This window comes from Erythrobacter neustonensis (genome assembly GCF_001663175.1).
Classification (GTDB): domain Bacteria; phylum Pseudomonadota; class Alphaproteobacteria; order Sphingomonadales; family Sphingomonadaceae; genus Erythrobacter; species Erythrobacter neustonensis.
Genome location: NZ_CP016033.1, coordinates 2,995,418 through 3,052,037, shown reverse-complemented (window position 1 = coordinate 3,052,037; position 56,620 = coordinate 2,995,418). Strand labels below are relative to the sequence as shown.

Here is a 56,620-nt window from a genome sequence, read left to right as displayed (position 1 = left end):
CGCCCTGCAATGTTGCAGGGCGGCAATGTGCATTCAGGCTATCGCTTTGAGCGGTGCTTCGACTCCCACCATCGCTTGTGCGCCGGGGGAGTAGCGATGCCCTGCGACCTCCAGCATCGCGAGCGCCTCGGCTATTTCAGCCAGCTCGCCTGCCGTGAGTTCGACGTTCGCAGAGCCGAGATTTTCTTCGAGCCGGTGGGCCTTGGTCGTGCCGGGGATCGGGACGATGTAGGGACGCTGCGCCAGCAGCCAGGCCAGCGCGACCTGCGCCGGGGTCGCATCGCGCGCCGCGCCCACCCGCTTGAGCAGGTCGACGAAGGCCTCGTTCTTTGCGAGCGCCTCGCGTGCGAAGCGCGGCGAGGTGCTGCGGAAATCGCTCTTGTCGAGCTTGGTGTCGGCGCCGATCGCGCCGGTCAGGAACCCTTTGCCAAGCGGGCTATAGGGCACGAAACCGATGCCCAACGCGTCGCAGGTTTCAAGGATGCCGTTGGTTTCGGGTTCGCGCCACCACAGCGAATATTCGTTCTGCACCGCGGCCACGGGCTGCACCGTATGGGCGCGGCGCAGGGTCTGGACGCCCGGTTCCGACAGGCCGAAGGCCCGCGCTTTGCCCTCGGCAATCAGATCGCGCACGACGCCCGCGACATCTTCGATCGGGACATTGGGGTCGACCCGGTGCTGGTAGATCAGGTCCACCGTTTCGACCCCGAGACGCTTCAAGGACCGCTCCACAATCGCTCGGATGTTCTCCGGGCGGCTCGATACGCCGTTGATCTTGCCGGTGGCCGGATCGATGTCGAAGCCGAACTTGGTGGCGATCACCACCTCGTCGCGGATCGGACGCAGGGCTTCGCCGACCATCTCCTCGTTGGTGAAGGGGCCGTAGATTTCGGCGGTATCGAAGAAGGTGACACCGCGCTCGGCCGCGTGGCGGATCAGAGCGATACCTTCCTCGCGGCTGATGCGATGGCCATAGCTGAAGTCGAGGCCCATGCAGCCGAACCCGATTTCGCTGACGGTGAGATTGCCGAGTTTGCGCTGTTTCATGGTTTTCTCCTTGGGAATTTAGGAATTGGCGTGGTGCACGCCGAAGCTTTCGCCGATGCCGAAGCCGGGTTCGGTGACGAGCCGGACGATCAGGTCGGCAACGCTGGCGCGAGAGACGGTTGCGCCCGGATTGACGAAGGGCTCGCCCTTGCGGGTGATGCCATAGGCGATTGTGCTTTCGTCAGTGAGCCAGGCGGGCCGGATCACCGTGGTATCGAGACCTGAGCTTTCGACGATCGCGGCGCTGTCGCGATAGGGATCGAGGATGCGGCGGTAGGGTTGGCCGGGGACTTCACCGTAGATGCCCATCGAACTGATGAAGATCAGCCGGCGCACGCCTGCCTTGCCCATCGCGCTCACAATCGCCTCGGCCTGCCGTGGCATGTCGCCCGAGAGGTTGGCATAGACGATATCCTGCCCCGCCATCGCAGTGGCAAGTGCGGCCGGATCGGCTGCGTCGCCCTCGATGATCCGGATGCGCGGGTTGCCTGCCAGATGGGCGAGCCGGTGGGCGCGGCGCAGGAACAGGGTCAAGTCCGCGTCCGTGCGTTCCAGCAGCTGGCGGGTGGCGACACGGGCAATCTGCCCGTGCGCGCCGATGATCAGAACCTTGGTCATGTCGAGGCTCACAGGTAGGACATCTTGAGGACGGCAGCCGGCAGCCGCTCGCCCTGAATGTCGATCTGGCTGACCGCGTCCTCGATCCGGGCAAGATCGGCAGGTGTCAGGGTGACATCAGCCGCGCCGAGGTTCTCTTCGACCCGGTCGAGGTGGCGGGTGCCGAAGATCGGGACGATGAAGGGCGCGCGGGCCAGCAGCCAGGCCAGCGCAATCTGCGCCGGGGTGGCGTGCTTTTCGCCCGCGATGGCGCGGAGCAGATCGACCAGCGTCTGATTGGCAGTGCGCGCTTCGGGGGTAAAGCGCGGCGAATGGGCGCGGAAATCGCTGCTGTCGATCGGGGTCGCAGCGTCGATCTTGCCGGTGAGGAAGCCCGCGCCCAGCGGGCTCCACGGCACGAAGCCGATGCCGAGTTCGGCGCACAGCGGCAGCACTTCGGCCTCGGGATCGCGGGTCCACAGCGAATATTCGCTCTGGATCGCGGTGACGGGCTGCACCGCATGGGCGCGGCGGATCGTGGCGGCAGCGGCCTCGGACATGCCGAAGTGCCTGACCTTGCCCGCCGCGATCAGATCGCGCACGGTGCCGGCGACGTCCTCGATCGGCACGGCAGGATCGACCCGGTGCTGGTAGAACAGGTCGACGGTCTCGATCCCGAGCCGCTTGAGGCTGTTGTCGATCACCTTGCGGATCTGTTCGGGGCGGCTGTTGACGCCCGCGCTGCACTTGCCGGTGGTCTGGTCGATCTCGAAGCCGAACTTGGTGGCAATCACCACTTGGTCGCGGATCGGGCGCAGGGCTTCGCCGACCAGTTCCTCGTTGGTCCAGGGGCCATAGGCCTCGGCAGTATCGAAGAAGGTGACGCCGCGCTCATGCGCGCCGCGGATGACGCGGATGGCTTCGCTGCGTTCGGGGGCCGCGCCGTAGGTCGAGGCAAAGCTCATCGTGCCAAAGCCGATTTCGCTGACGGCAAGCGGGCCGAGATTGCGCTGTTGCATGTCGAATGTCCTTTCGGGGGGGCGCGGATCAGTGCGGCGTCGGCAGTTTGCCGGCACGCATCGCAGCCACCACGCCGCCATCGATCAGCAGGTCGCTGCCGGTTATGAAGCCCGCGTCCGGGCCGAGCAGGAAGTTCGCCGCAACAGCGATTTCCTCGGGCGAGGCCATGCGCTTCGCCGGGGAAGCCGCCACCATCGCGCGGAAAATGTCCCCGGAGGGCGAGGCCAGTTCATGCGCTGCGAGCGGGGTGACGACGATGCCAGGGCTGATCGCATTGACCCGCGCCCCGCGTTCGCCCCAATGCATCGCCTCGGCCTGCACACGCAGGATGTTGGCGCGCTTGGCCACCATGTAGGCGATCATGCCGTTGGGCACGGCCTCGCTGTTGAGGCAGGGGAGGGCCAGCAGTTCCTCGGTGGGCGTGTAGGCCAGTAGCTTCTCGTCTTCCTCGGGCAGAGGGCGCCGGTGGTGTCCGGCCATGCTGGACACCACCAGTCCCGCACCGCCCGGCGCGATCACGCCGCCGAAGATCTCGAAGGCCAGCGCGGTGCCGTAAAGATCAACCGCGAGGATCTTGTCGACCGGTGCCATGTTGGGTGACAGGCCGGCGGCGATGACGACCTGCATCACCGGGCCGAGCGCATCCGCCTTGTCGGCCAAGGCCTGCACCGAGGCGCGGCTGGACACGTCGACGGTTTGCAATTCGACGTCGAAGCCTGCGTTCGCCATGCCCTCGGCGGCTGTGGCGAGAAGTTCCTCGTTACGATCCGCGAGCAGAACCTTGCTGTTGAAGCCCTGGCGGCGTGCAATGGCGAGGCCGATGCCGCCTGCGCCGATCACGACAATCACATTCTTGTCCATCACTTTGTCTCCTCGTGCCGCAGCGGTTCGCCGCTGGCTCGGGAGAGGATATAGATGCTGGGCTTTTCAGTGATTAGACGCTAAGTTTTGCATGCGGCTATATCGGGAACTTATCAATGAAGCGCGAAGAGTTGAGCGATCTCGCGGTCTTTCTGGCCGTTGCCGAGGCACGTAGCTTCACTCGAGCGGCGGCGCGGCTGGGGACCTCGCAATCCGCGATCAGCCAGATCGTCAAGCGGCTCGAGGCAGGGATGGGGATCAAGCTGCTGACCCGCAACACCCGCAATGTTGCGCCGACCGAGGCCGGCGAGCAGCTGGTGGCGACCCTCCGCCCCGCCTTTGACGAGATCGATGCGCGGCTCGCCGCGCTCAGCGCCTTGCGCGAACGCCCGGCGGGCACGGTACGCATTACCACCAGTCGGCATGCGGCCGAGGCGATCCTGTGGCCAGCTGTCCGCAGGCTGATCGAGGCCTATCCTGAGGTGACCGTCGAAATCTCGATCGACAGCCACCTCACCGACATCATCGGCGACCGTTTCGACGCCGGTATCCGCCTTGGCGAGCAGATCGAGAAGGACATGATCGCGGTGCGCATCGGCCCTGAACTGCGCATGGCGGTGGTGGGCGCGCCGTCCTACTTTGCCGAACATGGCCGCCCGAAGACTCCGCAGGAGCTGACTGGTCATGCCTGCATCAACATCCGGATGCAGACCCGGGGAGGGCTCTATGCCTGGGAGTTCGGCAAGGACGGGCGCGATCTCAACGTGCGGGTGGAAGGTCCGGTGATCGCCAATGATGTGCCGATGGTGTTGCGCGCTGCCGCCGACGGCTTGGGGCTCGCCTGTGTGCTGGAGGATCAGGCAGAGGCCATGCTGGCAAGCGGCGCGGTCGAACGGGTGCTCGACGACTGGTGCCCGCCTTTCGCCGGCTACCACCTCTATTACCCCGATAGGCGCCAGTTGCCGCCAGCCTTTTCGCTGCTGGTGGAGGCGCTGAGATATCGGGGCTGATAGTGCGACATTTGTCACTCGCTGACAGATGTGCGATGGGTCTAGCATGGCCGAGATAAAGGACGCCCAATCTGGGCTGAGAGAACGCAAGAAGGACAAGACCCGCACGGCGCTGCTGGAGGCAGCGCTCCGCCTGTTCGAACAACAGGGTTTTGCCGAGACCACGATCAGCCAGATCGCAGCAGAGGTCGACGTCTCGCCGCGCACGCTGCTGCGCTACTTTGCGACCAAGGAAGATATCGTGGTCAGCCAGGTTGAGGATAGCACCGCCGTCTTCCTCGACAGCTTTGCAGCGCGTTCATCCAACACGCATCTTGCAAGCGCGCTTCTCTCGAGCGCCCGTGCGCTGATTGCCCATTATGAAGCGCACGCCCCGTTCTATCTGGCCATCGAACGCGCCATTGCTGCATCGCCTGACATTCGGGCGCGCAAGCTCGCCATGACAGCGGGGCTGGCGGATCAACTGGCCGTCATGATCGGCGCGAAGGGGGTGGGGCAGCAGCCTGTGGATTGGCAGGTGCGGCTCTACACCGACATCGTGTTTGCCCTGATCCGCAATGTGATCGCACGCTGGGTCGATGCCGATGGGAAGCCATCGCTGACAGCCATGTTCGATGAGGCGGCGGCATTGACGGGCATAGCCTGATCAAAAAATGTCACCCGTTGACAATTGGCATAGAGCGCCATAAATAGAATGGCGATGCAGGGTGAGTTGTCTGCGTCCGCATCCCGGATTGTCGGCCAATCCCAAGATCCGATGTCCTACCGACCCTCGGCATCGCGGCGTGCTTTTGCGCGCGGTTTTGCTTCGACCTGAAAGGAGTCCCCTCATGCCCCTCCGCCATTACGTGCCGCTCTATCAGTGGATCGACGGCGCGCGTCTGTCCGGTGACGGACGCCAGACCAGTTCCGTGACCAATCCCTTTGACGGCAGCATCCTCGCTGAAATGCCCCATGCGACCGATGCCGACTTGGCGGCTGCGCTGGAAAGCTCGCAGCGCGCGTTCAAACAGTGGCGCAAAGTCCCCGCTTGGGAGCGAGCGGCGATTATCCTGAGGGCAGCCGAACTGATCCGCGTCCGGATCGAGCGCTTCGCAGAAATCCTCACGCTCGAAGTCGGCAAGCCGCTGGCAGAGGCGCGGATGGAAATGGGGCTGACGATAGAATCGATCGTCTGGGCCGGTGAAGAGGCCAAGCGCATCTATGGCCGCACGGTCGAATCCCGCCTGCCGCATGGCCGCGCCATCATCTCGCGTGAACCGATCGGCCCGGTGGCAGCCTTCGCGCCGTGGAACGCTCCCGCGCTGTTGACTGGCCGCAAGATTGCGGCAGCGCTCGCCGCAGGCTGTTCGATGATCATCAAGCCTTCAGAAGAAACGCCCGGAAGCGGCCTCATGATTGCCGAGGCTTTCGCCGATGCTGGCCTTCCCGCAGGCGTGCTGAACGTCGTGCTGGGCGATCCGGCGCATATTTCGGCCACGCTGATTGCCTCGCCGATCATCCGCAAGGTCTCTTTCACCGGACCAACGCCGGTCGGCCAGCAGCTGGCTGCGCTCGCCGCCCGGCAGGTGACGGCGGTGACGATGGAGCTTGGTGGCCATGCCCCGGTAATCGTGTGCGATGATGCCGACATCGACATGGCTGTCGAGTCTTCGGTCGCAAACAAGTTCTTCATGGCTGGCGCGAGCTGCATTTCGCCGACGCGCTTCTACATTCAGGACGCGGTCTATGACGCGTTCGTCGAAAAGTTCACCGTCGCCGCCAGCGCGATCAAGGTGGGCGATGGGTTCGATGCCGAAACCGTCATGGGGCCGCTTGCCAATGACCGCCGGCTGGCGGCGATGGAGCGGCTGATCGCCGATGCCGTCGAACACGGCGGGACGATCACCACTGGCGGCAAGCGGATCGGGAATACCGGCCTGTTGTTCGAACCGACCGTGCTGACCGGCGTTCCCGACACCGCGCAGATCATGAATGACGAACCCTTTGGCCCGGTCGCGATCCTCTCGTGCTTCTCCGATATCGATGACGCCATTGCCAAGGCGAACCGCCTGCCATTCGGCCTGGCGGCCTATGCCTTCACCACCAATACCCAGCAGGCCCAGCGGCTTTCAGGCGAGCTTGAAAGCGGCATGATCGGGATCAACACCTATTACTTTGGGATGCCCGAGGCCCCGTTTGGCGGGGTCAAGCAAAGCGGCTATGGCAGTGAGAACGGCACCGAAGGCATTGACGCCTATCTGGTGACCAAGTTCACCAATCAGGCATGATCAATGACGCCGGGCCGAGCGATGGTGCGGCCCGCGCTGTTGCCCGCCGGTCGTTATTGCCCTGTGCCGGGGACGACGACCGTGATCGGCCTGATCCCGATCGGGTCGCCCGTGACCCGGTCGATGGCGACCGGCTCCAGTTCGTGTCCGTCGGCGGAATCGAGATAGCGCGCCAGTTCGCCGCCGGGCCGGTGGGTGCGACCCCATTGCGCGATCAGCATCAGGATGGGCCGCAAGTCACGCCCAGCTTCAGTCAGCTGGTATTCGTCACGCGGCGGATTGTCCTGATAGCGCACACGCTCGAGCAGGCCTTCCTGCGTCAGCATCGCCAGCCGCTTGGTCAGCACCGTCGGCGCGATGCCGAGGTTCTTGCGGAAGGTATCGAACCGGGTCGCGCCGCCCAGCGCCTCGCGCAAGATCATGAGGCTCCAGGAGTCTCCGAAAGCGGCAATGCCGCGGGCCATAGGGCAGGGGGTGTCCATCATCCGACTTTCGATATCATTTTGATAGTGATTCGCTACGAATTGCGTAGTAACACACTATCGAATCGATATCCATCCCCGATTCACGACACCTCAACCCCCGTGACAGCCCTGGTTGTCGCGACAGGCCCGCATATCCCGGGCGCATGGAGCATATGAAATGACCTTTCTGCGCAGAACCATCTTCAAGTCCGGCGCGGGCGCCGCCGCCGCGATCGCTCTGGCTGGCACGGCCCCGGTGATGGTCGCCGCCAGCACCGCCGCCGTTTCCGACTATGCGAGCGCACCGACCCGCTATCTCGAGATCGGCGGCCGCAAGCTGTCCTACCGCCGCGTCGGCACTGGCAAGCCGCTGGTGCTGTTCAACCGCTTCCGAGGCACGCTCGACACCTGGGACCCGCTGTTCATCGACAGCCTTACGGGTGAGGGCTTCGAGGTCATTACCTTCGACTATTCGGGTCTCGGCCTCTCCACCGGGGCCCGCAGCTATGATCCACCCGCGCTGGTCAAGGACGCGCGCGAGCTGATCCTCGGCCTCGGCCTGAAAGACGTTGCCATCGGGGGCTGGTCACTGGGTGGGATCGTCGCGCAGATCTACCTCGCGATGTTCGGGGCCGAGGTCACCCACGTCGTGCTGATCGGCACCACGCCTCCGGGCCAGTTGGTGAAGCCCGCCGAACAGCTGTTCTACGACGCCGCCGCCAAGCCCGGGGTTGACCTCGACCAGTTCACCACGGTGTTCTTCGAGCCTGTGGACGAAGGCAGCCGCAAGGCCTCGGCGCAGTCCTTCAAGCGGATCTTCTCGCGCACCAAGGACCGCAGCCCCGACGTCGACGCCGAATGGGCGATTGCCCAGATCGGCACCGCCCCGCGCAATCCGGCCTTCCCGGTAGATGACATCCTGCTGATGCTGAAGCACACCGCGGTGCCGATCCTGCATCTGGGCGGCGATCACGACATCATCTTCCCGGTCGAAAACTGGTATGCGCTGAACGGCCAGCTCCCGACCCTGCATCTGGTCACATATCCCCGGGCAGGGCACGGACCGCAGCATCAATATCCCGTGGAAGCGGCAAGTCAAATTGCAGCTTTTGTGAGAGCGACGCCGCTTAGTTGATGCGTGAAACTGTTTCGATACAAACTGGAATGATTTCTTTTCCACTCCATCCTGTACAGGTATTTTGCGAGCGCGTTGTACAAAGAGCTCGCTCGCCTAGTCGATGCAGGTGCATTTTGCTCTATTCAATCGTTCAGCCCAGAGCAGCAATCCTGTAACTGATTGAACAAAAGCGATCGCCAATGCGTTTAACGCATTGTAACATGGTAACTTTCTTCCGGAGTGCCGACGGTCCTTATAAGCGCGTTTAAGAACGGATGTTATCGCCGCAGAAGGAGTTGTCGCGGGACTAAAAGCGGCTCGAACATAGTAGTATAGACAAAAAATCGCGCCGGAAACGCTAACGCAAGCCACAAATTATGTAAAATGGTCTAATAGACAGGATGCGAGTCCACTTTTCCGACCACCCGCAAAGCCCGGAAAACCGCGGGCTGCAGCACGGCGCGAAGGCCGTGTGCACAGGCATGTGACATACGATGAATCCGGCTGCAAGGGCCGAATGCGGGCGGGACTGGGGACTGATCGGCGAACGTGATCAGGGGGGCGTGACCGCCCCGCTGACAAAGCTCATTCAGTCGCCAGCCAGCCGCATCGGCGATCGTTCAGGGGCTGCGTCGTCTATGCCCGTTTCGCGAAAATTTCCTGTCCGTCAGCTATCGGCCTCTTTGCGGACATCGGCGAATGCGCTACTCTTTTGTGATGGATACCAGCACGTTGAACGAGCGTTTACGCCTTCTAGGTGATCGTTACTACTTGGTAGTGGGCCCGCTCCTGTTGGTATTTGGAGTGAGCAAGGATAGCTCGCCGTTGCTAGCATGGACGGCCTTCTCGCTGTTCGCATTACTAACGATCAATAAGGCCATCCTGCTTCTGCGGTCCTGACCGCTTCCCACCCACTAACGGACATTGGAGGAGCCCCAGCTGATCCCTAAATGCGGACAATCATCTACACGATCGACGCGTCAATCGATCCCGTGTTCATCCGCAGCAATCGCAAATACCCGTGGTTGCCGAGACCGACATCATGTCCTTCCACACCATGGAAGAAACCGTCCGGCCACAACCGATCAAGTTGCGGGTTGCGCATCCGGCCTAGCACCAAGAACAGCCAGAACCTCGCCATGTGCTCCCGAGCCAAGGGCGATATCTGGGCCGCTTCGTCGGAGCCCAGCACTTTCGACAGATGCACGTGTACCGCATGCTTCATGACCTCATAGGCCTGAACCGGATCACCGTTAGTCCCGTTCAGAACGGCAGGCCGCAAATGCGCAGGGCCCGTGCCCGCAGCATCCCATGCCGCCAAACTGCGCAGCTCCGCCTCGGTGGCTCCCACGATCTCGCCATACCGCGCCATCGACGCATAAGGCGGTAGCATCCCAGATATCGCGCCAGTGCCAGGCATTGCTAAGTCAAATGCATTATTCAACCGCGGCAAAATGCTGGAGGGGCCCCTCATCTGCACCAGCGCATAATCGCCGGCTACCGCCTCGTATCGCAGCCATGCCGCATCAGGAAGAACGCCATTGATCAGCGTGGCAATTGCCATGCTGTAACGGTCGCGCTCCTCGATGCGAGCCATGTATGATTTATTGAGCGGAGAAGGCTCCCGCCGGTCGAACTGGCTGTACATTGCATCGAATCGAATCAAGTCTTTGAGACCGGCGATAACCGCGAGACAGTCCGGGCGGGCTTCATCAGGCTTGGGGTCGGTCGCCGTCTTTGCCCCAAAGTCACCAGCAAAGAATGCTTCGGCCATGCGTCCTGATGAAAGATCGCTCACGGGTGTGCCGCCGCTTGGAGACCACCCATCAGGCACAACGTCAGATGTGCCCTCGATCATCACGGCGGTTTCCGAATCCTCGCTAATCGGCACCTGCGAGTTCGCGTCTAGGTCACCGTCGTAGAACTCGCGGTCGATATTCGCTGCCAGCCTGTGACCTAGGCGGTCAAACATCTCGCTGGCGTTTTCGGGCGACCTTCCGTGCTTCTCGAGAACCTCCCTAATATCACGTACGATGTCCTTACCCTTCGATCTGATCGAAAGCCGATCGAAACCGGTGCCTTCAATCATTCGCGCTATTTCGAGCGCCCATTCAGGTGGGGACGCGATAGCCTTTTCCTCGAGCCTTCGAACGGCTTCGAGGCGATCGACAATCTGCAGGTGAAGAGCCATTTGCTCGTCGATCTTGTCGATCATCCGCGTGATCATCTCACCTGAGAGCAAGGCCATTTTCGCCAGCTCATCAGCATCGTTCGATACGACGTCAAACAGCTCCGAAGTTATCTTCACACGCTGATTGATTTTGAGCCGGCTGCGAAACTCCGGATAGGTGAAGCGGGGTAATGATCGAAGCCTGGCTTCAACCGTTTCCTTCATCCGCATGAGGCGCTCTTCAGCGGTCGCACTCAGCAAAGCATGCTCGGAGGGTATCTGCGACATTCGCATACGATGATAAAGCTCGATCGCTTCATCATCTTCCAGCCCGAGCCAAGCCATGAACCTCTCACGTTCCCTGGCGTCCCTCGCATACTCGGACTTCGCCTTCGCCGAGCCAGAAAGCGAAGCGTTATCGATGTCGTCACCTGATGCGCCGGAGTCCGAAGCATGGCTTGACCCCGTCGAATTTACCGGTGATGCGGAATTGGAGCCAGCATCGTCGTGCGAGCTATCCGGTGTCTCAGGGGTAGTCTCAGGTTCCATAACTCGACCTTCCAAGGATCAAATCCGAGTTCAGCTCGGTGCGCTGAACGCTCAAGCGAATGATGCGGGAAACGTGCAATTCAACCCAGGGCAGGGCCGATACGACCGTGATGGGGGTCGGGCACGTCATCCAACAGCAGAATCAGCTCAAGAATATCTGATGCTGAAAACGTAGTTTGCCACAGCTGCCCCTCAAAAGTCCAATTGTAAATGAGGACTGATGCGGGAAACGTGCATTTCGGGCTATGATGGATTAATTGCGCATGAGGAATGACGCGGTAAACGCACTAATTCGGCAATCGCAAATCGTAGTCTTGGCCAGGATGATGCTGAAAACGCGCGGCCGGGCTTGGTGATCAAGAAGCTGACTTGGTATCAAGCGAATGATGCTTATAACGTGCAAATCCGACAATTGTGGCATCATTCCCGAATGATGCGGAAAACGCCCTTTCCGTCATCGAGCGTTCGTATTGCTCATTGAGAATGATGCCGTAAGCGTGCATTCGGTCAAATTGCGACCATTTATAGTTGAGAATGATCGGATAAACGAGATTCTCAAGCCTAGACTGACTATGCCCTATCGCGTCCGAGGCTCGCAAAATTCAAGTTTTGGAACCGATGCAGAAAACGTACAGGGCATTTTCCGTTGAAAATGTCCACTTGATGGCTTCAACGCCCAAAATTTTGAGGCGCAATACCTCAAACACATCCGCAGCAGCAGATGTGTTTACAGGCGCAATACCACAAACAGGGGTGCACTTCGTTCACCCCTGTTCGCGGGCGCCCCTTCGCAGGCTCCGGGGTGTAGCCCGCAGGCAGTGTCCGGCAGAGCCAGGACGTGGGGCGGCCTTCGCGAGGCCTTGGACGCTCCGCTAGGGTTGTCTGAAACATCCGATAACTGCGCGGCTGCGGAAGCAGCCAGCGTAGCAAGGTGCGCGACCGAGACCTCCGGCGTGCAAGGGTGTGGTCATCAGGGGAAGCAGGGCCGGTGATCCGCCCGGGTGAGAGGAAAAGGTCCTTTCGCGTGGCGGGTCCACATCGAAAGGACAGAAGATGGAATTGAATCACCCAGAGGTCGCTCTGCAACATGCCTTGGCCGCCGCCTTGGCAAAGTTGATGGGCCTACCGCCGTTTCCTGTCGGCACGCACTTTCGCGTGGCGGCCATGCTGGTCGACGAAGGCGACGGGACTTTCGACAGCTTGGGGCGCTCTGCAGGCGCTGCCGGCGTCGACTATCTCGTTGCCGTGAGCGAGCGTCAGCGCAGCGGTGCGATCAGGCGCTATCTTTCGCTGATCACGACCGTCGGCAAGGTCACCATCGTAAGGACTGTCGAGCCGGCGCGGTTCGGCCCCGAACAGCAGGTTGTTCTGGTATCCGCAGATCGCCGGCACGGCTGGCAACTGCGTGACGGCCGGCTGGTCTCGGTGGCGATGCCGCCGGAGCGTGACGTCGAGCGTGGCATCGAAGCGATGGGAGGCGAGGTCGTTGACCTGCTCCGCATTCCTGCCGAGCGCGCACCATACTCCGCCGTCACGCTGCCCTCGGCCCTGCGGTCGTCCGCGGCGCGCTGACCGCAACCACATCCCTCATCGATCGTCCGGCGGTGCCCTCTGGGTGCCGCCGTTCTTGTATCTGGAGAATACCCATGACTACTTGCCATTCGTCGCCCGCGGTCACCTGCGCGCTGGCCATCATCCGCGATTGCACCGAACTGGCACCCGCCAGCCAAGCCGTCGCAGCCAGCGTCTTCGTCGTCACCGATGACACCGTTTCGACCAGCTTCAACGCTCGTACGGCCGTCGTCCTGCCTGCGCTTTCACGCCAGGAGGCGATCGAGCACATCGCCAGCATGATCCCGCGGGATGCGCGGGTCATCATGCGCTCGCCCCGCCTGCCGCGCGGCCTGGTTCGCCAACTGGCCAAGGGGCGGCCCATGCCGGCTCCCACCGATGCGCAGACCTTGGCTACTGTGAGGCCAGATTGCGACGTGCGCCCTATTGCCTTGGCCGAGCACGCGATGGTTGCAGTCGCAAGGCATTTCGACATCTGGCGTGCAGGCAAGGGCGACATCACCGCCGAGAAGGCCCGGCGCTGCGAGGCCGAGGCGCAGACCCTGTTCCTCAGCCAGCTCTTCACCACCCTCCATCGGCACGAACGAAACCGTCTCACGGCAGCCTATCAGGCGTGGTCAGCATTGCAGCGCGCACGTCCCCTTGGTCAATTCGGCCCAACGGAGATCTTCTGATGACCCAGTCCTACATCGCCTTCGACCTCGAATTCGCCACCGACGAAGCCCTGTTCGAAATGCATCGCCAGATCGATCCGGCATCCAACCGCAAGGCGGTCGCCATCAAAACCGTTACCGCAGCCGCTGCGCTCGAATTCACGATTGCGGCAAGCGGCGAGATCGCCATCGGAACGCTGGCAAGCTGGACGCTCGCCGACTGGCCTGACGAGGGAACACTGGTCGAACAGGCGCTTGATTTCATTCGGCGCCGACCGCTGCACAAAGTGTTGAGCTTCGGGGGAGTGGCCATCGATGTGCCTGTCGTTGTACTGGCTGCGATGCGTCACGGCATCGTCTTGCCGCGCCAGTTCCAGGCCAAGCAGCTGCCATGGGACCGATCCCACATCGATCTTGGCTTGCTGATCAAAGGCGCGGGCAAATCCTGGTCGCACCTGTCGCAGGTCTGCCTGCGCTTGGGCATCCCACCGGCGCTTATTACCGCAAAAGCCGCACCGGTGCGGCCGGCGAGCCTCGAGCAGTGGGAGCAGCTTCGGCACCACGTCGAACTAGACACATTGCTGCTGGCGCTGGTCTGGTTTGCATGGTGCGAAACCCAAGGGCACGAAGGGATCCGCTATGATCCTGCCGCAGTTGCCCAGATCGCGGCGTTCCTGCGCCGGCGGCCTGAGCACGGGCTGGCAGAACATTTGTCCCGCTATCAGCAGCAGCTCGAGGGGGAGATGGCTGCGCAGTATAGCCACGCCGCCTGATGGCACATTGCATCGCGGCCCTGAGAAGATTGGGGCCGCGATGCTTGATCCAATGTGCTCAAGGATTTCCGAGGGCCCCTCGCGGCGCCTCGCCTGTCCGTGTTGCATCACTAGGCCGCTGACCAGCAAATGCGGGAAATTGATGACCGATTATGAAGACGTGACAATGCAAGGGCCAAGACGGCCGATCTGCCGTGATTGTCCGATCCTGAAAAAATCTGCTTTAGCGGCTCTTTATCCCGGCAAGACCGTCACAGGCATTGGGCACCGCCATCACGCCAATCGTCCGGTGCTGCCCTGACCATTTTGGCCGCTCCGTTGCTTGTAACGGTTCATCATTCGCCGATCGGTCCGATCGTCTCGCTCACTTGCAGAAGGCGGATAAGGTATTCGATGCATTCGTCGATCTTTGCGTCCTCGCCTTGCACAAGTTCGGCAATCGCCAGACCGCGGAAGGCGGCGACGGCAACGCGCGAGAGGATCGCAAGGTTGTGCGGAGGTTCGAGGCCCAGTTCGGCATAGAGCGCCGCGAAGTCTTCGACCGCCCGCTGCTCGATGGTCTTTTCGGTCTGGCGCAGCTTTTCGCTCAACTCCGGGTCCGATCTTGCGGCCAGCATGATCTCGTCGACCGCGATGGCGGGTTCGCGCCGCATTCCGGCCAGCACATATCGCGGCACTTGATCGAGATAGGCGCGGGTGCCCACGCGGGCGCGGATGTCTTCGATGAGCTGGCGCTCTTCTTGATATACCGCGTCACGCACCGCCACCATCAGCTCGGCATAGGTGCCGAAGTGGTAGAAGATGTTGCCCCGGCTGACCCCAGCTTCCTTGGCGATCATCGCGGTCGAGACCCCGCTGTAGCCGACCTTGTAGAGGCACCGCACGGTCGCCTCGATGATGCGCGCGCGCGCATCGCTGGTGCGGTCTTCCTGTTTGCGGCGGGGCTTTTTCTCGGTCTGCGTCAGGGTGTCCATGGGCATTGCTATAGGGTCTCCTACCCGCGTTGGCGACAATGTCATCGCCATTCCCGCAAGCCTCAAGATACTTACTGACTTGACAGTTAGTAAATGCACGCGCTAAGCGCACGTCCGAAATTGGACAGAGATCCAGCACGAGAGGATGCGACAATGAGGCTTTATTCGATTTTGCTGGGCTCCAGCCTGCTCGCGCTCGCCGCACAGGCGCAGGCGCAAAACAGCACCGATGCTGCCGGTGCCGACAGCCCCGAGGCCAATGTCAGCGAGATCATCGTTACCGTGAACCGCCGTGAAGAGCGGCTTCAGGACGTTCCCGTGACCGTGACCGTCGTCGGCGGCGAACAGTTGACCCGCCAGAACGTCAACTCGGTCGAAAACCTTACCCGTTCGGCTCCGGCACTCGATATTGCCGGGCCGACCAATTATGGCGCGCTCAGCATCCGCGGGGTGGGCGGCATCAGCCTTGCGCAAAGCTCCGAAGGCAGCGTGGGGGTGGTGTTCGATAACGTCGCGCTCGCCAACACCTCGATCGATCCGCCGCTGCTGTTCGACATTGCCCGGATCGAAGTGCTCGAAGGCCCGCAAAGCACGCTATTCGGGCGCAACTCTTCGGCCGGCGTGGTCAATGTCATTACCAATGCGCCCGATACCGGCCGCGCCGCGGTGATCGCTCATGCCGACTTCGGGACGCTGGGCAATATCATTACGCGGCTCGCGGTGAACTTGCCGGTGAGTGACACTGCTGCCCTGCGCATTGCGGGCGGGTTTGCGCAGGATCCGCGCGTGCAGCAGAACCTTGCCGATGGCAGCTGGCAGGAACGCAAGAGCGAGGCTGTGCGCGGCCGGTTCCTGTGGGAGCCGAGCGAGACGGTGACGATCAACCTGTCGGGCGATTACACCCACAACTACTATGATGGCGGGGTGCAGTGGGCGGTGTTCCAGTCCTCACCCACCAGCCTGCTGACCGCGCGGCTTGCGGCCTGCGGCGTCAATGTCGGTCCCGATAACACCGAGGGATGCGCGGGGCGCAACAAGAGCGATCACAAGGTCTTCGGCTTTTCGGGCCAGGTCGATGTGGCGTTGGGCGATTACACCCTGACCTCCGTCAGTGCGATCCGTCGCCGCAACATCGACGAGTTGGTGGACATCGATAGCACCACGGCTGATCGCTATTTCCAGCCGCAGACCGGATCGAACCGCAACCTCAGCCAGGAACTGCGCCTGTCGACGCCCAATGGCGGGTTCGTCGAAGGGGTGGCGGGGCTGTATTATTCGAACCAGCGCCTGACCAATTCGGTGACGCAGGTGGGCGCGATCCTTGCCGATCTGCCGCTGATCGGTGCCTGCCCGCTTCCCGCCGCCGCGCTGTGCGCGCTGCCGTTCGGGCAGGTGCGCGACACGGCGGTGCAGACCGAAGGCTATGCCGTGTTCGGTCAGGCGACGCTCAATGTCTCGCCCGATTTCCGGGTGGTGCTGGGCGCGCGTGTGGGCCGTGAGATCGTCAAGGCGCAGACCGCTGCCACCACCACCGCGCCGGGCGCAGTCGGGCAGGTCACGCCGCTCCCCGCCATCGATGCGGCGGCGCGCGACACCTATTTCGGTTTCCGCGCCGGGGTGCAGTATGATGTGGCCGACAACGTTATGACCTTCGCCACGGTGACCCGCGGCTACAAGGGCCCGGCGGTCAATGACCAGGCGGCAGGGGTTGCCGGCAGCCAGCTGATCGTGCGCCCCGAAGTGCCGACCGCTTACGAGGCAGGCTTCAAGTCGAGCTTCGCGGGCGGGCGCGTGGCGCTGAACGCGACCGGCTTCTACACCCGCGTGAAGGACTATCAGGCGAACTTCGTCGACAATTCGACGCCCGCCAACCTGCTGGTGTTCGGCAATGCGCCGACATTCCGGTCATGGGGCGCGACCGCCAATCTGTTCGGCCAGCCGGTGAAGGGCCTTTCGCTCAACCTCGGGGCGACCTTGCTGGTGCGGCGCTATGGGGAGGGCTTCCTTGTCCCCAATGCCTTTGGCCAGCAGGTCGATGCGAGCACCTTCCGTCCCGGCGGCGCGCTGAAGGTCACCAGCAGCGCGGAATACAGCTTTGCGCTGAGCGACAAGTTCGGCGGGTTCATTCAGGCCGACGTGGTGCGCAACCCGCGGATGTTCTCGAATGCGGCGGGGGACGATGTCCTCTCGATCGACAACTGGGTGAATGTCGGCGGGCGCATCGGGGTGCGCACGGCGGATGAACGCTTCGGGGTTGCGGCCTTCGTGCGCAATGCCTTCGACACCTTCCGCTCGGGCGCGCGCTTCGTTACGCCTACGGCCTTGCAGCAGCTTGACCCTGTCTCCTTCGCGCAGTTTGCCGGGGCGGAATCGCGGCGGGTGATCGGCATCTCGCTCGACGCGCGGTTCTGATGTGGTTGGCCGAGGGAGGGCGATGATGACCACGGCAACCATTGCCCCCCTTGCGACCGACCTCCGCACCGATCGCCGCCGCGCGCCGCGCGCCATCGACAACGTGGCCCCAGCCTTCTCGTGGCGGCTGGGGGAGGGCACGGCGCAATCGGCCTACCAGCTGCGGCTGGTGGAACTGGACGCAGGCCAAGCGGTCACGATCTGGACGGGGGAGATCGTCCCATCGGACGCGATGCTCGACATCACCTATACCGGCCCCGCGCTGCGCTCGCTCACCCGATATGGCTGGCAGGTGCGGCTGTGGGACGGCGCGGCGGAGGGCGCTTGGAGCGCGCTCGGCACCTTTGAAACCGCGGTGCTCGATCCCGGCTTCTGGAGCGCGCATTGGGTCGGCGGCGGGGTGGACGAGCGTGCCGCGCTCTATCTGCGCGGGCTCGCCGATTTGCCCGGCTCGATCGTCTCGGCCCGTGCCTGCGTCAGCGCTCTCGGGTGGTATCGGTTCTTCGTCAACGGCGCAGACCAGACCGGCAGCGCGCTGGTGCCGCGCTTCACGCACACCGATCACATCATCGAATATCAGGTCTATGACGTCACGGCCGCCTTGCAGGAGGGGGCCAACGTGCTCGCCATGGCGATCGGCGACGGGCGTTATCGCGGCCATAGCGGCATTGCCGACAAGCGCGAAATCTATGGCGACCGGCTGGCGGGGATGGTGCAGCTCGTCGTCACCTTCGCCGATGGCAGCACCCGCACCTACACCTCCGGGCCCGATTGGCTTGGCGGGCCGGGCCGCATCCTCACCGCCGATCCCAAGCGCGGCGAGGCGGTCGATCTGCGCATTCCCGATGCCGACTGGCTGGCCGCCGACAATGCGCCTGCGCGCTTCAGTCCGGTCAGTCTCATCACCCCTCCCACCCGCACGATGGTGGCCGAGGAGGTGGAGCCGGTCGCCGACTTGCGCCGCTTGCCCGCTGGCAAGGTCTGGCGCTCGCCGGCGGGCAAGCTGCTGGTCGATTTCGGCCAGAACTTCGCCGGCGTTGCGCGGGTGCGGCTGCGGCAACCCGCCGGCACGCAGCTGACCCTCACCTTCAGCGAGATCATCGGCCGCGATGGCGAACTGGATACTACCTACCTGTTCGGCGACATGGGCCACCACCCCCCGCAACGCGACACTGTGTTCTGCGGCGGGAGCGAGGAATGGTGGCAGCCGTGGTTCACCATCCACGGGTTCCGCTTCCTTGAGGTGGATGGATGGGCGGGCGCGGCTGATCCGGAGGATTTCGAAGGCATCGTGCTCAGCTCGCTGCTCGATTACGCGGGCGAATTCGAATGTTCGGATGACCGCATCAACCAGCTGGTTCGCAACACCCGCTGGAGCATGATCGGCAACTTCGTTGACACCCCGACCGATTGCCCCACCCGCGAGCGCGCCGGGTGGACGGGCGACATTCAGGTCTTCTCCAAGACGGCTGCCTGCCTTGCCGATGTGCAGCCCTACCTGCGCCGCTACCTGCGCAATCTCGCGCTCGATCAGCACAAGAGCGGCGCGATCCCGCCCTATATCCCCGGCGATGCTTCGCGCCATTCGGGCCTAGCGCCGCGCACCATGCGCCAGACGGTGGATTCGACCGGCTGGGGCGATGCCAGCGTGATGGTGCCGATGGTGCTCTACCGCCATTACGGCGACCGTGAGGTGCTGGCGCGGCAGTGGGACAGCATGCAGCTGTGGGTCGATCACCTTGCCGCTCTGGCGCGCTGTTCGCCGGGGCGCGGACGGTTGTTTCCACGCAGGCTCGGCGGGCTGGAGCACTACGTCGTCGACAGCGGCTTTCACTGGGGCGAGTGGCTGCGGCCGGGCGAAAGCATGCCCAAGACCTATGTGAAGCACACCCTGCGCGCTCCGGCTTCGGTGGCGACCGCCTATCTGGCGAACTCGGCCAAGCTGCTGGCGGAAGCCGCGACGATCCTCGGGCGCTCAGATGATGCCACGCGTTACGCAGAGCTGTCCGAAAAGGCGACCCTCGCATGGCGCGCCGCCTTCGTGTTCCGCGATGGCAGCCGGATCGATGAAGACCGACAGGACGATTACGTCCGCGCGCTTGCCTTTGATCTGCTGCCTGAAGACCAGCGCCCGGCGGCGCTGGCGCGGCTGGTGGAACTGATCGAGGCGGCGGGCTGGCACCTTGGCACCGGTTTCCTTAGCACCGCGCTGCTGCTGCCCGTGCTGGCGCGCTTTGGCCGGGCCGACGTCGCCTACCGCTTGCTGTTGCAGGACACCAACCCCTCATGGCTCGCGCAGATCGATCTCGGCGCGACCACCATCTGGGAAAGCTGGGAAGGCTTCAACAAGGACGGGGACGCGCGTTACAGCCATAATCATTATGCCTTTGGCGCTGTGGTGGCGTGGTTGTTCAGCGGTGTTGCCGGGATCGAGGCGGCCGAGCCCGGCTTCCGCGCGATCCGCTTTGCCCCGGTGATCGGCGGCGGCCTGACCCACGCGCGCGCCGCGATCGACACGCCCTATGGGCGCGCGCAAAGTGCGTGGCGGATCGTGGACGGCGTGGTCGAACTGGAAGTGCTCGTCCCACCAGGATCGCGCGGCGAAGTGAAGCTCGGCACGGGTGAGATCCGCGCGGTCGGCCCCGGGCGCAGCACGATCCATTGGCCTGTTTCCGACCACGAGGGCAGCGCAAAGCCGCTCGCCGGAGCGATCCCGTCATGACGATCCATAGCGATATCCGCCCTGCTCCTGCTGCCAAGGCCACCCTTCAGGTGTGGCGCGGCGAGAGCCTGTTGTCGCGCCTGATCCGGCAGGTGATCCTGCCGCTGATGGGTTCCAAGCGGGTGCTGCGCGATATCGAACGCCACGCCCGCCAGCTGCGCCGCCAGCGCCTCAAGGGCGAGGCCAAGCCGACGCGCCGGGTTGTGCGCGATTGTAACATCACCGCGCGCGAGATCGCGGGAAGCAATGTGCTGTTCGTCGAGCCGAAGGATGGCGCGGTCACCCGCACCATCATCTACATCCACGGCGGCGCTTATGTGGCCAACATGATGATCCACCAGTGGAATCTTGTTGAAGGCCTCGCCATGCAAAACCGCGCGCGGGTGGTGGTGCCGCACTATCCGCTCGCCCCCGAGAACGACTGGCAACCGGCCTTTGCGATGATGCGGACGCTTTACGAGAGCCTTGTGGCCGAAGTGGGCGCAGAAAACATCGTGCTCACCGGAGACTCGGCTGGCGCAGGTCTCGCGCTCAGCTTTGCGCAGTTGCTGCGTGATGAAGGCCAGCCGCTGCCTGCGAAGATGGTGCTCTATTCCCCGTGGCTTGACCTGCGCGAGGATAACCCGGAGCAGGACGCTTACGACGCCGCTGACCCGATGCTCGCGCGCCCCGTGCTGGTGTGGAGCGCCAAGCGCTGGGCGGGCGACACTGCGCTGAATGACCCGCGCATCAGCCCGGTGCTTGGCGACATTCGCGATCTGCCGCCGATGCTGGTGTTCAGCGGCACCGCCGATCTGCTTCACCCGGATTCGCTGGCGCTGTTCGCCAAGGCGCAGGCCGATGGCTGTGACCTCAAGCTCATCATTGGTGAGCGCATGACCCATGCCTGGTCGGTGCTCGAAACCAGCGAGGCGCGCCGCCTGCACCGAGAAACCGCCGCCTTCCTGCGCTGAGGAACCCTTCATGACCTACGCCATCAACGGGCGCGTGATCGCCATCACCGGATCGACAGGCGGCCTCGGCCGCGCGCTGGCGATTGCCTTGCAGGCGAAGGGGGCAAGGCTCGCCCTGCTCGACATCAACGCCGATGCGGTCGCCGAGCAGGTACAATCGCTGGGCGGCGGCCAAGACGTGTGGGGCGGCTATGTCGATGTGCGCTCTTGGGAGGCAGTGGAGGCTGGGATCAACGCGGCCGCCGCGCACTTTGGCGGGATCGATGTGATGATCGCCAATTCGGGGATAGCGATCGCTTCGCCGATGGAGAAAATCGCGCCTGAAGCGTTTGACCGGGTGATCGACATCAACCTCAACGGCGCGTGGCGGACGTTCAAGGCAGCGCTGCCCCACGTGCAGCAGCGGCGCGGATACCTGATGGCGATCTCGTCGATGGCGGCCTTCGTTCATTCGCCGCTGCAGGCGCAATACACCGCGAGCAAGGCCGGCGTGTGGGCGATGTGCAACAGCATCCGTCTGGAAGTGCGCAGGCTGGGCGTGGGCGTCGGCACGGTTCACCCGACCTTCTTCCCCACCAACATGATGGACAAGGTTCACGCCGATCCGGCAGGCGTGAAGATCTGGGGTGGCAACAGCAAGGGGCTGTGGAAGATGATTACCCTCGAAGAGGTCGTCGCCGCCATCCTGCGCGGGATCGAGCGGCGCGAGGATATGGTGGTGGTCCCGGCCAAGAACGCGATTCCCGCCCGCATTCCGGGCCTGATCCGCAAATGGATCGAGCGGGCAGGCTTCCGCGACCGCGATATCGCCGAGGCGGTCGAATTGGCCGGAGACGGGCTGAACTAGGCTAACCGGCGCGGCGTTCGCGCGCGGTGCCAAGATAGGCGTCAAGCGCCGCGCGCGTCGCCGCGCTGACATGGATGCCGAGCTTGGAGCGCCGGAACAGGATGTCCTCGGCGCACCTCGCCCATTCGTGGCGGACGAGGTAATCGACTTCGCAGGCATAGAGCCCGCCGCCGAAATCCTCGCCGAGATCGGCCAAGGACTTTGCATCCCCCAGCACCTCGGCGATCCGCGTGCCATAGGCGCGGCACAGGCGCTGGATCAGGTCGGCAGGCAGGGCGGGGCGCGCCTGCTGCTGCGCGCGCACGAAAGCGGCAAAATCGCCGCCGGGCAGGTCGCCCCCCGGCAGCACCGCGCCCGATGTCCACGCCCGCCCGGCAGCGGGAAAATGGCCCGCCAGTTCCTCCAAGGCGTGTTCAGCGAGCTTGCGATAGGTGGTGATCTTGCCGCCATAGACGCTGAGCACGGGCGCGCCTGCGAAGTCGCTGCCGCTGTCGCAATCGAGCACATAGTCGCGCGTCACGGCCGAGGCATCGGCGGCCTTGTCATCGAAGAGCGGGCGGATCCCGGCAAAGCTCCAGACGATGTCGGCTTCGCGCACTGGCGCTTCGAAATACTGGCGGATGGTATCGAGCAGATAGCGCGTCTCGCCCGCGCTGATCTGCGCGGGGCCCGGGGCTTTGTCCCACGCCTCGTCCGTGGTGCCCACCAGCGTGAAGCGGCCTTCGTAGGGGATGGCAAACACGATCCGCTTGTCGGCGTTTTGCAGCATGAAGGCGTGATCGCCCTCATAGAGCCGTGGCACGACGATATGGCTGCCCTTGATCAGCCTGACGCTGTGGCGGCTATCGCGGTGGGGCAGGCAGCCCAGCACATCTGCCACCCACGGCCCTGCGGCATTGACGATCGCCTTGGCACGGATCGTCCGGGTGATACCGCCGCTCGAAACTTGCGCCTCCCACCCTGTCGCGGTGCGACGAGCAGAGGCGAACCGGGTGCGGGTCATGATCCGCGCGCCGCGTTGATGCGCGTCGACGGCGTTGAGGACAACCAGCCGGCTGTCCTCCACCCAGCAATCCGAATACTCGAAGGCGCGGTCGTCATTGCCATGGCGCAGACCCCGACCGCGCGGATCGGCGGCCAGCCGCAGGCTCTCGGTCGCCGGCAAGCGCTTGCGGCCGCCGATGTGATCGTAGAGGAACAGCCCGGCCCGCACCATCCAGGCCGGGCGCGGCGAATGACTTTGCGGCAGCACGAAGCGCATCGGCCAGATGATGTGCGGCGCCATGCCCCACAGCACCTCGCGCTCCTTCAATGCCTCGCGCACCAGCCGGAACTCGCAATATTCGAGATAGCGCAGCCCGCCGTGGATCAGCTTGGTCGAGGCGGACGAGGTGTGGCTGGCGAGATCATCCTGCTCCACCAGCACCACCGAAAGCCCGCGCCCGGCGGCATCGCGCGCTATGCCGGTGCCGTTGATGCCGCCGCCGACGATCAGCAGATCGCAAGCCTCGCTGGTCACGCAGCTTCCTCCGGCAGCGGCATGACGCCGCGCAGGAAGATCGCGATGGCCGCGGTCAGCTGCGCCTTGGTCGCTTCCGGTGTCGGCGGCGCTTCAAGGCCCAGTGCGAGGCGTTGCGCGCGTTCGGTCACGGTCATCGCCAGCAGCATTTCCGCCGCGCTCTCGGAGCTGGCGATGGCGAGCCGCCCGGCTTCGGACTGCACTGCCAGCCACGCCTCGATCGGTGCCATCACTGTCGTGCGCACGCTCGCGAAATAGCGCTGGGCAAGGTCGGGGAACTGAAACGCTTCGGACAGCAGCATGCGAAAGGCGTGAATCCCGCGCTCGGAAAAGGCGAGCGTCATGTAGGGCAGCAGGAAATCATGCAGCGCGCCCGCCAGATCATCGCCTTGCGCCACCAGCGATGCCGGTTGCAGGCTCTCGGCAATCGCCTCCTCCACCACGAGGCAGAACAGCGCTTCCTTGGATTCGACGAACTTGTAGATCGTCTTCTTCGAGATGCCCGCCGCCAGCGCGATCTCGCCCAGCTTGGCGCCACGATAGCCTTTTGCGAGGAACGCCTGCTCGGCGCAGTGCAGCAACCGTGTCCGGGCATCGCCATGCATGGGGCCCAGAATAGAGGGCAGGCGGTAGAGTTGCATAGTCAGTTTCCCGCCTGCCCCAAGTCGCTTACGCCGCTTCTGCCCGGGCCGCCTCGGCCGGTGCTGCCTTGGGCGCATCGTAGAGCTTCATCTCGGGCAGGATGACCGACGAACGCTTCATCATCTTGCGGTCGCCGCCATAGCTGAAGGTCATCATCCACGGATAATCATCCCCCTGCCGCGGCAGGCTGTCGATCGAACGCTGGACGTAGCCCGCGCCGAAATCGAGCAGCGGGCGCAGTTCGACCTCGCGGGCAGGCCGCTGGGCAATGCAGATCGCCTTGCCGCGCTTGTCCATCTCGGCCAGCAGCTGGCAGAAATAGTCGCACAGCAGACCAACCTTCAGCGTCCAGGAATTGGTGGTGTAGCCGATGCACAGCGCAAAATTGGGTATGCCGTCGAGCAGCATCCCGCGGAAGATCATGTGCTGCGACCAGTCGACCTTCTGCCCATCGACCGAAAAGTCGATCCCGCCCGCCATCTTGAGATTGAGCCCGGTGGCGGTGACAATGATATCGGCAGGCACAACCTCGCCCGATTTCATCGCGATGCCTTCGGGCACGAAGCGGGCGATGTGGCCGGTGACGATCGAGGCCTTCCCGCTCGCAAGGCTGCGATAGAGGTCAGCATCGGGCACCGCGCAAAGGCGCTGCTGCCAAGGGTCATAGGGCGGGTTGAAGTGGGTATCGATGTCGAAATCGGCGGGCAGGGCGCCCTTGTTGATCCGCCGGATCAGCCCCCGCATCGCGTTGGGGTAATTCTGGCACAGCTTCCAGAACACGTGGCGCGTGGCGATGTTTTTGGCGCGCATGACCTTGTGGGTCCACGCCTTGGAGGGCATCAGCCGCGCGAACTTCAGGAGCCCGTCCTGTTCAGGGATCGGCATGATATAGGAAGGGGTGCGCTGCACCTGCACGACATGAGCGGCCTTTTCGGCCAGCGCGGGCAGAAGTGTCACGGCGGTGGCCCCCGATCCGATCACCGCGATCCGCTTGCCGCTGTAATCGAGGTCTTCAGGCCAGTGCTGGGGGTGGACGATCTGCCCGGTGAAGCTTGCTTCCTCGGGAAAATCGGGGCGGTAGCCTTGGTCGTAGTCGTAGTATCCGGTGGCCGAGAAAATCCACTTTGCGCGGTAGGTTTCCTGCCCGCCATCGGCCTTGCGCTGGGCGGTAACGGTCCAAAGGCCTTCGTCCGATGACCATGTGGCCGCCAGCACCTTACGGCCGAAATTAATCTGGCGGCGGATGTCATATTCGTCCGCGGTCTCGGCGATATAGGCCTTGATCTCGGCCGCGCCCGCAATCGCCTTGTCGCTGTTCCAAGGCTTGAAATCGTAGCTGAAGGTGTAGAGGTCGCTGTCCGAGCGAATGCCGGGGTAGCGGAACAGGTCCCACGTCCCGCCCAGATCGTCGCGCATTTCGAGGATGCACCAGCTCTTGCCGGGTTGCTTGCGGCGAAGGTGCGCTGCGCATCCGATCCCCGAAATCCCGGCGCCGATGATCACCACATCAAGAATGTCGCTGTGCTGCTGTGCCATGTTGCAATCCTCCGTGGGCCGTCCGGTCGCGGCTCTGCGGGCGACTCGGTGCGTGGAAACCCGTGGGTTTCCATTAGCGCGTGTCGAAGGCCTGTCGAGCGAAATCGACATTTACTGGCGCAAGAGACAGTTTTTGCGGTGAGGCGATGCTCAGGCGATGATCAGCCGCGCTCCGGCCTGCTCGATCATGGCGCGGCTGCCGGCATCGATCCCCGCATCGGTGATCAGGATATCGACCTCGTCCAGCCCGCACACGATCGTGCCCGAGCGTGAAACGAATTTGGAACTGTCGACCAGCAGGATCACTTCCTCGGCGCGGTCGATCAGGCGGCGTTCGGCGGCGACCAGCACGGGATCGGCCTGCATCGCGCCCTGCGGGCCGACAGCGGCGGCCCCCATGAACAGGCGCGGGGCGTGAAAGCGCGGCATCGAATCCTCGCCAGCGGGCGCAAGGATGATGTTCTGTTCGCGGAACACCGCGCCCGATGGCAGCAGGATACGGGTGGCGACCTGTGGGAGCAGCGCATTCACGATGTGGAGCGAGTTGGTGAGTACCTGAAGGCCCAGCCCATCCAGATGCGGGCACATCTGCAAGGTGGTGGTGCCGCCGTCGATCATCACCCCTTCGCCCGGCGCGCACAGAGCAGCCGCCGCCTTGCCGATCGCCTGCTTGGTAGCGAGATTGCGGGTGATGTTCTGATCGAAGGGCGTCCCCATCAGCCGCGCGTCGCCGCTTTCGGGAAGCTTCGCCCCGCCATGCACCCGCGCGATAACGCCCTCATCATCCATCCGTGCCAAATCGCGCCGGATCGTCGCGGGCGAGGCATCGAGCAGGATTTCAAGATCGCGGTAGCTGACAAAGCCGGTGGGCCGCAGCGCTTCCAAGATCCGTTTCTGCCGTTCTGCCGCGTGCATCGAAGCCATCGTCCTTTCGCGCGCCGCTTATGGACGGGCCGCGCGCGGCTGACCAGCCTCGGGCACGAGGATCGAACGGTCGATGTCGGCGATCGAGGTCACGCCGGTCAGCGTCATGGCGACCCTCATCTCGGCCTCGATCAGGCGCAGCATATGTTCGACGCCCTTCTGCCCCTGCGCGGCGAGGGCGAAAACCCAAGGGCGGCCCAGCAGCACGCCCTTGGCCCCGAGCGCCAGCAAGCGCACCACATCCAGCCCCGAACGCACCCCGCCATCAGCCAGCACCGTCAGCCTTTCCCCCACCGCATCGGCAATTGCGGGCAGAGCGCGGGCGGTGGAGGGGACCCCGTCCAGTTGCCGCCCGCCGTGGTTGGAAACGATAATCCCGTCCGCCCCCAGATTGGCGGCCTCCACCGAATCCTCGGCATCAAGCAAGCCTTTGATGATCAGCGGCCCGCGCCATTCCGAACGGATGAAATCGAGATCTGCCCACGCAATCGAGCTGTCGAAATTGTTGCGCATCCAAGCGAAGAAATCCTCGATCCCCGTGCGCCCTTCCAGCTTGCGCATGACATTGCCGAGCCCGTGGGGGCGGCCCATCACGCCCACATCCCACGCCCAGCCGGGTTTCATCGCGCCCTGCCATGTGCGGCGGATTGCGCCCTTGATCCCCGGCGCTCCGGCTAGGCCTGAATGGTAGTCGCGATAACGGCTTCCGGGCACCGGCATGTCGACGGTGAATACCAGCGCGTTGCACCCAACCTCGCGCGCCTCGGCCAGAAGCTCGCGCATGAAGCCGCGGTCGCGGGTCATGTAGAGCTGGAACCAGAAGGGCTTTGTGGCAGCCGCCGCCACCTCGTCCAGGCCGCAGGCCGATACGGTCGACAGCGTGAACGGCACCCCCGCCGCCTCTGCCGCGCGCACCGCCTGACACTCTCCCCGCCGCGCGTTCATCCCGGCAAGGCCGACGGGGCCGAGGATCACCGGCAGGCTAAGCCGCTGGCCGAACAGTTCGGTCGACAGGTCAAGCGCGGAGACATCGCGCAGCACCCGCTGGCGCGGGGCAATATCGCGCAAATCCTCGACATTCCGGCGCAGCGTCGTCTCGGAGTAGGAACCGCCGTCGATATACTCGAACAGGAAGTGCGGCAGGCGGCGACGGGCGAGTTCGCGGAAGTCGGCAATCGAGGCGGCGATCATGGTGCGGGTCTCTTGGCGGCGGCGGCAATCTCGGCGTGCCAGCGCGTCCGGTAGGGGGTGAGGTCTTGCGGCAGCGACGCGACGCGGATGAGCTCGCCCGATGGTTCAAGCCCCGGATCGATCAGTCGCAGCGCGCCGAAGGACACGTCATTATGCGCATTGGCGGTGAACACGGCGGTGTCCGGGCGCAAGGCGGCGAGCGCGCGGACGAACACTTCGGCTTCGGCAAAGCGGCCTTCGATGATCAGCCGCCCCGACGATCCGATCAGGTTGAGTGCGGTGTCGGCCACCAGCGCGGCATAGAGGCTCGCGGCCGCACGCCGCTCGTCCCAATGGGTGGGGCGGTTGATCCAGTCGAAGGTGCCATCGGGGAAGGGGCCAAAGCCGCGGGCGAGGGTGGGCAGGATCATCCGCGGATGCGCCAGCACCTCGGGTACGGCGGCAAGCAATGCGGGCTGATCGGGCTTGATATCGACCCGCCGAGTGTCGCGCTCGATCAGCGTCTCGATCTCGCGCCCGCCCATAAAGCGGGCCGAGGGGACGGGGTGGCCGAATGCGTCGACATTGACGAGGCAATCGCGCGCTTCGGGCAGATCGGCCGTGGCGACGGGGGCGGCGGGCAGGCGCATGGCGACAAACCATGTGCCGGTGGACAGCACCGTCGCCTCGTTATCGGCAATCTCGGCAAACCCGCGCGCGGCGAGCAGCGCGGCGTTGGAATCGTGCAGGCCCGCCAGCACGCTGACGCTCGGTGAAAGGCCGGTCCTTGCGGTAATCTCGGGCCGCAAGGTTCCGACCACATCGCCCGCGCGCGCCAGCGGCGCGAACCGCTCTGCCCAGCCCAGACACTTGGCCATCGGCGCGAAGTCACCCTCCTGCGGCGCCCACAGATCGGAATGGCAGCCGAGGCTAGTCACTTCGCTCACCGCACTGCCGGTCAGGAACCACGCCCAGTATTGCGCCCAAGGCAGCAGCGTGGCGCGCGCCATGGCTTCAGGCTCTAGCCGCTCCAGCCACCACAATTGGCTGCCGATATTCAGCCCATCGGGCAGCGGCGGCGATCCGGTGATGGCGAAAGGATCGCGCTGTTCGCGGTAGGCAGCCATGAAGACGGGCGGGATCGGCTGTTCGTAATCGAGCGGCAGGAAGGCGAGGGCATCATCCACCAGCGCCGCCAACCCTGCGCCATGACCCACCGGGACGATGCTGGTGACGGGGTGCCCGGCATAGGCCGCGAGCGCTGCGACCAGCCACTCGCCGATTCCGGGTGCATCGAGTCTCCGGATGCCGCCATCCTCGACCGGCGCATTGGGGCGCACCTGCCGGTCAAGCATCCGCCCTTGCGCATCCCACAGGCTCACCTTGCTCAGCGTCTTGCCGAGATCGATGACGATGGTTGAACCTGCCTGCACGCGCTGCTCCTGCACAATCTAAAACGATCAATAACAATCATTGTTGATCATTTGCAATCGAATTGTTATCGGCGCCCTCACTGCGGCACCTTCGCCGCCTGCCTTTGTCCGAGGATCGCCATGAACGCGCAAACCCCGATTTTCGCCGCCGCTCTTCCGTTTGCCGTTCCCTCGAGCCGCTGGGACGATGCCCACGCCGCCACGCTCAGCCCGGCGCAATTGCTGCTCTATCGCTCGAACCTGTTGGGCAGCGATCTGACCGTCACCAATTTCGGCGGGGGCAACACCTCGGCCAAGCTGATCGAGACCGATCCGCTGACCGGCGAGGCGACCGAGGTGCTGTGGGTCAAGGGATCGGGCGGGGACATCGGCTCGATGAAGCTCGATGGCTTCGCGACGCTCTATCAAGAGAAGCTGCTCGGCCTTGAGTCGCATTACAGCGGGCCGGAAGACGACGACAAGATGGTCGGCTTTCTCCCGCACTGCACCTTCAACCTCAATGCACGCGCGGCCAGTATCGATACGCCGCTGCATTCGCTGCTGCCCTTTGCCCATGTCGATCACGTCCACCCCGATGCGATCATCGCGCTCGCCGCGTCATCGGGCGGCGAAGCGGCGACGCAGGAGATTTGGGGCGGGAAGATCGGCTGGCTGCCGTGGAAGCGCCCGGGCTATACCCTTGGCGTGATGCTGCGCGATTATGTCGCGGCCAATCCGCAGGTTCAGGGCGTGATGCTGGCAGGCCACGGGATCATCTGCTGGGCTGACAGCGCGAAGGCCTGCTACGAACACACCGTCCAGCTGATCGCCGATGCCGCCAATTACCTGAACGGCAAGCTGGCTGGCCAACCCGCGTTCGGCGGAGCGAAGCTTGCGCCCAACCCTGATCGCGCTGCCATCGCCGCCGATCTCATGCCCCGCCTGCGCGGCTTCATGACCGGCGCGCGGACCAAGCTTGGCCATTTCTCCGACGATGCCGAAGCGCTGGAATTCACCGGCAGCGTCGATTTCGAACGGCTTGCGGCGCTTGGCACCTCGTGCCCCGATCACTTCCTGCGCACCAAGATCGCCCCGCTGACCCTCGATCCGGCGCGGCTTCAGGATGATGCCTATATCGCCCAGCAGATCGCCGATTACCGCGCCATGTATGCGGCCTATTACGAGCGCTGCCGGCGGCCCAATTCCCCCGCCATGCGCGATTCCAACCCGGTCGTCGTGCTGGTGCCGGGCGTCGGCCGCATCACTTTCGCCACCGACAAGACCACCGCGCGGCTCGCGGGCGAGTTCTACGGCAATGCCATCAACGTGATGCGCGGAGCCGAGGCGATTGGCGATTATATCGCGCTCGATGAACAGGAAGCATTCGACATCGAATACTGGCTGCTTGAGGAAGCAAAGCTCCAGCGCATGCCCGCGCCGAGGCCGCTGGTCGGCAAGATCGCGCTGGTGACGGGCGGCGCAGGCGGGATCGGCGCTGCCACCGCCGCGCGGCTGCTGCGCGAAGGGGCCTGCGTGGTGCTGGCCGACCGGGCGGCGGATGCCCTCGAGGAAGTGCGCGCAGGCTTCGCCCGCCAGTTCGGCAAGGATGTGGTGCGCGCCGCGGTGTGCGACGTCACCGATGAGGCGCACGTCGAAGCGGCCTTCGCCCTCGCCGCGCGCGAGTTCGGCGGGCTCGACATCCTCGTCGCCAATGCCGGCATCGCCTCATCCGCGCCGATCGAGGAGACCACGATCGCATTGTGGAACCGCAATTACGATGTGCTGGCACAGGGCTATTTCCTCACCGCCAAGGCCGCATGGCCGCTGATGAAGCGGATGAAGGATCAGGGCGGGGCGTCGGTCGTGTTCATCGGCTCCAAGAACGGCGTCGCTGCCGCGACCAACGCCAGCGCCTATGCCAGCGCCAAGGCTGCGGCGAACCACCTCGCGCGCTGCCTTGCGCTGGAGGGCGCGCCGTTCGGCATCCGCGTCAACACCGTCAATCCCGATGCGGTGATCAAGGGCAGCAAGATCTGGGACGGCGACTGGCGCAAGGAACGCGCCGGTGCCCACGGGATCGACAGCGGGCGCGAGCTCGAGGAACACTACCGCCAGCGTTCGATGCTCAAGCGCGATGTGCTGCCCGAGGACATTGCCGAGGCGGTCTATTTCCTCGGCTCGGACATGAGTGCAAAGTCGACCGGCAACATGATCAATGTCGATGCGGGCAATGCCCAGGCGTTCACGCGCTGACGCTGTGCGGGAGAGGACAAGAACGATGACCAATCTGCCCATCAGCGCCGATCTGATTGCTGAACTGAACGCCGTCCACGCCGAGGCGCTGGAGGAGGACTACACCGCGCTCGGCCGCAAGCTTGCCCGCAGCGGGATCGACATCGATGCGATCACCGCGCGGGTCGCGGGCTTTTCGGTCGCGGTGCCCTCATGGGGCGCAGGCCGCGGCGGCACGCGTTTTGCCAAGTTCCCGATCCCCGGCGAGCCGACCAACATCCACGAAAAGCTGGAGGATTGCGCCGTCATCCAGCAACTCAGCCGGGTCACGCCGCGCGTCAGCCCGCACTTCCCGTGGGACAAGGTGAGCGATTACAAGGCGCTGCGTGAAGAGGCAGCCGCGCTCGGCCTCGGATTCGATGCGGTCAATTCGAACACCTTTCAGGACCAGCCCGGCCAGACCCACACCTATGCCAACGGCTCGCTCGCCGCGCAGGATGCCGCGACGCGCCAACAGGCGGTGGATCACAACATCGAATGCATCGAAATCGGCCGACAGCTGGGTTCTACCGATCTCACGGTGTGGGTCGGCGATGGCACCAATTTTCCCGGCCAGCAGGATCTGGGCCGCAGCCTTGATCGCTATCTGGAGGCGGCAGCACAGGTCTATGCCGCGCTCCCCGATGACTGGCGTATGCTGCTCGAACACAAGATGTTCGAGCCGGCGTTCTATTCGACCGTGATCAGCGACTGGGGCAGCTCGATCCTCGCCGCGCAGGAACTGGGCCCCAAGGCCAAGTGCCTTGTCGATCTGGGTCACCACGCGCCTAATGTGAACATTGAGCAGATCGTCGCCCGCCTGCACCGCTTCGGGAAGCTCGGCGGCTTCCACTTCAACGACAGCAAGTATGGCGACGATGATCTAGATTCAGGCTCGATCAACCCGCACCAGCTGTTCTTGGTGTTCAACGAGCTGGTGGAGGCGGAGCTCAATCCCCGCGAGGGTTTCAACCCCAGCTACATGATCGACCAGTCACACAATGTCACCGACCCGATCGAGTCCATGCTCTCCAGCGCCGAGACGATCACCCAGTGCTTTGCCAAGGCGCAGCTGGTCGACCGCGAGGCGCTGCACGCGGCGCAAGGCGCGAATGACACGATGATGGCGTTTCAGGCGCTGCGGCGCGCCTACAACATCGATGTCGCCCCGATCATCGCCAAGGCGCGCGTCGCGGCGGGCGGGGCGATCGACGTGCTCGACGCCTATCGCCGCAGCCAGTACCGCAGCCGCAAGGCGCAGGAACGCTCGGCCGTGGGGTTGGGGGCGGGGATTGTCTGAACGGCAAGACCTCGCAACTGCGGGCCAGCGGCAATCGGTGCCGCACCTGTTCCCGGTAACGGCGACGCCCGCCGATGTTGATGGAAGGGGGCAGGTCGGCACTGCAGCTTTCCTCCAATGGGTGCAAGAGGCGGTGCTTGATCACTGGCGCACCGTCGCCCCGGCGGAAGCGGTCGCTGCTCACCTGTGGGTCGCCTTGAGCCACGAGATCACCTTCCACCGGGCCGGAATGCTCGGCGATGATCTGTGCGCCGTTCTTCGCTTCGAACGCGTCCAGGGCGCCCGTGCCTTCTACCACGCCGCGATCACCCGCGGGGATGTGACGCTAGCCGAAGTGCGATCCGTGTGGTGCTGCATCGATGCGCAGTATCTGCGGCCCGCAAGGCTTGCGCGCGACATCGTGGACCGGTTCTTTGCGGAACAGTGAGACCTGAGCTTGCGCGTGCCGGTCGTTGGGTATTGTTGCGACACCTGCTGATCTGCAGACCTTTAAGGACGGGGCAGCAATGTCGCAGGTCCTACCGGCCGCTGCCGACCCAACTCCGGTCCATGCCGTCCGCGCCGGTGATCGTCCGACTGTGCCAAAAGCGGTCAATCGTCGTCACCTGAGCAGCCGTTCGGCAAAGCGCCCTAGTCCCGGTCATTCGACTGGCGAGCAATTAATCCGGCAAGTAGTCATTCGTCCGTTTCGCCAGCCGCCGCGTTGAGAGCGCCCAGCGCCTTGCAGCCGTGACAGTACCAGCATGAAATCTGGCGGGCTGGCGCTGGTGATCGCAGTGGGTCTGGACCTATTCCACAGCGCAAATAGGTTTGCAGCCTCGCGCGTTGAGGTATGCTGTGCAATATGACGGTCTCTCAGTCTGATTTTGCCCGCACTTGGCTTGTGCAGTTTCCTGGCAGCGAGCGCGGCACCGCAGCCCGACTGGCCGACGCGGTAATGTTGGTTAGCCACGACGCGCTGTATCGTGGCTTGCGCGCGTTGCTCGACGAAACATTAGCGAGGCGTCCCGACAGCGATATGGATCGCCCCATCGCGCTCTATGCCGAACGCGAGGTTGAAACGCGCGACACCGAAGGCGATTACGGGCTGGAGTATAGCGAGGTTCTTCCCTTTTTTCCGGGGACTGAGGAGGGGCGGGCGGCGGGCGTAGGCGTGCCACCGATCGTCATCGATCCCAAGGATCAGGAAGTCGGCAGCGAAGGTTTGATCGCGAACTTCATCACCGGCTATCAGCGACTGCATCGCGACCTAGTGATCAGTCATCCCGGACCCGACAAGCTACGCGAACAGCGGGCCAGCCATATCGTCATTGTCACCGACTTCATCGGGTCGGGACAGCGCGTGTGGGAGATGATCGAGGCGTTCTGGCGCGTGGCAACCATTCGCAGCTGGAACTCCTATGGTCGAATTCGATTGGCGGTCGTCGCCTATTCCGGGACCGAAGCCGGGCTTGATCGTGTCCGATCGCACCGCAGCCAGCCGAGCGTGCGCGTTGTTCATGCCTGCCCGACCTTGTGGAGCTCTTTCGTGGGTCAGGAACAAAAAGATGTTGTTGCACTCTGCCAGGCACATCCCAAGAAGCATCAAACGCCGCTTGGCTACGGCAATGGCGGCGCGTTGATCGCGTTCGGGCACGGCATGCCGAACAATGCGCCGCCGGTCCTGCATAGTCGCAAGGGCGGCTGGATTCCGTTGTTCGTCAATCGCAGTGCCCTGGCGGCTGACCAGCAGTTTCCGGCTGACGATGCCGACGCGCTCGTCGAACGGGCGCGGAGCATGTTGCGGCTACGCGCCGCCAAGAGATTTCTCAATGATCCGCTGAAACGGCGCTGGGTCGAGACCATGCTTGTGCTGGCCGCGTTGCTCGACGGTGCGCGCAGCGCCGCTGCGGCGTCGGCCCGCACGCGGCTCCCTATTGCCGATGTCGAGCAGATCCTCGTCTTTACAGAGATCGCGCATTGGACGTCCCCGCGCCACACGCTGACCGCCTTGGGACGACGCGAACTGCGCCGTCTGCAATTGCGCCGCGCGCGCACGGTTGTGCTTCCCTCGACCGAGCAACCCTACTACTATCCGACCCAGTTGAGGGCCCGGTGAGGGCATTTAGAAATGCGCTGCGCAAGCGGCGACTGGTCCCTTGGGGACCTGGGGCTCGGGATTCCCTGAGTCCGCGTATCGGAGCAGGACCTTCGCGCTGCGCGAGACAGCAAGTCTCGGCTGGCGGAGTCTTGGACGAGACTTGCTGTCCCACCCACCTAGGTGGGCCGAAGTAGATGCCAGCGCCGAGCCCTCAACGCTATCGGTCCGGCGGTCTGCGGCAAGCAGTCGCCAAGGTCACGCTCGATAACGCGCTCACCGCTTTTGCCCGGATCCGGGAAACCGATCCGCGAATCACGCCGGTTCTGACGCTACGCCATTTCTCGGTCGTGACCGGCCTCCCTTATTTGTTCCTGCGTCGGACAGTCGCTCGCCGCGCGCACATCGGATACCGCTTCGTTTACTTGCGCAAGCGCATTCCCGGCCGATCATCAATGCGGATGATTTCCATTCCTCCGCCAAGTCTGGCAGCCGCCCAGCGCTGGCTGGTTGATAACGTCCTGCGCTATGTCGAGCCCCATCCGGCGAGTTTCGCCTTTCATCCCGATTCGTCCCCGGTTCTCGCGTCCGAGCAGCATCCAAATACGCAGTGGTTGCTCAAGGTCGACATCGAGGACTTCTTCCATTCCGTCAGCGAAGGGCGGGTCTCGGCGATCTTCTCAAAGCTCGGGTTCCCCAAGTTGCTGGCATTCGAGTTTGCGCGGCTGTGCACTATCGGCCTGGATCGTGGGCCGGGGCGCAATCCAGCGCCGCATCCCGGACCCATTACGCTTTACGAGAGCAATATTGAAGGATTCCTGCCGCAAGGGGCGCCCACCAGTCCCATGCTCGCCAATCTCGCTATGGTTCGGACCGATACGTTGCTGTCGGCGCTCGCTGACGCCCGTGGCTTTCGCTATTCGCGCTATGCCGATGATCTTGCCTTTTCGTCGGACAAGCCCCGCACCATCGCCGAGATGCACAGCTTGCGGCGCGAGGTCTGCCGCATCCTGAATGACGCGGGCTTCCGTCCAAATCGCCGGAAGACCGTCATTCGCGGACCCGGCACCCGTCGGGTTATCCTCGGCTTGCTGGTCGATGGCCCGACACCGCGCTTGTCGCGCGAATTCAAGGACAACATCCGGCTTCATCTTTATTATCTCACCTCGCCGGATCACGGGCCGGCCAAACATGCGCTCGCCCGCAAGACGGGGACGTCGAGTCTATACCATCACGTGCGTGGGCTGATCGCCTGGGCAACGCAAGTCGAGCCGGCATTCGGCGCAGCGGCGCTCATAACGTTCCGATCGGCGCCCTGGCCGCTCATCCAGCCGCAGGAGTTCGGCGAGGAGGATGATGGGTTCTAGTCCGGCTGAACCAAACTGTTGCTGGACCAGCGTCTCGCCGGACCGTAGTTTAGCGGTATGCTAGAAAATGCGCAGCTACCCGCCGACGAGGCACCCTATATCCGGCTTCTGAGCATCAAGCGATTCAGAGGGATCGAAGATCTGACCTGGCTGCCCGCCAAAGGCGTCAATGTCTTGCTTGGCGGTGGCGATGTCGGCAAGACGACAATCCTCGAAGCGATCGCTTTGCTATTGAGCCCGACCAATGCGACGACCTTGTCGGACGCCGATTACTGGAAGCGCCGTCACGAAGATGGGTTCGAGATTTCGGCTGTCATGGCGCTACCGCTGTCCTGCGGTATCGTCGAGCAGCGCAAGGCGGTCTGGCCGTGGGAATGGGGTGGAGACAGTGCCAATCTGCCCAATCTCGAGGCAAATGACGGGCAACCGCACGACCCCGTGTTCTGCTTGCGGGTCTGCGGCACGACCGATTTCGATCTCCAGCATGAAATCTGCCAGCCCGACGAGAGTTTCGACCATTTTCCCGTGTCGGTCCGCCGCAATATCGGCGTGGTGCGGTTGAGCGGCGAAGATCGCAACGATCGCGACCTGCGCCTGCTGCAGGGGTCGGCGCTGGACCGATTGCTGAGCGATCGGACGCTGCGCTCGCGCCTCGCAGATAAGCTGGGCGAAACTGACGTCGATGGCGAGCTCAAGGCGGACGCAAAAGCGGCGCTCGCCGCACTCGACAAGCGATTTGCATTCCAGCTGCTCCCTTGCCAGCTCGGCCTTGGCCTGGTTGGTGGTCCGGGATTCTCCCTGAATGCCCTTATCGGCCTCATGGCGACCAAGGACGGGACGAAACTTCCGCTCTCTAGCTGGGGTGCGGGAACACGGCGGCTGGCAGCGTTCGAGGTCGCCGCCATGCATCAGGTCGACCATCCTATCATCGTCGTCGATGAAGTTGAACGGGGACTCGAATCCTACCGCCAGCGCATCCTGATGGAAGAGCTGATTGCGAGCTCGTCCCAGGTGTTCGTAACCACCCATAGCGCGCCCGCGGTCAACGCCGCGGTCGGTGCCGCGCTTTGGTATGTCGATGCCGGCGGCAAGGTCGGCAGCTTGCCTGCCTCGGTTGCGGCACATCAGAAGCGCGATCCCGAAACCTTCCTCGCGCGGCTTGCAGTGATCGCCGAGGGCGCAACCGAAGTCGGGTTCGTGACGACCTTGCTAACGCGATCGATTGGCGAGGACATCCGGCGGCACGGCATCTGGGTGAGCGACGGGGGCAGCAATTCCGAAGCCCTGACGGTTTTGCGCGGCCTAGCGGCGAGCGGGCTAGCGGTCGCTGGCTTTGCCGACAATGAAGGGACACAGGAGGGCTTATGGCAACAGGTCAAGGATAAGCTGGGTGAACTCCTTATGCGCTGGCCCGTTGGCTGTCTCGAAACCAACATCGTCCCGCACCTCGGCGACCATCAGATCGAAGCCTTCATTACCGATCCCGACGGCGGCGCTGGCGAGCGCCTTAGGACGCTCGCGGATCGGCTGGGCATTCAGGACAAATCACTCGCGGCCGTCCTAGCAGCGACCGATGATATTCGCCAATTGATCGTCGAGGCGGCTTGCGGCAGCCCGCCCCCCGATCCCGATGCTCCAAACGACCAGAAAAAGGAATGGAAGAAGCACGGCCAGCGCTGGTTCAAATCATCCGCCGGTGGCGCTGAGCTTGCGGAAAAAATGTTTGCGCTCGGGCTCTGGCCGAATTTGTCGCCCCAGTTGCTCCCGTTCGTCAATGCGGTGCGAACGAAGGTCGGACTCGCCGCCGTGCCGACGGTCAACTGATGAGTGACGCCACGGTCGCTGAAGCCTTACGGTCGACCGCGCCGCTGGCCGTGGTCGAAGCGCCGGGCGGGTGTGGCAAAACCTATCAGGGCGCGAGCTATGCCCGCGACGTGGCACCTGGCCTCGGTGAAGGGCGGCTCCTCATCGTCACGCACACGAATGCGGCGTGTGACGTCTTCGCCGAGAGGACCCGCGGGCTCAGTCGGCGGGTTGAGATCCGCACGATCGACGGGCTAATCATCGAAATCGCCAGCGCCTATCACAACGCGCTCGGTCTGCCCGCCGATGTTGGGGCCTGGGCGCGCCGCGAACCGAATGGCTATGCCATCCTCGCCGATCGAACCGCGCGGCTGCTGGCTCAGTGTCCCATGATCGCATCGTGCATCGCGCGGCGTTATCCGATCATCATCTGCGACGAGCATCAGGATGCCTGTGCTGACCGACATGCCGTCGTGATGAGCCTGCACAAGGCAGGGTCGATGCTCCGGGTATTCGCCGATCCGATGCAGATGATCTTCACCGGCACGGCCGCCGAGACGGCTGCAGCGGAGCAGCGTTGGGCAAACCTGAAGAAAGCGGCCGATCGCTTTGAGGAACTCGATACCCCGCACCGCTGGGCGAATGCGCAACCAGCGCTGGGGGCTTGGATACTAGAGGCGCGAGCGGCACTTCGTGATGGAGGCCAGATCGACCTGACCGGCGCCTTGCCGGCCGGCCTAACCGTTCACTACGCCGACAATGTTGCCCAGCAGAATATGGGGTTCAGGGTGGCGGGCAATCTGAGCCAGCCGATCTACGCCCGCGCCAACCTTCAATCCATGCTCGTCCTTACCGGGCACAATGAACGTGTTAAGGCGTTGCGGGCCTTCTTCAACCGGCGCATGCCGATCTGGGAGGGGCATGTTCGCGACGCACTGGTTGGCCTTGTCGCCGATGCTCGCAACCAGCAGGGAAATGCCGCCGGGCTGGCTCAGAGTACGGTCACGTTCGTGGGCAGCATCGCGACCGGCTTCTCACCGACTGCGTTCGGCAACCGGTTCGTTGCAGAGGCGGAGCAGGAATGCTCGAAACCCTGTAACGGGAAGCCACACCATTTGCAGGCAATGGCACGGTATATCGTCGAGACGCCGGACCACCGCGGGGTCGCGCGTGCGCTCGACTATCTACGCTGGCTCGTCGCCAACGAACCGGCATTCTCTGATGTGAAGTTCGATCATGGCCGCGAGTTTGCCGAGGCAATTGAGCTTGGGCGATACGACGACCCCGATAATGGCTTTGCCGAGATCGCTCGCCGCCGGAGCCATGCGCGACCGAAACTGCCTCCTAAAGCGATCAGCACGATCCACAAGGCCAAGGGCCTCGAGTTCGACAACGTGATGTTATTGCCCTGCGATCGGGCGAATTTCGGGGACACCAAGGCGGCCCGTGCGAAGCTTTACGTCGCACTCAGCCGCGCAACGACATCACTCCTGCTGGTCGTTTCGAAGGCCAAGCCGAGCCCGCTGTTCAAAATTTAGGTGGCTTACGCGTCCGCTTGACGATCCTCGCTTCCACAATCGAGTAGCCGCAATCGGCCCGGTTTCCGCTGTTCCAAGGGGGCACTTGGGCGACCGCTGAGAGTCGGCTTTTGACGAGAGCTGCCGTTCGGCATGTTGGGTGCTAACGTCAGCTTTGTCCCAAACCCAGTCATTGAGCTGATCGGTAGCCTCATCTGCATGCGAGCGCCCAACGGGCGCGGCGCCGAAACGCAGTGTAAAACCTGGGTAAACGCCTGTGGAAAAGCTGCGCAAATCGTGCCGCTGTCTTGCGCCCGTAACCCCCTCGAATCATGGTGGCGAAATCAGGACCACGACAGGGTGCCACGGCAGGGTGCCACGAGGTTTTGACTCGAAGAGAAACGCGTCATCTTTCAGGCGGTTGTATCTGAAGATTTTCCTGGCTGGGGCGGAAGGATTCGAACCTTCGCATGCCGGTACCAAAAACCGGTGCCTTACCGCTTGGCTACGCCCCAGCAAGAGCCGCGCTCTATAACGGCTGAAATTGCGATGTGAAGGGGGCGAAAGCGCGTAATTTGCGCTTTCGCCACGCAATATCACACTGGCGCACTGGGTGAGAGTTGCTTGCCGTCGAAATCGCTCGCCGCATGGCGTTCGCGCAGCTGGCTTTCGGGATCGCCCCACACCTTGTTGACGATGCGCCCGCGCTGGACGCCGGGGCGCTGCGCGATGTCTTCGACCCAGCGTGCGACGTTCCGGTATTCGCCGATCGACAGGAAGGTTTTGGCATCGTTGTAGATGATCCCTTCCACGAACGGCGCAAGCCACGGGAAGTTGGCGATGTCGGCGAGTGAATATTCGTCGCCGCCAAGAAAGCGGCTTTCCGCCAGCCGCCGATCCGCGACATCGAAGATCCGCTTGGTTTCCATCGCGTAACGGTTGATCGGATATTCGTATTTCTCGGGCGCATAGGCGTAGAAATGGCCGAAGCCGCCGCCCATAAACGGGCCGCTTGCGACCTGCCAGAAGACCCAGCTCAAGACCTCGGCGCGGGCGCGCGGGTCGGCGGGGAGAAACGCACCGAACTTCTCGGCCAGATGGACGAGGATCGCGCCGCTTTCGAACACGCGGAAAGCTTCGGGCCCGCTCTTGTCGAGCAGCGCGGGGATCTTGGAATTGGGGTTCACGCCCACGAACCCGCTGGTGAACTGTTCGCCCTCGGAGATGTTGATCGTCCAGGCGTCATACTCTGCGCCATCGTGACCGGCTTCGAGCAGTTCCTCGAACATGATCGTTGCCTTGACCCCGTTGGGCGTGGCGAGCGAATAGAGCTGGAAGGGATGGTCGCCTTCGGGCAGCGGCTTGTCCTCACGCGGGCCGGCGGTTGGGCTGTTGATGGTGGCGAAGCGTCCCCCCGAAACGGTGTCGGCGCTCCAGACCGCGGGCGGGGTGTAGGTGGGGTCGGCCATTGGCAATCTCCTTTTCAGCGCAGCATCGCGCGCGCCATCACCCGGCCAAGCTGGCGCGCCAAGGGCCAGCCTGCAAGATGGAACAATGGCCAAAGCCCCGCTCTTTGCCTCGCCATGGAAAAGCTGATCTATGTCGACGATAGCCTGCCGGGCATCACCCGCAAACGCGCGGGCAAGGGCTGGGCCTATTACGATGCGTCGGGCGTGCTGATCCGCAGCGCGCGCGAAAAGCGGCGGCTGAATGCGATCGCCTTGCCGCCGGCCTACCGCGACGCGTGGTTCTGCCCGGCGGATAACGGCCATATCCTCGCCACCGGTTACGACGATGCGGGCCGCAAGCAATACCGCTATCACCCCGATTTCCGTGCGCAGCGCGAAGGCGCGAAATATGATGCCTGCATCGCTTTTGCCAAACGCCTGCCGCTGATCCGCAAGCGGGTCGAGGAGGACCTCTCGGCGCGCGGCGTTCCGCGCGAGACTGCGCTTGCCGCAGTGGTGCGCCTGCTCGATCTGTCGGCGATCCGGATCGGTAACGAACAATACGCCAAGAGCAACGAAAGCTACGGCGCGACCACGCTGCGCGCCGACCATGCCGAGGTCGGGCGCAGGCGGCTGGTGCTGCATTTCACCGGCAAAAGCGGGAAGGACCACGACATCGCAGTCGAAGACCCCGATCTTGCCGCAGCGGTGCGCCGGATGGAAAGCCTTGTCGAGGAAGGCGAGGATCACCTGTTCCGTTACGAGGACGATTCCGGCGAGGTGCGCCCCGTGACCTCGGCTGACGTCAACGCCTACCTGCGCGAAACGATGGGCGATGATTTCTCGGCCAAGCATTTCCGCACGTTCCATGCCAGCAGCCTTGCGTTCGAGAAGTTGGCCGGTGGGCCGGGGCAGATCAAGCTGAAGGAAATGCTCGAACATGTGTCCGACCGGCTCGGCAACACGCCTGCGATCGCGCGCAGTTCCTATGTCCATCCGGCGGTGATCGCGCAGATCGATGGGCAGGAGGACTGGCGCAAGAGCCTCAAGCTGCCGCGCCAGACCCGCTGGCTGACGCGCGCAGAACGCGGCCTCATCGCGTTCCTCGAAGGATGCGGCAGCGCGAGCGAATATCTCGCGGCCGAGCAAGCCTAGGCAGCACGCCGCGTGCGCGTTACAGCCTCCTGCAATCAGGAGACGTAATGCCGATGACCGAGGCCCACCCATTCTTCGACTGCCATCGTCACGGGTTCGTGCGCGTCGCCACCGCAACGCCCGTCACCCGCACTGCGGATGTCGCCTGCAACACCCAGGGCGTTCTGGCCGAGGCGCACAAGGCGCATGATGCGAATGTCGATCTGGTGGTGTTTCCCGAACTGACGCTGTCGTCCTATGCGATCGACGATCTGATCCTGCAGCATGCGGTGATCGAACGGGTCGAGGCCGCGATTGCCGAGGTCGTGGCGGCCTCTGCCGATCTGTCCCCGGTGCTGGTGGTGGGCGCGCCGTTGAAGCGCGGCGACAAGCTTTACAATTGCGCGGTGGTGATCGCGCACGGGCAGATCCTCGGCGTTGTGCCCAAAAGCTTCCTGCCCAATTACCGTGAATTCTACGAAAAGCGCTACTTCGCGCACGGCCGCGGTTGCACCGATCTGTGGATGGCGCTGGCGGGCGAGGAAGTGCCCTTCGGCACCGATCTGATCTTCACCGCAGCAAACCTTCCGGGTTTCCGCTTCGGGGTGGAAATTTGCGAGGACTTCTGGGCGCCGGTGCCGCCCGGAATGCAGGCCGCGATGGCGGGCGCGCTGATCCTGTGCAACCTGTCCGCCTCGCCGGTGACCATCGGGCGCGCGGATGACCGCCACCTGCATTGCCGCTCGCTCGCCGCGCGGGCGATTTCTGCCTATGTCTATTCGGCGAGCGGATACGGCGAAAGCACCACCGATCTGGCGTGGGACGGGCAGGGCGTTGTCTATGAGATGAGCACGCTGCTCGCCCAGTCGCAGCGGTTCGACCGGTCGGGCGAACTGACCGTGGTCGATATCGACACCGAACGGCTCGCCGCCGAACGGATGCGCAACCAGACCTTTGCCGATGCCGCGGAATTCGCCGGCAGTCCGGCCGAAAGCTATCGCAAGGTGGTGTTCGAGCATGCGCATGCGGCCGGCGACATCGGCCTGATCCGGCCGGTCGCACGCTTCCCCTTTGTCCCCGACCGGCCCGAAAAGCTCGACGAGGATTGCTACGAGGCTTTCAACATTCAGGTCGATGCGCTGATGCGGCGGATCGAATCGACGCGTGCCAAGTCGCTGATCATCGGCATTTCGGGCGGGCTCGACAGCACGCATGCGCTGATCGTTGCGGCCAAGGCCTGCGACCGGCTGGGCATGCCGCGCACCGCGATCCGCGGCTATACGATGCCCGGTTTCGGCACCTCGGACCGGACCAAGGACAACGCGCACCGCCTGATGCAGGCGATGGACATCACCGCAGGCGAGATCGACATCCGCCCCGCTGCAACCAAGATGCTCGCCGATATCGGCCATCCCTTTGCCGATGGCGAACCGGTGCACGATGTCACTTTCGAGAACGTGCAGGCGGGCCTGCGCACCGATTACCTGTTCCGGCTGGCCGGGCAGAACGGCGGTTTCGTGGTCGGCACGGGCGATCTGTCGGAGCTCGCGCTGGGCTGGTGCACCTACGGCGTGGGCGATCACATGAGCCATTACGGGGTCAACGCGGGCGTTCCCAAGACGCTGATCCAGTATTTGATCCGCTGGGCGATCCGCACCGAGCAGTTCACCGAGGCGAGCGGCAAGGTGCTGGCCGATGTGCTCGACACCGAGATCAGCCCCGAGCTTGTCCCGCCCGGCGCTGACGGCGCGATGCAATCGACGCAGAGCATCGTCGGGCCATACGAATTGAACGACTTTTTCATACACCACATCACCCGCTTCGGCCAACGGCCGAGCAAGGTCGCGTTCCTTGCGTGGCATGCTTGGAAAGAGGCGGGCCAAGGCTTGTGGCCCGCCGGTTTCCCCGATGGCGAAAAGAACGCCTATGATCTGGCGACGATTGCCGGCTGGCTCGACAAGTTCTGCGCGCGGTTCTTCGGCTTCTCGCAGTTCAAGCGGTCGGCGCTGCCCAACGGGCCCAAGGTCTCGTCGGCGGGCGCGCTGAGCCCGCGGGGTGATTGGCGTGCGCCGTCGGATGCGGTGGCAACCGTCTGGCGCGAGGAGCTGCGCAGCGGCCTGCCCGAAGATATTGTCCAAGGATTGCCGGCAAGCCTCTGATCCGATGCCCAAAAGCCTGCCCTTGTCCGCGATCGGCATCATGCTGTTCTGCAATGTCACCTGGGCGATGAATGTCGTGGTCAGCAAGATCGCGGTGACGACGCTGGGCCTGCCGCCGCTGTTCTATACCGTGTTGCGGTCGCTGACGGTGCTGGCAGTGTTGTTCCCGCTGCTGCTGCGCCAGCGTCCGGCACGGCTGCCGCTGGTATTGCTGATCGGGTTTGCGATCACGGGCGGCAGTTTCGGCCTGCAATTCGTCGGCCTGCAAACCGCGAGCCCTTCGGCCGTGGGCATCGTCAACCTTTCCGGCGCGCCGCTTACGGTGTTGTTCGCGATCATCTTTCTGGGTGAGGAAGTGCGCTGGCGGCGCGGGCTGGGCATGGCGCTGGCGCTGGGCGGCGTGGGTCTTGCGATCGGCGCGCCATCGGAGGCGGGCGATCCCGTCGGCCTCGGTTTCGCCTTTGCGGGCGTGTTCATCGGGGCCTTTGCCTCGGTTTTCGTCAAGCGGCTGGAGGTAAGCGCGGTGGCGCTTCAGGCATGGGCGGGGCTTGCGTCACTGGGTGTGATGCTGCCAGCCACACTGATGCTGGAAAGCGGGCAAAGCCAAGCGGTTGCGGCTGCTCCACTGGCGGTGGCGGCCTGCGTGCTGTTTGCCGGCGTGGTGGTGTCGGTGGGCGCGCATTCGGCCTATTTCCGGCTTTTCCAGCGGTATGACGCTAATATGATCGTGCCGCTGACCTTGCTGACCCCGCTGCTGACAATCGCGTTCGGCACTTGGCTGACCGGCAACACGATCGGCTGGCCGCTGATTGTCGGCGGCTCGATGGCGCTGGTGGGGGTCGCGATCATCGTGATCCGGCCCAGCCGCACGATCTTCAAGTGGCAGCTGATGCGGCCGAAACTGTGAATGTATGTGCCTGCGGCACAGCTTCGCTTCCATGTGAAACCCCCTCGCAAACCCGCGTCGGAACGGGCCTGCAAGGGGGTTGGATGGTGCCAAGCGGGGTCTGACGAAGATCAGGAAGGGGTCAGACAGCGACGCCCTTTGCCGCGGCGATTGCCGAGCCGATCTTTTCCTCGCCGCCTTCGCCCATGATCCCGTCGGCTGCGATGATGTCGACATCGCTGATCCCGAGGAAGCCGAGGAAGAAGGTCAGCCAGCGGGTCATGAAATCGATATCGCTACCCACCTCCGTCCCGCCGCTGGCGATGGCGAGATAGGCCTTCTTGCCCGTCAGCCGCCCTTCGGGGCCATTGGCGGTGTAAGCGAAGGTGGTGCCCGCGCGCGCGACCAGATCGGCCCACGACTTCAGCGTGGCAGGGGCTGCGAAGTTGTAGACCGGGCTGGCGATCACGATCGTGTCGGCGGCCTGCAGCTCGGCGATCAGCGTGTCGGCGATCTGCGCAAGCTCCGCCTGCTCGGGCGTGCGCTGATCGGCAGGCGCGAGGTTGGCAGCAAAGCGTTCTGCGGTGAGATAGGGAATGTCATTGTCCGCCAGATCGCGCGTGATGACGCTGGCGCCGGTCTGCGACACAAGCGCATCGACGATGCCTTGGCCGATCTGGCGCGAGACGCTTTGCGTTTCCGAACGGATCGAGGCGGTGATGTAGAGAATGTTGCTCATCGGATGGGTGTTCCTGTGTTTGAAAAGGGGTGGAGCCGGCCAACAGGGAGAGGGGGAAGGGCCGGCCGGCTCCGGGGGGAAGGGACTTACGCTGCGTCGACCAGCACGACTTCGCTGTCTTCGAGCGCGGTGATCGTCACCTGCGCCAACTGCGTGATGGCAACCCCGTCGCGGGCATTGGCTTCGACCTCCTCGATCCGGATGCGGCCCGTGGCGGGCACCAGATAGAGGTGACGGTCGGCGCTGCGCGGCGTGTAGGTGACGCTTTCCCCGGCGCGGATCGTTGCGCCCAGCACGCGGGCATCGGCACGGATTTTCAGCGCGTCGTTGTCGTTCGCCACGCCGCTTGCCAAGGGCACGAAGGCACCGTTGCGGTCGTCCTTCGGGAACTGGCGCGCACCCCAGCTCGGCTCGCCCCCGCGTTCGTCGGGGATAATCCAGATCTGGAACAGCGTGGTTTCGCTATCTTCGAGGTTGAACTCGGAATGGCGCACGCCGGTGCCTGCGCTCATCACCTGCACATCGCCCGCTTCGGTGCGGCCCTCGTTGCCCATGCTGTCGCGGTGCGTGATCGCGCCGCTGCGGACATAGGTGATGATCTCCATGTCGGCATGCGGGTGCGCGGGAAAGCCCGAACCCGCACCGATCCGGTCATCGTTCCAGACGCGCAGCGCGCCCCAGTGGACCCGTGCCGGATCGTGATAATTCGCGAAGGAGAAGTGGTGATGCGCGTCGAGCCAACCGTGGTTGGCAGCGCCGAGCGTATTGAAGGGTCGCAGTTCGATCATGGGATAGCTCCTCATCTGTTGAACACGAGATAGGGCAATGGGTTCATCCGGATAAGTGCGATAAAACTTGCCAAGATGTTCGAATAATCCGAACATGCGCGCCATGAAACTCGGCGAACCCACGCTCGACCAGCTGCGCATGTTCATCGCGGTTGCCGACCACGGCAGTTTCGGCGGCGCGGCCAAGGCAAGCGGGCGTGCGGTGTCGGCGGTGTCCTATGCCATCGCGCAGCTCGAAGCCGCGCTCGCGCTCACCCTGTTCGACCGCGAAGGCTCGCGCCGCCCGGTGCTCACCGCGGCGGGCGAAGGGTTGCTGGCCGAAGCGCGGCGCGTCGCGGACGGGGCCGATGCGCTGCTGGCCAAGGCGCGGTCGCTCCATGCCGGGCAGGAGCCATCGCTGACGCTGGTGATCGACGTGATGGTGCCGGGCGATGTCACCGCGCATGTGCTGGGCGAGTTCCGGCGGTTCTTCCCGACCTGCGCGCTTACCCTGCGGATCGAGGGACTGGGAGCGGTCGCGGCCTGCGTGATCGGCGGCGATGCCGACCTTGCGATCGGCGGGCCGGTGATCGGCGATGACCCCGCGCTTGAACGCCAGGCGGTGGGCGAGATCGACCTTATACCGGTCGCCGCGCCCTCACACCCTTTGGCGCGCGCCGGCGTGCTGCCGGGGGAAAGCCGAGGCCACCTGCAACTGGTGCTGACCGACCGTTCCCCGCTGACCGAAGGGCGCGAATTTTCGGTGCTTTCGCCGCTGACATGGCGGCTGGGCGATCTAGGGGCGAAGCACTCGCTGCTGAAAGAGGGGCTGGGCTGGGGCAACATGCCCCGCGCGATGGTGGCGGGCGACCTTGCAAGCGGCGCTTTGGTCGAGCTCGATCTGCCCGAAAAGCCGGGCGCGCATTACCGATTGTCCGCGCTGTGGCGGCGCGACATGCGGCTGGGCCCGGCGGCAAGCTGGCTGGTCGATGCTTTCAGGGACGGTTTGGCGGCCTGTCGTGACGCGCTGCGCTAGGGCCCGAACGCCACCGTCGGATCGCCTTCTTTCCAAGGCGCGAATTTGGGCATGACATGCGCGAACAGGTTGGATGCCAACAGGCGTTCCAGCCAGACCTGAAGGCGCGGTAGCGGCTGGGCGGCGAACCACGCCGGATCGATCGCGGCAAACTGGCGGATGAACGGGAACAGCGCGATATCGGTCAGCGCGCAGGTGTCGCGGGTGAGGAATTGCCTATCCGCCAGCCGCGTCTCCAGCGGCGCAAGGTGCGCGAGCGCGGCGGCGCGGTGGTCGGTCACGCCGTTCTCGTCGTAACGGCCCGGATATTTCGCGCGGTCGAGATGATGTTTGAACGGGCCGTCATTGGCCGCGATCAGTGCCGGATCATCGCCTTGGAGCCAGCCTTCGGGATCGTGTTGCGCCAGCGCCCAGCGCATGATGTCGAGGCTCTGGTCGATCACGCGTCCATCCGGCAGCACCAGCACCGGCACCGTCCCCTTGGGGCTGGCAGCGAGCAGTGCCGTGGGCTTGGCGGCCAGCTTCACCTCGCGCAGTTCCACCCGCTCTCGCGCCGCCCACAGCGCCATGCGCGCGCGCATCGCATAGGGGCAGCGGCGGAAGGAATAGAGGACGGGGAGCGTCATTCCTTCGGCGGGCGCACCGCGCCGACATGCGCCTGCCCGCGTGCCTTGGCGAGCGCCTCCTGCCGCTGGCGTTCGGCATAGCCTGCGCGCTGTTCGGGCGTGCGTTCAGTAATGCAGGCGGGGCAGCTGACCCCGTCCTCGTAATCGGGATGCGCCAGCGCCGCTTCATCGAGCGGGCGGCGGCAGGCGCGGCACAGCTGGAAGGTGCCCTGTTCAAGCCCGTGGCGCACGGTCACGCGTTCATCGAAGACGAAGCATTCGCCCTGCCACAGGCTGTCTTCCTCGGGCACGTCCTCGAGGTATTTGAGAATCCCGCCCTTCAGGTGGAACACGTCCTCGATTCCCTCGGCGCGCAGGAAGCTGGTCGACTTCTCGCAGCGGATGCCGCCGGTGCAGAACATCGCGACCTTTTTCTTTCCCGCCAAGAGCTGCGCGCGGTTGTCGCGGAACCAGCCGGGAAAATCGCGGAAAGTCGGCGTCTTCGGATCGACCGCGCCCCTGAAGGTGCCGACCGCGACCTCGTAATCGTTGCGGGTGTCGATCACTACCGTTTCGGGGTCCGCAATCAGCGCGTTCCAGTCCGCGGCATCGACATAGTGGCCGACCGACAGGGTCGGGTCGATGTCGGGTTCGCCCATCGTCACGATCTCGCGCTTCACGCGCACCTTCATGCGGTGGAAGGGCATGTCGGGCGCGCCGGAGAATTTGACCTCAAGGCTCTCGCAGCCCGGCAGCGCGCGGATATGCGCCAGCACCGCATCGATCGCGTGCGGCGTTCCGGCGATCGTGCCGTTGATCCCTTCGCGCGCGAGCAGCAGCGTGCCCTTGATGCCTTGCGCCTCGCACAGCCCAAGCAGCGGCGCGCGCAGCGCCGCAGGATCATCGAACCGCGTGAAGTGATAGAGCGCGGCAACCCGGATCGGCATTGCGCTCAAACCCGCGTGACCCAGCCGTGGGTGTCGGCGATCCGCCCGGTCTGGATGCCCACCAGCGTTTCGCGCAAGCGCGCGGTGGTCTGGCCGATGCCGCCCGCGCCGATGGTGAATTCGCCGTCGGGTCCTGCAACCTTGCCGACCGCGGTGACGACCGCCGCGGTGCCGCAGGCCATCACCTCGGTCAGCCGGCCGGATGCCGCATCATCGCGCCATTGGTCGATCGAATAGGGGGCTTCGGACACGGTCAGCCCCTGTTCCTCCAGCAGCGTGATCAGCGAATTGCGGGTGATGCCGGGCAGGATCGTGCCGGTCAGCGGCGGGGTGACGACGGTGCCATCGGCAAACACGAAGAACAGGTTCATGCCGCCTAGTTCCTCGACCCACTTGTGTTCGGCAGCATCGAGGAAGAGCACCTGGTCGTGGCCCTTGGCAAAGGCCTGTCCGGTGGGAACGAGGCTCGCGGCGTAATTGCCGCCGCACTTGGCCGCACCCGTCCCGCCGGGGGCGGCGCGGGTGTAGTCCGAAATCCAGATGCTCACCGCCTTGGCGCCCGACTTGAAATAATTGCCGGCGGGCGAGGCGATGACGATGAACTTGTATTTTTTCGCCGGGCGCACGCCGAGAAAGGCCTCGGTCGCGATCATGAAGGGGCGCAGATAAAGCGAGCCGCCTTCGACCGAAGGATACCAGTTACCATCAACCTCCAGCAGCGCGGTGATCGCGCCGAGGAACAACTCGTGCGGCAATGCGGGCATGGCGAGGCGCTCGGCCGAGGCATTGAAGCGCGCGGCGTTGGCTTCGGGCCGGAACAGGCCCAGCGCGCCATCGGGGTGGCGATAGGCTTTCAACCCTTCGAAGATTTCCTGCGCATAGTGCAGCACGCTTGCCGCCGGATCGAGCGGAATGGGCTGGCGCGGCCCCAGCACCGGGGTCTGCCAGCCTCCCAAGGCCTCGTCGTAATCGATCACGACCATGTGATCGGTGAACACCGTGCCGAAGCCGGGATCGGCGACGAGCTGTTCGCGGGTATCAGCTGGCGTGGGGGCGGGGTGGGGCAGGCGGGTGAGTTGCATCCCCCGCGCCTAATCCTGCGCGCCCCGGAGGGCAAGATCACTCTGCAGCCCAAGAGGATCGCGCCGGCTCGGGCCATAAGGCCCGCGAGGGCACGCGGCCGAGCCGCAGGCGATCAGGTCCGCAGGACCTGAAGCTCGCCGAGGACGAACCTGCGGAGGCAGGTTCGCAACCTCAAAAATGAAAAGGGCGTCTCCAGCCCGTCGGTGGAAACGCCCTTAACATGGTCAGCGGCCGGAAGCGCCGCTCACGAAGCCTTACTTGGCAAGACGATTACCGAGTATGCTCCGTAGGGATCTTCACCGACCTCGCTACTGAACCATGAGACATCGGATCACCTCCTTTCGAGCTTGTGAGCAGACCCCATCGTATCACCGGGGGCCGAGAACCGCGCGCGTCGCTGGTCTCAGGGGTTAATGTGAGTCATCCAAGCCGCATCGACAAGACTTGAATAAAACTTTTCCCGCGTCATACTCCTCGCTCGCCGCAGACACATGCGGCAGGTAACGCCCGGAGCCGCCTCCGGGCGTTTTGCGTATGCGCGGTGGGTGTGGACAGGCTGGGGGCAAGCCTGTGGATAAGCTCTGGAGAATCGGAAGGGGCGGTGGTCCGGTCGCGCGGCGGTCGCGAGCGCGCGCGCGAGCCGCAGGTGCTCCGTAGCGAAGCGAAGGAAACAGCCCGCAAATGGCGAGGCGGTAGGGCAACAAAGACCCGCCGGGGACGAAAGCCTACCGGCAATCCTCGATCACGCGGCTGACCTCGGCGTGGCTGGGCAAAAACAGCGGCGGCTGGCCTTCGACCTCGACCGCGAACCGCCCCTTGGACAGCGCCATCGCATCGAGCAGCGGATCGCCCGATGGCAGCGCGGCGGCGAGATAGGGGTTGGTGTCCTCGGCCTGCACGGCGCCAAGACTGCGCGTGGCGGTCTCCGTGCGGATCGTCATCGCGCGGGCCACGCCGCTGCGCCCCGCGCGCCACAGGCTGACGCGTCCGGCGGGACGTTCGCAAGTCATCAGGAATTCGCCCCGCCCGCCCGATCCGGCGAACACCGCCACCGGCCCGGTCGCGCCGAGGCTGTAACGCCAGCCGCCGGGTGTCAGCGGCGCATCCATCCAGCGGCCATCCACCGCTGCCGGAAGCGGTGCGGCGGGCGCAGGGGCCGGGCGCGGCTGGGTCTGGGCACGCGGTGCAGGCGCGGCGGTGCCGGTGGGCGGCGGGGGCGTGGCCGGGACACAGGCGGCCAGCGCGGGCACCGCGGCGAGGGCGATAAGGGTCAGGACAGCTTTCATCGCCCCACTTTGCGCGCTAGGGCGGGGCGCTGTCCACCCCGGAAAAACAAGCCGATGCCCGATCCCACGCCCCGTCCCGCCAAGCCGCAAAAGCGCCGGATCGACCAGCTGCTGGTCGAGCGCGGGCTTGCCGAAAGCCGCGCGCGCGCGCAGGCGCTGGTAATGGCGGGACTGGTGTTCGCGGGCGAGACCAAGATCGACAAGCCGGGCCAGCAGGTGGCCGAGGACGCCGCGCTCGACGTGCGCGGGCGCGATCATCCCTGGGTCAGCCGCGGCGGGATCAAGCTGGCGCATGCGATCGAACACTTCGGGCTCGATCCGGCGGGCGCAGTCGCGATGGATATCGGCTCGTCCACCGGGGGCTTTACCGATGTGCTGCTGACCCACGGCGCGGCGCATGTGTTCTGCGTCGACAGCGGGACCAACCAGCTGGCGTGGAAGCTGCGCGAAGACGACCGCGTCACCGTGCTTGAACAATTGTCGGCCCGCCTGCTCACGCCTCGGCACATCGACCGCCCGTGCAACTGGGTGGTGTGCGATGCGAGCTTCATCTCCCTGGCCAAGGTGCTCGAGGTGCCGCTGCAACTGGCAGCGCCGCAATGCCGTCTGGTCGCGCTGATCAAACCGCAGTTCGAGGTCGGGCGCGAGGAGGTCGGCAAGGGCGGAGTGGTGCGCGACCCTGCGTTGCATGCGCGGGTCTGCGACGAAGTGCGCGGCTGGATCGAAGGGCTCGGCTGGACGGTGCAGGGCATCGCCACCAGCCCGATCACCGGGCCGCAGGGCAATGTCGAGTTTCTGATCAGCGCCAATCGCGGATAGCGCAAAAGAAAAGACCGGCAGCAACCGTGGTTGCTACCGGCCTTTCTTGAACCTGGTCACTGGCACGAGGCCAGCGCCGGTAATCCTGCGGGCGCGAGGCCCAGCGGATTACATGGCAGCCGGGGTCTCGACGACAACCGGGGTTTCGACAGCCATCGCGTCGGCGGTCGCGTCGACGGCGGGGGTTTCGACAACCATCGGCTCTTCAGCAACAGCCATCGCGTCGGCTTCGGTTGCAGCTTCTTCAGCCGGCTTCGAGCAAGCGGCGGTGGCGAGAGCGAGGCCAGCGACGGCAACGAGTGCGATCTTCTTCATGGTAAAATCCTTTTCGGGCCCGGCACGGGCCGGAATGAGCAAAGCGCGTTAGATCAATCCCCGCCGGCAACGCACTTTCGAATCACGGCAGGAATGTGGCAGCCTCTAGCAGCAAGTGTGGCAGACCCCAAAGGTTTTTGACACAATCTGCCCAATTTTTACCACATTTGTGCCACGATCTGCGCGAGAAGCGTGTCTGCGCGGGGCAGTGCGCGCGGTTTCGCGCGGCAAAGGTGGCAAGCATCGCAGGCCTCTGATAGTCATTCGCCGATGGATCAGGCCGCACACCGGCCGCAACCGTGGAGCGCCGATGAATCTGCTTGCCTCCCCTGCGCAATTGCGTGCGAGTTTCCTGCGCTGGGCGCTGTTCATGGTGCCGCTGATCCTGCTGATCGGATTTGCTGCAGGCCAGCTTGGCGGGCCGGATACCCCGTGGTTCGCAGGGCTTGAAAAGCCCGCGATCTATCCGCCGCCGGTGGTGTTCGGGATCGTCTGGAGCATCCTGTTTGTGATGATCGGGCTGGCGCTGGCATTGGTCGCCAGCGCGTGGGGCGCGCAGGGGCGCGGGATCGCGCTCGGCGTGTTCGCGGTGCATTTCATCGTCACGCAAGGCTGGTCGATGGTGTTCTTCGGCCTGCAGGACATGACCACCGCACTGATGGTACTGGGTTTCGGGGTGGTCAGCCTCATCGTCGCGCTGGCGCTGATTTTCCGGGTGCGGCGCACCGCGGGGCTGCTGTTGCTGCCCTATCTGGCATGGCTGTGCTTTGCGAGCGTGCTCAATTACCAGTTCATTGCCGAAAACCCCGATGGCGGCGTGAATTCGGGCAATGGGGCGGCGACCGAAGTGCGGCTTTGAGCGCCGCTCATAAACCGACGATGCTTGCACTTCGGGGCAAGCATCTCCAAAAAGGCGCCATGCAAAGCCAGAACCCGATCATCGCCGACCTCGTCAAACTCGCCAACAGCGCTGCCGGCACGATGGCCGGCATGACCCGCGAAGCCCGCGACGGCGCGCGCGAACGGATGCGCGAAGCCTTGGGCGGGATCGACTTCGTCACACGCGAGGAATTCGACACGGTCAAGGCGATGGCGCAAAAGGCGCGCGAACAGGCCGATGCGCTCGAAGCGCGCCTCGCCGCGCTGGAAGCGAAATCGGGCCAGTAAGCCCCGGCGCGGCGCGTAGCGTGTGACCAGCGCCGCGGCTGCCATTTTCCTCGGCGCGCGTCCGCAGGGCGAAACCGGCGCGATGGCGCGCGTGCTCACTGCCGAGGCCGGGCTGATTGCCGCCTATGTTGCCGGCGGGCGCGGGCGGATGATGCGCGCGGTGATGGTGCCGGGCAACCGCGTCACCGCCGAATTGTCCTATCGCCCGGGAAGCCAGCTGCCTTTCGCGCGGATCGAACTCGAACAGTCGCGTGCCGCGCTGATCACCGAGCCGCTGCCGGCCGCCGCGATCCAGTGGGCCTGCGCGCTCACCGCAGCGACGCTTCCCGAGCGCCAGCCATACCCTGCGCTGCATTCCGCGCTCGAAGGCCTGCTCGAAGCGATCGCGCTCGCTCCTTCGGCGCGCGGCTGGGTGACGGGGCTGATCGGGTATGAAACGCTGCTTCTGTCCGAACTCGGCTATGGCGGAGAAGCGCCCGCAGCAGGAGCCGACTGGGCGCAGCAGATGGCAATGCTGGGGATACTCGAGCGCCGCCTTGCGCACTACCTGCTTGCAGGCGACCGGCGCGATGTTATGGGCGCGAGGCTGCGGTTGACCGAACGGTTGGCGCGGATGGCTTGAAGGGATGCGCGCGTGAAGATTGCAGTTCTGCCCGGAGACGGGATCGGCCCCGAGGTTACCGCCGAGGCGGTCGCGGTGCTCGAAAGCCTCGCGCTGCCGGGCCTCACCCTGTTTTCGGGCGATGTGGGCGGCGCGGCCTATCACCGCCACGGGGTGCCGCTGCCGGACGAAACGCTGGAGGTCGCGCGCGTGGCCGACGCGATCCTGTTCGGCGCGGTGGGCGATCCGGCCTGCGACGCGCTGGAACGGCACCTGCGCCCCGAGCAGGCGATCCTTGGCCTGCGCAAGCATCTGGGCCTGTTCGCCAACCTGCGGCCTGCGCGCGTGTTTGCGGGCCTCGAACATCTCTCGCCGCTGCGCACCGATATTGCGGGCGGGCTCGACCTGCTGATCGTGCGTGAATTGACCGGGGATGTCTATTTCGGCGCCAAGGGCCAGCGCGTGACCGACGATGGCGAGCGTGAGGGCTGGGATGCGATGTCCTATGCCGAACACGAAGTGCGCCGGATCGCGCATGTCGCCTTCCGCGCCGCGGCGGTGAGCGGGCAGCCGCTTACCAGCGTCGACAAGGCCAACGTGCTTGAGACCAGCCAGTTGTGGCGCGATGTGGTGATCGAAGTTGCCGCGGAATATCCGGGCGTGACGCTCGATCACATGTATGTCGATAATGCCGCGATGCAGGTGGTTAGCCATCCCGACCGTTTCGGCGTGGTGCTGACGGGCAACCTGTTCGGCGATATCCTCAGCGACCTTGCCAGCGCTGCGGTCGGATCGATCGGGCTGCTGCCAAGCGCCTCGCTGGGCGAACGGCAGACCGCGCACGGCACCTACGGCCTGTATGAACCGATCCACGGCAGCGCGCCCGATATCGCGGGGCAGGGCAAGGCCAACCCGATGGCGACGATCCTGTCGGCGGCGATGATGCTGCGCCATTCCTTCGGCCGCGAAGACGATGCCGTGCGGATCGAGGCGGCGGTGGCACGCACCTTGGCCGATGGCATCCTCGGCGGCGACCTGGGCGGCAGCCACGGCACCGCCGCAATCGGCGCAGCGGTGCGCGAGCGGTTGTAAGCCTTCCCATGAGCCTCGATCTTGCGATTATCCTGCCCACGCTCAACGAGCGCGGCAATCTCGTTCCGCTGGTCGACCGGATCGACCGCGCGATCGGCACCGCCGCGCGCTGGGAAGTCATCATCGTCGACGACGACAGCAAGGATGGCACCGCCGACGAGGCGCGCGCGTTGGCGTTGACCGATGCGCGGGTGCGGGTGATCCAGCGGATCGGGCGGCGCGGCCTCGCGAGTGCCGCGATCGAAGGCTTCTGCGCCACCGCCGCGCCGTTTGTCGCGGTGATGGATGCAGACCACCAGCACGACCCTGCGCTGCTTCCCGGCATGCTCGCCGCGCTGAAGGCGGGCGAGGCCGACATCTGTGTCGCCAGCCGCTTTGCCGAAGGCGCATCGACCGCCGAATGGGCCGCGCCCGAGCGCGAAAGGCTCTCGACCTATGCCAACGCGATCGCGCGGCGGATCACCGGGGTTGACCTGACCGATCCGATGAGCGGTTATTTCATGCTGCCGTCCGATGCGGCGCGCGCGCTGGTGCCGCGGCTCACCGGGATCGGGTTCAAGATCCTGCTCGACCTGCTCGCCACCTCGGACACCACCATGCGGGTCAAGGAATTCCCGCTCAATTTCGCGGCCCGCCGCGAAGGAGAAAGCAAGCTGGACCGCGCCATTCTGTTCGATTTTCTTGCCGGGCTTTACGACAAGACGCTGGGCAAGGTGATCCCCACCCGCTTCGCATTGTTCGGCACGGTCGGGGCGCTGGGCGTGCTGGTGCATTTTGCGGTGCTGACCAGCCTGCTGTTCGCCTTCGACCACGCCTTCACCTGGGCGCAGACGGCAGCGGTGCTGGTGGCGATGAGCTTCAATTTCTGGCTCAACAACTGGCTGACCTATCGCGACAAGCGGCTGACCGGCGCGGGCGCATTGCTGCGCGGCTGGATCGGCTTTGTCGCGACCTGCGCGATTGGCGGCTTTGCCAATGTCGCGATTG

General features: G+C 64.4%; 50 protein-coding genes and 1 tRNA gene (1 of these 51 only partly in view). 29 read left to right on the top strand and 22 right to left on the bottom strand.

What is annotated here, in order from left to right; all coding sequences use genetic code 11:
* Positions 1–33 precede the first annotated feature (33 nt).
* From A9D12_RS14215 to A9D12_RS14200, 4 genes are read right to left on the bottom strand one after another with little or no spacing between them, the layout of a single operon-like run.
* A complete protein-coding gene (locus A9D12_RS14215; protein WP_068353119.1) occupies positions 34–1,047 on the bottom strand; it encodes an aldo/keto reductase in 1,014 nt (337 codons plus the stop codon).
* 18 nt (positions 1,048–1,065) lie between these two features.
* Complete coding sequence (locus A9D12_RS14210) at positions 1,066–1,665, bottom strand: NAD(P)H-binding protein (RefSeq protein WP_068353113.1); 600 nt, start codon at positions 1,663–1,665, stop codon at positions 1,066–1,068.
* An 8-nt stretch (positions 1,666–1,673) separates the two neighbouring features.
* Positions 1,674–2,663, bottom strand: a complete 990-nt coding sequence (locus A9D12_RS14205) for an aldo/keto reductase (protein WP_068353111.1) — start codon at positions 2,661–2,663, stop codon at positions 1,674–1,676.
* Between the two features lie 28 nt (positions 2,664–2,691).
* Positions 2,692–3,525 (bottom strand): SDR family oxidoreductase, encoded by an 834-nt coding sequence (locus A9D12_RS14200; RefSeq protein ID WP_068353108.1) that lies wholly within the window; start codon positions 3,523–3,525, stop codon positions 2,692–2,694.
* Positions 3,526–3,641: 116 nt separating this feature from the next.
* On the opposite strand from A9D12_RS14200, the gene A9D12_RS14195 reads away from it, so the two are divergent.
* The 3 genes from A9D12_RS14195 to A9D12_RS14185 all read left to right on the top strand — a co-directional run bounded on the left by A9D12_RS14195 (position 3,642) and on the right by A9D12_RS14185 (position 6,805).
* A complete protein-coding gene (locus A9D12_RS14195) occupies positions 3,642–4,535 on the top strand; it encodes a LysR family transcriptional regulator (protein WP_068353107.1) in 894 nt (297 codons plus the stop codon).
* A gap of 46 nt (positions 4,536–4,581) precedes the next feature.
* Positions 4,582–5,181, top strand: coding sequence for a TetR/AcrR family transcriptional regulator (locus tag A9D12_RS14190; protein ID WP_068353103.1), 600 nt, complete (start codon positions 4,582–4,584; stop codon positions 5,179–5,181).
* Between the two features lie 184 nt (positions 5,182–5,365).
* The gene (locus A9D12_RS14185) at positions 5,366–6,805 is read left to right on the top strand and encodes an NAD-dependent succinate-semialdehyde dehydrogenase (RefSeq protein WP_068353100.1); all 1,440 of its coding nucleotides are present in this window, start codon (positions 5,366–5,368) and stop codon (positions 6,803–6,805) included.
* A 53-nt stretch (positions 6,806–6,858) separates the two neighbouring features.
* On the opposite strand, the gene A9D12_RS14180 is transcribed toward A9D12_RS14185, so the two are convergent.
* The gene (locus tag A9D12_RS14180) at positions 6,859–7,227 is read right to left on the bottom strand and encodes a winged helix-turn-helix transcriptional regulator (RefSeq protein WP_231889642.1); all 369 of its coding nucleotides are present in this window, start codon (positions 7,225–7,227) and stop codon (positions 6,859–6,861) included.
* 220 nt (positions 7,228–7,447) lie between these two features.
* Here A9D12_RS14180 and A9D12_RS14175 point away from each other — a divergent pair, with 220 nt between their 5' ends.
* Positions 7,448–8,404 (top strand): alpha/beta fold hydrolase, encoded by a 957-nt coding sequence (locus tag A9D12_RS14175; protein WP_231889641.1) that lies wholly within the window; start codon positions 7,448–7,450, stop codon positions 8,402–8,404.
* A gap of 946 nt (positions 8,405–9,350) precedes the next feature.
* On the opposite strand, the gene A9D12_RS14165 is transcribed toward A9D12_RS14175, so the two are convergent.
* Positions 9,351–10,901 (bottom strand): hypothetical protein, encoded by a 1,551-nt coding sequence (locus A9D12_RS14165; RefSeq protein WP_068353087.1) that lies wholly within the window; start codon positions 10,899–10,901, stop codon positions 9,351–9,353.
* Between the two features lie 1,257 nt (positions 10,902–12,158).
* Here A9D12_RS14165 and A9D12_RS14160 point away from each other — a divergent pair.
* From A9D12_RS14160 to A9D12_RS14780, 4 genes are all read left to right on the top strand, one after another.
* Positions 12,159–12,677 carry a hypothetical protein gene (locus A9D12_RS14160; RefSeq protein ID WP_068353084.1) on the top strand — a complete coding sequence of 173 codons (519 nt, stop codon included), beginning with the start codon at positions 12,159–12,161 and terminating at the stop codon, positions 12,675–12,677.
* 74 nt (positions 12,678–12,751) lie between these two features.
* Positions 12,752–13,351, top strand: coding sequence for a hypothetical protein (locus tag A9D12_RS14155; protein WP_068353075.1), 600 nt, complete (start codon positions 12,752–12,754; stop codon positions 13,349–13,351).
* Positions 13,351–14,103, top strand: a complete 753-nt coding sequence (locus tag A9D12_RS14150; RefSeq protein ID WP_068353072.1) for a 3'-5' exonuclease family protein — start codon at positions 13,351–13,353, stop codon at positions 14,101–14,103. The genes A9D12_RS14155 and A9D12_RS14150 overlap by 1 nt, the downstream gene beginning before the upstream one ends.
* Positions 14,104–14,245: 142 nt before the next feature.
* Positions 14,246–14,404, top strand: a complete 159-nt coding sequence (locus A9D12_RS14780; protein ID WP_156522896.1) for a hypothetical protein — start codon at positions 14,246–14,248, stop codon at positions 14,402–14,404.
* 34 nt (positions 14,405–14,438) lie between these two features.
* Here the strand turns inward: A9D12_RS14780 and A9D12_RS14145 are convergent, their stop codons facing one another.
* Positions 14,439–15,083, bottom strand: coding sequence for a TetR/AcrR family transcriptional regulator (locus tag A9D12_RS14145; protein WP_197489835.1), 645 nt, complete (start codon positions 15,081–15,083; stop codon positions 14,439–14,441).
* Positions 15,084–15,230: 147 nt separating this feature from the next.
* On the opposite strand from A9D12_RS14145, the gene A9D12_RS14140 reads away from it, so the two are divergent.
* The 4 genes from A9D12_RS14140 to A9D12_RS14125 are packed head-to-tail and all read left to right on the top strand — an operon-like array spanning position 15,231 to position 22,011.
* Positions 15,231–17,489, top strand: coding sequence for a TonB-dependent receptor (locus A9D12_RS14140; protein WP_068353067.1), 2,259 nt, complete (start codon positions 15,231–15,233; stop codon positions 17,487–17,489).
* 25 nt (positions 17,490–17,514) lie between these two features.
* Positions 17,515–20,211 (top strand): alpha-L-rhamnosidase, encoded by a 2,697-nt coding sequence (locus A9D12_RS14135; protein ID WP_197489834.1) that lies wholly within the window; start codon positions 17,515–17,517, stop codon positions 20,209–20,211.
* A complete protein-coding gene (locus A9D12_RS14130; protein ID WP_068353061.1) occupies positions 20,208–21,164 on the top strand; it encodes an alpha/beta hydrolase fold domain-containing protein in 957 nt (318 codons plus the stop codon). The genes A9D12_RS14135 and A9D12_RS14130 overlap by 4 nt, the downstream gene beginning before the upstream one ends.
* A gap of 10 nt (positions 21,165–21,174) precedes the next feature.
* A complete protein-coding gene (locus tag A9D12_RS14125; protein WP_068353058.1) occupies positions 21,175–22,011 on the top strand; it encodes an SDR family NAD(P)-dependent oxidoreductase in 837 nt (278 codons plus the stop codon).
* 1 nt (position 22,012) lies between these two features.
* Here A9D12_RS14125 and A9D12_RS14120 read toward each other — a convergent pair whose 3' ends face one another.
* From A9D12_RS14120 to A9D12_RS14095, 6 genes are all read right to left on the bottom strand, one after another.
* Positions 22,013–23,530, bottom strand: a complete 1,518-nt coding sequence (locus A9D12_RS14120) for a glycerol-3-phosphate dehydrogenase (RefSeq protein ID WP_068353056.1) — start codon at positions 23,528–23,530, stop codon at positions 22,013–22,015.
* Positions 23,527–24,171: a TetR/AcrR family transcriptional regulator gene (locus A9D12_RS14115; RefSeq protein ID WP_197489833.1), complete on the bottom strand. Its 645-nt coding sequence runs from the start codon at positions 24,169–24,171 to the stop codon at positions 23,527–23,529. The genes A9D12_RS14120 and A9D12_RS14115 overlap by 4 nt, the downstream gene beginning before the upstream one ends.
* A 28-nt stretch (positions 24,172–24,199) precedes the next feature.
* Positions 24,200–25,708 (bottom strand): flavin-containing monooxygenase, encoded by a 1,509-nt coding sequence (locus A9D12_RS14110; RefSeq protein ID WP_068353051.1) that lies wholly within the window; start codon positions 25,706–25,708, stop codon positions 24,200–24,202.
* 150 nt (positions 25,709–25,858) lie between these two features.
* Positions 25,859–26,623, bottom strand: coding sequence for a DeoR/GlpR family DNA-binding transcription regulator (locus A9D12_RS14105; RefSeq protein ID WP_068354584.1), 765 nt, complete (start codon positions 26,621–26,623; stop codon positions 25,859–25,861).
* A 27-nt stretch (positions 26,624–26,650) separates the two neighbouring features.
* On the bottom strand, positions 26,651–27,823 hold the full coding sequence (gene lldD, locus A9D12_RS14100) for an FMN-dependent L-lactate dehydrogenase LldD (RefSeq protein ID WP_068353048.1): 1,173 nt from the start codon (positions 27,821–27,823) through the stop codon (positions 26,651–26,653).
* Complete coding sequence (locus A9D12_RS14095; protein WP_068354580.1) at positions 27,820–29,235, bottom strand: FGGY-family carbohydrate kinase; 1,416 nt, start codon at positions 29,233–29,235, stop codon at positions 27,820–27,822. Before A9D12_RS14095 ends, lldD begins: the two co-directional genes overlap by 4 nt.
* A 120-nt stretch (positions 29,236–29,355) precedes the next feature.
* Here A9D12_RS14095 and A9D12_RS14090 point away from each other — a divergent pair, with 120 nt between their 5' ends.
* The 7 genes from A9D12_RS14090 (at position 29,356) to A9D12_RS14060 (ending at position 39,570) form a co-directional block, all read left to right on the top strand.
* Entirely contained in the window at positions 29,356–31,467 is a 2,112-nt protein-coding gene (locus A9D12_RS14090) for a bifunctional rhamnulose-1-phosphate aldolase/short-chain dehydrogenase (protein WP_068353045.1), read from the top strand.
* A 25-nt stretch (positions 31,468–31,492) separates the two neighbouring features.
* Positions 31,493–32,785 (top strand): L-rhamnose catabolism isomerase, encoded by a 1,293-nt coding sequence (gene rhaI / locus A9D12_RS14085; protein ID WP_068353041.1) that lies wholly within the window; start codon positions 31,493–31,495, stop codon positions 32,783–32,785.
* Positions 32,778–33,212 (top strand): acyl-CoA thioesterase, encoded by a 435-nt coding sequence (locus A9D12_RS14080; protein WP_068353038.1) that lies wholly within the window; start codon positions 32,778–32,780, stop codon positions 33,210–33,212. The genes rhaI and A9D12_RS14080 overlap by 8 nt, the downstream gene beginning before the upstream one ends.
* 405 nt (positions 33,213–33,617) lie before the next feature.
* Complete coding sequence (locus A9D12_RS14075) at positions 33,618–34,883, top strand: phosphoribosyltransferase-like protein (RefSeq protein ID WP_197489832.1); 1,266 nt, start codon at positions 33,618–33,620, stop codon at positions 34,881–34,883.
* Between the two features lie 176 nt (positions 34,884–35,059).
* Positions 35,060–36,229 carry a reverse transcriptase family protein gene (locus tag A9D12_RS14070; protein WP_068353032.1) on the top strand — a complete coding sequence of 390 codons (1,170 nt, stop codon included), beginning with the start codon at positions 35,060–35,062 and terminating at the stop codon, positions 36,227–36,229.
* A gap of 57 nt (positions 36,230–36,286) precedes the next feature.
* Positions 36,287–38,053 carry an ATP-dependent nuclease gene (locus A9D12_RS14065; RefSeq protein ID WP_068353028.1) on the top strand — a complete coding sequence of 589 codons (1,767 nt, stop codon included), beginning with the start codon at positions 36,287–36,289 and terminating at the stop codon, positions 38,051–38,053.
* On the top strand, positions 38,053–39,570 hold the full coding sequence (locus tag A9D12_RS14060; RefSeq protein WP_068353025.1) for an ATP-dependent helicase: 1,518 nt from the start codon (positions 38,053–38,055) through the stop codon (positions 39,568–39,570). Before A9D12_RS14065 ends, A9D12_RS14060 begins: the two co-directional genes overlap by 1 nt.
* Positions 39,571–39,989: 419 nt before the next feature.
* On the opposite strand, the gene A9D12_RS14055 is transcribed toward A9D12_RS14060, so the two are convergent.
* Positions 39,990–40,064, bottom strand: a tRNA-Gln gene (locus tag A9D12_RS14055).
* A gap of 81 nt (positions 40,065–40,145) precedes the next feature.
* Positions 40,146–41,018, bottom strand: coding sequence for a glutathione-dependent disulfide-bond oxidoreductase (gene yghU, locus A9D12_RS14050; RefSeq protein ID WP_068353022.1), 873 nt, complete (start codon positions 41,016–41,018; stop codon positions 40,146–40,148).
* Positions 41,019–41,132: 114 nt separating this feature from the next.
* On the opposite strand from yghU, the gene A9D12_RS14045 reads away from it, so the two are divergent.
* From A9D12_RS14045 to A9D12_RS14035, 3 genes are read left to right on the top strand one after another with little or no spacing between them, the layout of a single operon-like run.
* Positions 41,133–42,152 (top strand): DNA topoisomerase IB, encoded by a 1,020-nt coding sequence (locus A9D12_RS14045; RefSeq protein ID WP_068353019.1) that lies wholly within the window; start codon positions 41,133–41,135, stop codon positions 42,150–42,152.
* 47 nt (positions 42,153–42,199) lie between these two features.
* The gene (locus A9D12_RS14040) at positions 42,200–44,290 is read left to right on the top strand and encodes an NAD(+) synthase (protein ID WP_068353016.1); all 2,091 of its coding nucleotides are present in this window, start codon (positions 42,200–42,202) and stop codon (positions 44,288–44,290) included.
* Positions 44,291–44,294: 4 nt separating this feature from the next.
* The gene (locus A9D12_RS14035; protein ID WP_068353013.1) at positions 44,295–45,197 is read left to right on the top strand and encodes a DMT family transporter; all 903 of its coding nucleotides are present in this window, start codon (positions 44,295–44,297) and stop codon (positions 45,195–45,197) included.
* A gap of 121 nt (positions 45,198–45,318) precedes the next feature.
* Here A9D12_RS14035 and A9D12_RS14030 read toward each other — a convergent pair whose 3' ends face one another.
* Both A9D12_RS14030 and A9D12_RS14025 read right to left on the bottom strand, forming a co-directional pair.
* Positions 45,319–45,915 (bottom strand): FMN-dependent NADH-azoreductase, encoded by a 597-nt coding sequence (locus A9D12_RS14030; RefSeq protein ID WP_068353010.1) that lies wholly within the window; start codon positions 45,913–45,915, stop codon positions 45,319–45,321.
* 86 nt (positions 45,916–46,001) lie between these two features.
* A complete protein-coding gene (locus A9D12_RS14025; protein WP_068353007.1) occupies positions 46,002–46,703 on the bottom strand; it encodes a pirin family protein in 702 nt (233 codons plus the stop codon).
* 103 nt (positions 46,704–46,806) lie between these two features.
* On the opposite strand from A9D12_RS14025, the gene A9D12_RS14020 reads away from it, so the two are divergent.
* Positions 46,807–47,718, top strand: a complete 912-nt coding sequence (locus A9D12_RS14020) for a LysR family transcriptional regulator (protein WP_068353004.1) — start codon at positions 46,807–46,809, stop codon at positions 47,716–47,718.
* Here A9D12_RS14020 and A9D12_RS14015 read toward each other — a convergent pair.
* The 4 genes from A9D12_RS14015 to A9D12_RS14000 form a co-directional block, all read right to left on the bottom strand.
* Entirely contained in the window at positions 47,715–48,344 is a 630-nt protein-coding gene (locus A9D12_RS14015) for a glutathione S-transferase (protein WP_068353002.1), read from the bottom strand. The two genes, A9D12_RS14020 and A9D12_RS14015, sit on opposite strands and share 4 nt — an antisense overlap.
* Positions 48,341–49,270: an oxygen-dependent tRNA uridine(34) hydroxylase TrhO gene (gene trhO, locus A9D12_RS14010; protein ID WP_068352999.1), complete on the bottom strand. Its 930-nt coding sequence runs from the start codon at positions 49,268–49,270 to the stop codon at positions 48,341–48,343. The genes A9D12_RS14015 and trhO overlap by 4 nt, the downstream gene beginning before the upstream one ends.
* Before the next feature lie 5 nt (positions 49,271–49,275).
* Entirely contained in the window at positions 49,276–50,352 is a 1,077-nt protein-coding gene (locus A9D12_RS14005) for a branched-chain amino acid aminotransferase (protein ID WP_068352996.1), read from the bottom strand.
* 726 nt (positions 50,353–51,078) lie between these two features.
* Positions 51,079–51,639, bottom strand: coding sequence for a hypothetical protein (locus tag A9D12_RS14000; RefSeq protein WP_068352994.1), 561 nt, complete (start codon positions 51,637–51,639; stop codon positions 51,079–51,081).
* 54 nt (positions 51,640–51,693) lie between these two features.
* Between A9D12_RS14000 and A9D12_RS13995 the strand changes: the two genes are divergently transcribed.
* Complete coding sequence (locus A9D12_RS13995) at positions 51,694–52,458, top strand: TlyA family RNA methyltransferase (protein WP_068352991.1); 765 nt, start codon at positions 51,694–51,696, stop codon at positions 52,456–52,458.
* A gap of 108 nt (positions 52,459–52,566) precedes the next feature.
* Here A9D12_RS13995 and A9D12_RS13990 read toward each other — a convergent pair whose 3' ends face one another.
* A complete protein-coding gene (locus tag A9D12_RS13990) occupies positions 52,567–52,773 on the bottom strand; it encodes a hypothetical protein (RefSeq protein ID WP_068352988.1) in 207 nt (68 codons plus the stop codon).
* A 310-nt stretch (positions 52,774–53,083) separates the two neighbouring features.
* Here A9D12_RS13990 and A9D12_RS13985 point away from each other — a divergent pair, with 310 nt between their 5' ends.
* The 5 genes in view from A9D12_RS13985 to A9D12_RS13965 are tightly spaced (at most 59 nt apart) and all read left to right on the top strand, a layout consistent with a single transcriptional unit that may run on beyond the window.
* The gene (locus A9D12_RS13985; protein WP_068352984.1) at positions 53,084–53,632 is read left to right on the top strand and encodes a TspO/MBR family protein; all 549 of its coding nucleotides are present in this window, start codon (positions 53,084–53,086) and stop codon (positions 53,630–53,632) included.
* Between the two features lie 59 nt (positions 53,633–53,691).
* Positions 53,692–53,940 carry an accessory factor UbiK family protein gene (locus tag A9D12_RS13980; RefSeq protein WP_068352981.1) on the top strand — a complete coding sequence of 83 codons (249 nt, stop codon included), beginning with the start codon at positions 53,692–53,694 and terminating at the stop codon, positions 53,938–53,940.
* 22 nt (positions 53,941–53,962) lie between these two features.
* Positions 53,963–54,562 carry a DNA repair protein RecO gene (gene recO / locus A9D12_RS13975; protein WP_082925575.1) on the top strand — a complete coding sequence of 200 codons (600 nt, stop codon included), beginning with the start codon at positions 53,963–53,965 and terminating at the stop codon, positions 54,560–54,562.
* A 12-nt stretch (positions 54,563–54,574) separates the two neighbouring features.
* A complete protein-coding gene (leuB, locus tag A9D12_RS13970) occupies positions 54,575–55,633 on the top strand; it encodes a 3-isopropylmalate dehydrogenase (RefSeq protein ID WP_068352978.1) in 1,059 nt (352 codons plus the stop codon).
* Between the two features lie 8 nt (positions 55,634–55,641).
* On the top strand, positions 55,642–56,620 hold the 5' portion of the coding sequence (locus A9D12_RS13965) for a glycosyltransferase family 2 protein (RefSeq protein ID WP_068352974.1). Its footprint extends 116 nt past the window's final position; only the first 979 of its 1,095 coding nucleotides appear in the window; the start codon lies at positions 55,642–55,644; the stop codon falls past the right edge of the window.

Excerpts from the sequence above, each read along its gene's own strand:
- A9D12_RS13990 (WP_068352988.1), bottom strand. The coding sequence starts at position 52,773 with ATGAAGAAGATCGCACTCGTTGCCGTCGCTGGCCTCGCTCTCGCCACC.
- yghU (WP_068353022.1), bottom strand. The coding sequence starts at position 41,018 with ATGGCCGACCCCACCTACACCCCGCCCGCGGTCTGGAGCGCCGACACC.
- A9D12_RS14045 (WP_068353019.1), top strand. The coding sequence starts at position 41,133 with ATGGAAAAGCTGATCTATGTCGACGATAGCCTGCCGGGCATCACCCGC.
- A9D12_RS14015 (WP_068353002.1), bottom strand. The coding sequence starts at position 48,344 with ATGACGCTCCCCGTCCTCTATTCCTTCCGCCGCTGCCCCTATGCGATG.
- A9D12_RS14210 (WP_068353113.1), bottom strand. The coding sequence starts at position 1,665 with ATGACCAAGGTTCTGATCATCGGCGCGCACGGGCAGATTGCCCGTGTC.
- lldD (WP_068353048.1), bottom strand. The coding sequence starts at position 27,823 with ATGATCGCCGCCTCGATTGCCGACTTCCGCGAACTCGCCCGTCGCCGC.
- A9D12_RS14160 (WP_068353084.1), top strand. The coding sequence starts at position 12,159 with ATGGAATTGAATCACCCAGAGGTCGCTCTGCAACATGCCTTGGCCGCC.
- A9D12_RS13985 (WP_068352984.1), top strand. The coding sequence starts at position 53,084 with ATGAATCTGCTTGCCTCCCCTGCGCAATTGCGTGCGAGTTTCCTGCGC.
- A9D12_RS14215 (WP_068353119.1), bottom strand. The coding sequence starts at position 1,047 with ATGAAACAGCGCAAACTCGGCAATCTCACCGTCAGCGAAATCGGGTTC.
- A9D12_RS14200 (WP_068353108.1), bottom strand. The coding sequence starts at position 3,525 with ATGGACAAGAATGTGATTGTCGTGATCGGCGCAGGCGGCATCGGCCTC.
- A9D12_RS14115 (WP_197489833.1), bottom strand. The coding sequence starts at position 24,171 with ATGCAACTCTACCGCCTGCCCTCTATTCTGGGCCCCATGCATGGCGAT.
- A9D12_RS14780 (WP_156522896.1), top strand. The coding sequence starts at position 14,246 with ATGACCGATTATGAAGACGTGACAATGCAAGGGCCAAGACGGCCGATC.
- A9D12_RS14030 (WP_068353010.1), bottom strand. The coding sequence starts at position 45,915 with ATGAGCAACATTCTCTACATCACCGCCTCGATCCGTTCGGAAACGCAA.
- A9D12_RS14175 (WP_231889641.1), top strand. The coding sequence starts at position 7,448 with ATGACCTTTCTGCGCAGAACCATCTTCAAGTCCGGCGCGGGCGCCGCC.
- A9D12_RS14035 (WP_068353013.1), top strand. The coding sequence starts at position 44,295 with ATGCCCAAAAGCCTGCCCTTGTCCGCGATCGGCATCATGCTGTTCTGC.
- trhO (WP_068352999.1), bottom strand. The coding sequence starts at position 49,270 with ATGCCGATCCGGGTTGCCGCGCTCTATCACTTCACGCGGTTCGATGAT.
- A9D12_RS14155 (WP_068353075.1), top strand. The coding sequence starts at position 12,752 with ATGACTACTTGCCATTCGTCGCCCGCGGTCACCTGCGCGCTGGCCATC.
- A9D12_RS14165 (WP_068353087.1), bottom strand. The coding sequence starts at position 10,901 with ATGGCTTGGCTCGGGCTGGAAGATGATGAAGCGATCGAGCTTTATCAT.
- A9D12_RS14205 (WP_068353111.1), bottom strand. The coding sequence starts at position 2,663 with ATGCAACAGCGCAATCTCGGCCCGCTTGCCGTCAGCGAAATCGGCTTT.
- rhaI (WP_068353041.1), top strand. The coding sequence starts at position 31,493 with ATGACCAATCTGCCCATCAGCGCCGATCTGATTGCTGAACTGAACGCC.
- A9D12_RS14065 (WP_068353028.1), top strand. The coding sequence starts at position 36,287 with ATGCTAGAAAATGCGCAGCTACCCGCCGACGAGGCACCCTATATCCGG.
- A9D12_RS14185 (WP_068353100.1), top strand. The coding sequence starts at position 5,366 with ATGCCCCTCCGCCATTACGTGCCGCTCTATCAGTGGATCGACGGCGCG.
- A9D12_RS14090 (WP_068353045.1), top strand. The coding sequence starts at position 29,356 with ATGAACGCGCAAACCCCGATTTTCGCCGCCGCTCTTCCGTTTGCCGTT.
- A9D12_RS14195 (WP_068353107.1), top strand. The coding sequence starts at position 3,642 with ATGAAGCGCGAAGAGTTGAGCGATCTCGCGGTCTTTCTGGCCGTTGCC.
- A9D12_RS14005 (WP_068352996.1), bottom strand. The coding sequence starts at position 50,352 with ATGCAACTCACCCGCCTGCCCCACCCCGCCCCCACGCCAGCTGATACC.
- A9D12_RS14000 (WP_068352994.1), bottom strand. The coding sequence starts at position 51,639 with ATGAAAGCTGTCCTGACCCTTATCGCCCTCGCCGCGGTGCCCGCGCTG.
- A9D12_RS14110 (WP_068353051.1), bottom strand. The coding sequence starts at position 25,708 with ATGGCACAGCAGCACAGCGACATTCTTGATGTGGTGATCATCGGCGCC.
- A9D12_RS14180 (WP_231889642.1), bottom strand. The coding sequence starts at position 7,227 with ATGATCTTGCGCGAGGCGCTGGGCGGCGCGACCCGGTTCGATACCTTC.
- A9D12_RS13980 (WP_068352981.1), top strand. The coding sequence starts at position 53,692 with ATGCAAAGCCAGAACCCGATCATCGCCGACCTCGTCAAACTCGCCAAC.
- A9D12_RS14135 (WP_197489834.1), top strand. The coding sequence starts at position 17,515 with ATGACCACGGCAACCATTGCCCCCCTTGCGACCGACCTCCGCACCGAT.
- A9D12_RS14040 (WP_068353016.1), top strand. The coding sequence starts at position 42,200 with ATGCCGATGACCGAGGCCCACCCATTCTTCGACTGCCATCGTCACGGG.
- A9D12_RS14140 (WP_068353067.1), top strand. The coding sequence starts at position 15,231 with ATGAGGCTTTATTCGATTTTGCTGGGCTCCAGCCTGCTCGCGCTCGCC.
- A9D12_RS13995 (WP_068352991.1), top strand. The coding sequence starts at position 51,694 with ATGCCCGATCCCACGCCCCGTCCCGCCAAGCCGCAAAAGCGCCGGATC.
- A9D12_RS14125 (WP_068353058.1), top strand. The coding sequence starts at position 21,175 with ATGACCTACGCCATCAACGGGCGCGTGATCGCCATCACCGGATCGACA.
- A9D12_RS14145 (WP_197489835.1), bottom strand. The coding sequence starts at position 15,083 with ATGCCCATGGACACCCTGACGCAGACCGAGAAAAAGCCCCGCCGCAAA.
- A9D12_RS14075 (WP_197489832.1), top strand. The coding sequence starts at position 33,618 with ATGCTGTGCAATATGACGGTCTCTCAGTCTGATTTTGCCCGCACTTGG.
- A9D12_RS14105 (WP_068354584.1), bottom strand. The coding sequence starts at position 26,623 with ATGCACGCGGCAGAACGGCAGAAACGGATCTTGGAAGCGCTGCGGCCC.
- A9D12_RS14020 (WP_068353004.1), top strand. The coding sequence starts at position 46,807 with ATGAAACTCGGCGAACCCACGCTCGACCAGCTGCGCATGTTCATCGCG.
- A9D12_RS14060 (WP_068353025.1), top strand. The coding sequence starts at position 38,053 with ATGAGTGACGCCACGGTCGCTGAAGCCTTACGGTCGACCGCGCCGCTG.
- A9D12_RS14130 (WP_068353061.1), top strand. The coding sequence starts at position 20,208 with ATGACGATCCATAGCGATATCCGCCCTGCTCCTGCTGCCAAGGCCACC.
- A9D12_RS14070 (WP_068353032.1), top strand. The coding sequence starts at position 35,060 with ATGCCAGCGCCGAGCCCTCAACGCTATCGGTCCGGCGGTCTGCGGCAA.
- A9D12_RS14190 (WP_068353103.1), top strand. The coding sequence starts at position 4,582 with ATGGCCGAGATAAAGGACGCCCAATCTGGGCTGAGAGAACGCAAGAAG.
- A9D12_RS14150 (WP_068353072.1), top strand. The coding sequence starts at position 13,351 with ATGACCCAGTCCTACATCGCCTTCGACCTCGAATTCGCCACCGACGAA.
- A9D12_RS14025 (WP_068353007.1), bottom strand. The coding sequence starts at position 46,703 with ATGATCGAACTGCGACCCTTCAATACGCTCGGCGCTGCCAACCACGGT.